Raw genomic sequence first — 42,954 nt, forward strand, 5'->3', positions numbered from 1 at the left:
AACGCGATCTGAGCGAGGATGTGAGCGAGCGCGCAAAGCAGGGCAGCGAAGGCTGCGGCCAGCCGCTTCAGGTTGACGGCCGCTGCCGTCAGGAAGGCCTGGATCTTCATGTTGCCCAGGCCCCGCCGGACGGCCCGCGCAAGGCCGTGCCAGGTTTTGGCTTCGCCGTGATAGCCCTCCGACCGCCAGCGGTGGCGCTGGTAGAGGCGATGGTCCTCCTCCGACCAGCGTTCCCGGCGCCGACGGGCGCGCAAGAGCGCGGGATAGTCGTCCCCGAGCACCACCGCCTTGTTGACGCGTCCCTTGGAGAGGCAGAGCGGGGCGAGGCTGCATCGCTTGCAGTCGTTGGCTCGGGAGGTGAAGAAGCGGCCGTGCTTCACCGGTCGGCCGGGCTTCAGGATCTTGCCCCGCGGGCACTTCAGGATGTCGTGCTTGGCGTCATACCGGAAGCGCCGCATCGGCACCGGGCTGCGGATCGGCTCGGCCTTGGGCGGGATGACAGCCTCGACCCTCCGCCGCTCCAGTCCGCCGAACACCTTGGCGTAGGCGTAACCTGCGTCGGCGGTCGCAGTCTTGATCGCCACGCCGGTGGTCGCGGCCGTCGCGTCGAGGCGATCGAGCACGACTTGTCCCTCATTCACCTCGCCGGTGGTGACCTCGACGTCGAGCACCACCCCGCAGAGGTCGTCGATCACCCCGTGCTGCTTGTAGGAGGGCTCCAGGCGGCGGTTGCGGCCCGTTGTTGCCATCGAAGCGTCCGGGTCGGTGGTGCAGATCTTCTTGAACCGACCGGTCTTCTTCGAGTCCCGCAGGTCCCGGTCCGGCTCAGCATCCGGCGTGGCCCCGCCGCTGGCGGACGTGACCGCCTCCACATGCTGCGCAGCCAGGCTCTCCCAGCTCACATCGGCGCGGATCAGCGAGGCGTCGATGTGGACCACCTCGCCCTTGGCGATGCCGGCCGCGACGCAAGCCTGGACGGTGCGCTCGAAGATGCGCCGGAACCGCTCCGCCCCCCAGCGCTGGCGGATGCGGGTGAGCGTGGAATGGTCAGGCAACGGCTCGGTCAGCCTAAAGCCGCAGAACCAGCGGATCGCGATGTTGACGGCCGCCTCGCGCAGAAGCCGGCGGTCGTGGACGATCCCCAGCAGAAAGCCCGCCAGCATCAGCCGGACCGCCACCTCGGGCGCGATGCCAGGCCGGCCGTTGTCGGGGCAGTAGAGATCGGCCACCTCGGGGCGCAGCCACGAGAGATCGAGCACCCGGTCCACCCGCGCCAGCACGTGCTCGTCCGGGATCAGATCGCGCAGGCTGCCGACGAAGAACTCGTATTGCTCGCTCCGCGTCGTGCCCAGCATGGACCGCCTCCCAAGCCGACAACTCGGAGGGAATCACGGGCAGAGGACTTTCTCAACAGCCCCACGCGGCACCTCTGCCAGGTTGCCCCGATGACCCGCTGGATCGCCGCCTTGAGGCCCTCATGCGCATCCGAGATGACCAGCTTCACGCCTCTGAGGCCACGCCGGACGAGGTCCTTCAGGAACGTGGCCCAGAAGGTCTCCGCCTCCGAGGGGCCGATGTGCAGGCCCACGATCTCGCGCCGGCCGTCCCGGTTGGCAGCCACGGCGATTATAGCGGCCACCGAGACGATGCGCCCGCCTTCACGCACCTTGAGGTAGGTGGCGTCGAGCCAGAGATAGGGCCACTCGCCTTCCAGCGGGCGCTTGAGGAAGGCGCCCACACGCTCGTCGATCTCCTTGCAGAGTTTGGAGACCTGGCTCTTCGAGATGCCGCTCAGGCCCATGGCTTGGACGAGATCGTCGACCTTCCTCGTCGAGACGCCCGCGATCCAGGCCTCCTGGATGACGGACACCAGCGCCTTCTCCGTCGTCTTCCTCGCCTCGAGGAAGGGCGGGAAGTAGCTCCCCGTCCTGAGCTTGGGGATGCGCAGGTTGAGCTGCCCGAGCCGGGTGTCGAGCGAGCGGTCCCGATAGCCGTTGCGCCAGGTCGAGCGCTCGCCGCTGCGCTCGTATCGTGCCGCTCCGATCAGCCCCTCCACATCGGCCTCCATCAGGATCTGGAGCACGGTCTCAGCCAGGCTGCGGAGGAAGTTGCCATCGTCGGCCTTTTGCAGCGCCTCCAAAAGCGCCATTCTGTCGTCGGTCATCGGGTCCTCGTGGCTTAGGGTGAAGTCGGACAACTCCACCTTAGCCGCACACCCCGATGGCCACCCCCGCCTACACCGGAAAGTCCACCACCTCCGGGGACGCTACCGTGGAGCTCGAGCTGATCGACCGCGAACGGCGGATGGTGGAGCGCCGCATCAAGGCGGCAAAGTTCCCCGCCACCAAGAGCCTCGACAGCTTCGACTTCCGGGCGATCCCCAGTCTGAACAAGATGCTGGTGTTGGAACTAGCCCGCTGCGAATGGATCCTGCGGCGCGAGAACGTCATCGCTCTCGGCCCGAGCGGCACCGGCAAGACCCACGTTGCCCTCGGCCTCGGTTTGGCCGCTTGCCAGAAGGGCCTCTCCGTCGGCTTCACCACCGCCGCCGCCCTCGTGCATGAGCTGATGGAGGCCCGCGACGAGCGCCGGCTCCTGCGCCTCCAAAAGCAGCTCGCCAGCCACAAGCTCCTCATCATCGACGAGCTGGGCTTCGTGCCGCTGTCGAAGACCGGGGCGGAGCTGCTGTTCGAGCTGATCTCCCAGCGCTACGAGCGCGGCTCCACGCTGATCACCAGCAACCTGCCGTTCGACGAGTGGACCGAGGTCTTCGGCTCCGAGCGCCTCACCGGGGCGCTGCTCGACCGGCTGACCCACCACGTCACCATCCTCGAGATGAACGGCGACAGCTACCGCCTCGGCCAGAGCCGCTCCCGAACGGCGAAGACGAACAGGTAACCCGCGCCCTCCCGTCGGCCCTGACGGGCCGAAGCGCCTCGGCCCGCGCCAGCTCTGTGGAAAGCGCACGGGCCAAGGCGATGCCCCATTCCCAGCGTCAGGCTCCATCCGCCAAGTGGCCGACTATCGCGTCGCCCTTTGGCTGGAAATTGCTCCGCCGTTGACAGATCGCCATCGCCGCCGCGAAGGCTGGCAAGCACATCATCTGCGAAAAGCCGCTCGCGCGGACCATTGAGGAGGCCCGCGCCATGGCGGAGGCCGTGCGCGAGGCGGGCGTCATCCACATGGTCGCCTTCAACTACCGCCGCACACCCGCCGTGGCGCTCGCCAAGAAGTACATCGAGGAAGGCCGGATCGGCCGCATCCTGAACTTCCGCGGCACCTATCTCCAGGACTGGTCCGCCGACCCTGACGGGCCGCTCTCCTGGCGTTTCCAGAAGCGGATCGCGGGGTCCGGGACGACGGGCGACATCGCGACCCATGTCGTGGACCTCGCCCACTACCTCGTGGGGCCGATCGCCGAGGTGAACTCGATGGTCCATACCTACGTCACGACCCGGCCGATCCAGCAGGGCGGCGTCGACAAGCTCGGCGCTTCCGAGAAGTCGGCCGCCGCCGAACGGGGCGAGGTGGACGTGGACGACGAGGTCATCTCCATGCTGCGCTTCGAGAATGGCGCGGTGGGCTCCCTTGAGGCGTCCCGCAACGCCTGGGGCCGCAACAACTTCATCACGCTCGAGATCCACGGCACCGAGGGCTCGATCCACTTCAACTACGAGCGTCGCGACGAGCTCCAGGTGATGTTCCGGAACGACCCAGCGGACGCGCGGGGCTTCCGCACCGTCTACACCGGCCCGGCGCATCCCTATGGCGAGGGGCTCTGGCCCATTCCGGCCCTCGGCATCGGCTACTCCGAGACCAAGATCGTCGAGTGCCGGGACTTCTTCGCCGCCATCGCCCAGAACAAGCTGCCCTCGCCCAACTTCGAGGACGGCCTCAGGACCGAGTACGTGGCCGATGCGCTCCTGCGGTCCGGCGAGACCGGACACTGGGAGCGGGTCGAGGGGTCGGCAGGGGCCCGGGCCCAGGAGCGCGTCGCATGAGCACGCCCGCGGCCGTCCGCATGACGGGCATCTCCAAGTCCTTCGGGGGCGTCCGCGCCCTCGATGCGGTGGACTTCGAGGTGCTTCCGGGTGAGGTCCACGCCCTGCTCGGCGGCAACGGCGCGGGCAAGAGCACGATCCTCAAGGTGCTGAACGGCGTCCACAAGCCGGACGCCGGGACCGTCGAGGTGGGCGGCCGGGTCCTCAAGGCGCACACGCCTGAGGAGTCCCGCGCCGCCGGCATTGCCATGAACTACCAGGAGATGAGCCTGATCCCGACGCTCACCGTTGCGCAGAACGTCTTCCTGACGCGCGAGGCACGGACGGGGCGGGGCCTCATCGACGACAAGGAGGCCGAGCGGCGCACGGCCCAGATCTTCGACCTGCTCGAGGTGCGGGTCGATCCTCGCGCCCGGGTGGGGGACCTCGGCGCGGGCTCGAGGCAGCTGACCGAGATCGCCAAGGCGATCAGCAAGGACGCCAAGGTCCTGATCCTCGACGAGCCCTCGACCGCGCTCGCCGTGTCGGACGTGGAGCGGCTCTTCGTCTTCCTGCGCAAGCTCAAGGCCAAGGGCGTCGCCATCGTCTATGTCAGCCACCGCATGGACGAGATCGCGCGCATCGCCGACCGCGCCACGATCCTGCGCGACGGGCGGCACGTCATCACCGCGCCGCTCTCGGAGCTGCCCATCGACACCATGATCGAGCACATCGTCGGCAAGAGGTCCAAGGGGCTGGCCGACGTGGCGCGAGGGGATGTGTCCCGGGGCGAGGTACTCCTTGAACTCAGAAACGTCACCGGGCGGCACAAGCCGGACAACCTGAACCTCACGGTGCACCGGGGCGAGGTGGTGGGTCTCGCGGGCCTACTCGGTTCGGGTAGGTCGGCCACGGCACGGGTGATTGCAGGGATCGAGCCGCATGTCGCGGGTGAGATCCGCATCAAGGGCTACCCGGTCCCGATCCGTACGCCTGGCGAGGCCATCGGGGCGGGCGTGGCGCTGGTGCCCGAGGACCGGGCCCGGCAGGGCGTGATCGGGGCGCATTCCGTCGCCTCGAACCTTACCATGGGTATCCTCGACCGCCTATCGCGCGGGGGGCTCGAGGACCGCACCAGGATTCGAGAGATCGCGGATGCCCAGATCAAGCGCCTCGCCATCAAGACGGCGGGGCGGGACGTAGCGGTCTCGACCCTCTCGGGGGGCAACCAGCAGAAGGTGGTGATCGGGAAGTGGCTCGCCGCCGACCCGGACATCCTGGTGCTGGACGAGCCGACGGCCGGCATCGACATCGGCTCGAAGTCCGAGATCATCCGGCTCGTCCGAGACCTCGCCGCGCAGGGCAAGGCCATCGTCTTCATCTCGTCGGAGCTCTCCGAACTCCTGACCGCCTGTGACCGCATCGTGGTCATGGCCGATGGCAAGGCCTGGGCGGACCAGCCGCGCGCCGCCTTCGACGACTCCTTGGTCCCCGAGGAGGACACTGCGCACCGGCTCCAGGCCGCCGAGCGCAAGCTGCAAGCCGCCATCCAGGAGGCCCTCATCGCAGGACAGGAGGAACCCCGTGTCTGACACCTCTCTCGCCACCCGCCGGACGACCGGCTCGACCGGCTTCTTCGCCAACTGGCGGCAGTACATCATCTACATCGGCTTTGTCGTCATCTTCCTCGTCTTCGCGGCGACGCTGAACGACAAGGGGTTCCTGAACCCCAACAACCTCCTCAACATCGTCCGCCAGACAGCGATGATTGCGGTCATGGCCATCGCGATGACCTTCGTCCTCTCGGCGGGCGAGATCGACCTGTCGGTGGGCGCGGTGGCGGGGCTCACCACGGTGACGGTGGCCATGGCCATCGCCGCGGCGGGGCCGGTTGCGGGCGTGTTCGCCGGGCTGGCCACGGGGCTCGCGGTCGGCATGTTCAACGGCTGGCTCACCACGCGGATCGGCATCCCGTCATTTCTGACCACGCTCGCCATGATGGGCATCGCCAAGGGCGTCGCCATGTGGATCTCGGACACGGCGGCGGTGCCGATCCTGTCGCCCGGCTATGCCTGGGTCTTCGGCGGGGGCTCCCTAGGTCCCGTCCCGGTCCTTCTTCTTTGGACTTTGGTGCTGGGCGTCATCGGCCATGTCGTGCTGCGCCGCACGGGCTTCGGGCGACGGGTGCTCGCCACCGGCGGGGGTGAGACGGCCGCGCGCTATTCGGGCATCGACACGCGCTCCGTAAAGTTCCGCGTCCTGGTCATCTCCTCCATGGCGGCGGCGCTCGCCGGGATGCTCTACGCCGGCCGCCTCCAATCCGGGCGATTCCAACTCGGTGAGGGGGACGAGCTGTCGGTCATCGCGGCCGCTGTGCTGGGGGGCACGAGCCTGTTCGGCGGGATGGGGACCGTGATCGGCACAATCGTCGGGGCGATGATGATCGGCCTCATCAACAACGGGCTTATCCTGATGGGCCTCGACTTCAGCCAGCAACTCATCGCGCGGGGCGGGATCATCATCCTGGCCGTGGCGCTCAGCCAGAAGAAGTCCTGATATGGCACACGTCACGATTATCGGCACAGTCGTGGCCAAGCCCGAGACGCGCGAGGAGCTCGAAAGGCTCCTCGCCGCGCAGGTCGAGCCCACGCGGGCCGAGCCCGGTTGCCTCAACTACGATTTCCATACCGACGCCGAGGATCCCTGTACCTTCGTCTTCTACGAGAACTGGCGGAGCCAGGCCGACCTCGACGCGCATCTCGCCATGCCGCATCTGCGGCCGCTCTTCTCCCAGCTCGACCGGCTGCTCGCCCGGCCCGTGGAGATCCGCCACCTGACCATGCTGAGCGAGATGGCCTAAGCTGCCAATCGAGCACCGATGCTGTGTGCGTCGGCACTGTGCGCTTGCTTCAAACCTATCCGGGCCATGACCCCTAAGCACCGGGGCCTTGTCAGAGGATTGAGAAGACTCGAAAGTCGCGCTTCAGGGTAGCGCTCACCCGGCTACAAATCAAAGTCGCATAACAAACATTATGTCCTCGGCCATCTAACCGGCAGGGTATCGGACAGTTCAGGTGGCACCCTGAGTCAAATGCACTCGTCGCAGTTCAGAAGCACTGGTCGCCCCTAAACGGGATCTCCGTTGCTTGCTGCTGAAAGCCCGGTCAGACGATCCGCGGCCAACCTTCAAGCCCACGGGTTGACCACCTCCACCCCCGTCCCCTCGAAATCGCCCGTGTTGCGCGTGGCCACCTGCAGGCCCTGGCTCCGGGCGATGGCGGCGATCATCGCATCAGCCATGGAAATAGGCCGCCCCGCCTCGCGCCGCTCGGCCTGGATGGCGGCGTAGGCCCGGGCCGCGGCCCCGCCCTCGAAGGGCAGCACCCGGCCGGCGAAGTCCTGCGCGAGCACCGCCTCGAGCGCGGTCGTGAGCGCCTCGCGCCGTCGGCCGGCGGGCAGGAGCGCCAGACCGGTGCGGAGCTCGGCCTCGGTCACGGCCGTGAGGAAGAGCGTGCTCGCGTCCTGCGCCGAGAGCCAGCGCAGGACGCGCTCGTCCGGCACGGGCCGCATGGGCTCGGACACGACGTTGGTATCGAGAACGATCACAACAGGTACACCCCCGGCCGAGCCACGTCAGTCGAAGGTGGGGGCGGTGCGCCCGGGCTCGCGCGGCGGGACAGTCTCCCCGACCTCGACGCCACCCAGGGGAGCGAAGCGCGCCCGGATGGCCGCGCCGAGGTCGCGCGGGCCCGGGGAGCTGAGGGCTGCGGCGCGCAGGACGGCGCGCGCCTCCTCCTCCATCGACACGCCCCGCTCGGCCGCGCGCCGGCGCAGGCCCTGCTTCACGGTCTCGTCGAGGTTGCGGATGGTCAGGCTGGCCATGACGGCGGGCTCCCAGGCTGGACACGGGAAGGATAGGAGGTGATTGCAGTGCAATCAACCTTGCAAGCCGCCTTCCTCATTGACGCCGTCCAGGGTGGAATGTGCCCGACTGCAAGCCGTTTTCACCCATCACAAATTACGTCGATTATGCTGACCTCGCATCGGGGGTGAGACACGACGCCGACGAGCAGCAGCCTTTGGTGCCGCGCAGCCGGTGCGCGAGGCCTCGCCAAGTCCCACAATCGAAGATAGACATGCTCCACTCTATGGTTTTATAAAATCATAGAGCAGTCCCGCTTTGGAGCCATCCCTCATGGTCCTGCCGCTCAACTCAGGGCCGCTTCACCTGCGCCCCTTGTCATCGATAAGCGCCGGTCCAACCTCCAGGACGAGCTGGTGGATCGACAAGTGTTTGTCGGCCGCAAAGCGACGCTCCGTTAAGGACTGTTTGTGCCGCTCGCTGGGCGCGTGTAACGCTGCGCCCCGAGACTCTGATTCAGCCATGGAGGCGCCGGCAGCAGCCTAGAAAAGCAAAACCCCCGCGAGGTGGGCACCTCAACGGGGGGGATGCAAGACCAAGGGACGCCAATCCCTCACGGCCAGTAAGAGTTTCAGGTCCGGTTCTAGCATCTCCTCCCATCGAAGCAAGCAAAAAGCGCATCCGTGCGACCGGATGAGCCTTGCCCGGTGCTGCCTCGCTCCGACCCATTTGGAACCGAGGACCATGCTCCAACTTGCTTGCCCCCCTGCGGGCGAGGCCTCCCGTCCCGTGCTGCCTTCAGGCACGACACGCAGCGACGTCGAGCGCCTCCTGCCCACCCTCCGGCGCGCCTTCGCGCTCTCCGACGCCTGCGCCCTGACGCTCCTGCTGCTCATCCAGACCACCCGGCCATCGGACTGGACCGACCCCGGCGCGAGCCCCGTGTGCTACGCTAGTCAGGCAAGCCTGGCCGAACGGCTGGGCAAGACCCCGCGCGCGCTCCGCTACGACGAGATGCGGCTCGAGCGCGCGGGCCTCCTCGTCAAGACCACCGCCGCCAACGGCAGCCGCGGCCGCTTCGCCGGTGGTCAGGTCGTCCAGGGTTTGGACCTCAGCCCCCTGGCGGCCCGTGTGCCCCAGCTCCTCGCCCTCGCCGCCCAGGAGGAGGCCAGCCGTCTGCACGTCCAGGGCCTGCGTCGCCAATGCTCGGCCGCGCGCCGGGTGTTCAAGGGCGCTCTGCAGCGGCTGCTCGAGCAGGCCCCCAAGGCGCCCATGACGGCCGAGGCCCTGACCCTCTACGCCGAGCTGCCCCGCCGCTACGACGGAATGGACGCCAGCGCGCTCGCCACGCTCCTCGCTACGTTGGATGAGGCTGTGGAGAAGTGCCTGGCTGCCCGCGAAATGCGCGCAGATTCTTCCGGTCAGCCGGAACGCGGCTTCCGCCTATCAGTACAAGTTACAACAGAAAAAAACCTTGAATCTTGTGTCGCCTCCGCCGACGGGACGCGGCCAGCCGGCACGCCGGCTGACGCTCGCTTGGTGGCGGCGCCTGCCGGCGCCGAAAAAGGCAGAGAGCCACAGGCTCGCGACTTCCAGCGCGGGCACAAGCCCCATTGGCTCGAGACCTTCACGCCCCGGCGGCTCTACGCGGCGTGCTCGGAGGACATGCGGATGTACCTCGACGCCACCAAAGGAAGCCGGACCTTGCCCAACGAGCTCGACCTGGTGCGCGCGGCGGTGATGATCCTGCCCGACCTCGGCATCAACCCCAGCGCCTGGGACGAGGCCAGCGAGGCTATGGGGGACCTCGCCGCCGCGCTCGCGGTGATCGTCATCGACGCGCGCCGCTTCGACCCCGTGCGCCCCATCCGCAGCCCCGGAGGGGCGCTGCGGTCCTTCGCGCGCCTGGCCATGGCCGGCAAGCTCAACCTCGCGGGCAGCCTGATCGGGCTGGTGGAGCGCGAGCGGGCAAGGTCCGCATGAGAGGCGCACTCGCCCCAGGACACGGTCCCGGCGCGGAGGCCTCGCGCGGGGTGCCGCGGCCGGGAGCCGACCGATCGGGGCTGGACCCCTTGGCCCGGCGACACCGCCCGTCCCTCGTGACCCCTCACCTCCTGGTTCCCGGACAGCGACGCGCCCACGTCTACACCCGGACCCGCTAACGGATGGTAAAGGCCCGCCCGAGCGAGGCGCCGCTCGCTGGGCCCAGAGGAAAGCCGGGCAGTCTCGGGACCACCCGGCCTCACCTTCGCGTCCATCGCCGTCCCCGGCTGTGACGCCCCTCCAAGGTGCCGCAGGCCGATTCGGCGGTCAAGGATCAGCACCGATCCCTGCCTCTCACCTTCCTCAAATATCCTCGGAGGGTGAGGCCGTCGGGCCGAGGGGGACAGACGGCTCCCCTGCTCGACGGGTCGGACACCCGTGCGGGTCTGCGAGATGCCAAGGTGCTCTAGGCCTCGCGGATCTCCATCGCTTCAATGGGGGTGCCGGCCTCCAGCGCCTCGCGGAACCAGCGCGGCTTCGCGCCCCGGCCCGTCCAGGTGTTCGCGGGGTTCGCCGGGTCCCGGTACTTGGGCGGAAGCTTCTGCCCGGCCATCACCGAGCGGCGGCGCTTGATCAGATCCTCGGGCTTGAGGCCGAAGGACGCCAGGAGCGCCACGACCTCGGCCTTGGCGTCCGTCGAGCGCTGCGCCAATTGGATCGTGAGGGCTTCGCGGATGGCCTGGTTCACCTGCAGCCGCAGAAGCAGCAGATCGGTCAGCGTCAGCGAGGACAGGTCCTTTTCGTCCGACATCGGGGCCCTTCCGATCCTGTCCACGCGACTCTCCTGGAACCCCGGACCAGGCCGATGGGTCCCTGGCACCCCGAGATCGGCGAGCGCGCTCAAGGCGGGGCGGACCTGCACTGCGACCACTGCCTTGGCCACGTCCGTTGAGCAGCGCCTGGTCGGGAGGACCCGCCTCCGGGATGAACGGGCCAGAGCCCCCTCCGCTCGGGCCCAAGGGACAGGGCGCCTCCGTCACTCCGGAGGGACTGTCAGGTCCTCCGCTGTCAGCCCGGTCGCCAGGGCGTCCTTGAACCATTGCGGCGCGCGGCCGCGACCCGACCAGACCCGCGTCCCATCCCGGGGATCGCGGAACTTCGGGGGGAGCTTCTTCCCGAAGGTCCGGCGCCGTTCGGGGAGCGCCAGCTCCTCGGGCGTGAAATCCCACCGCTTCACCGCCATCTCGATGGTGGCCCGGAGGTCGAGCAAGGCCTTGTGGCGCGCCTCGCGCTCCCGGAGCTCGCGCTCGACGGCGCTTCTCATGGAATGCAGCTTCTGCGGGGACAGGGGGGTGGACAGGAGGTCGTTGCTCATGATCCTGGGCCTTCGGCGGTCCGCCGTTCCCAACCTAGACAATGCCAAGTGGTTTCAAGGGGCAAGGGGTTCCGCTCCGGGGACGGCGTCCGAAGGGGTCGTCATGAGGATCGGCAGGGCGTCGCCCCCTGCGGGGGCCGGGCTCTAGCCCCGTCCAGCCGGCCGGGACCGGAGCTGGGCCGGGCGGCCCGTCTCCGCCCATACGGGTTGCGATCCCTGACGCGGGCCCGGCCGGACGGGCCGCGATTGCCTAGCTGAGGGCCGCCCTGCCCCGATCGGGCGCACAGGCCGAAGACAGGAAGGCCCAAGACAGGAAGAAAGGACCGGGGACCGCCGGTCCCCCCGTCAACACGAAAATGCGGCGCGGCCGGCGCCACCTCCATCTTCCGCGCCGCCCGGAGAGGCGGCTTGTGCAGACGGAGCCTCCGGCTGGTCCGCTGGATTTTCCTGTTGCCGGGTCCCCCCCCTGCCCTCGCCGGGAGGCAGCCTCCGAAGCAGCGACGCCCAGAGCGCCGCCCCTTCGGACGCCGCCCCCATTCTGGAAGAGGGCCAAGCCGAAGGGTCATCCCATCACAGGAGGCCAACTTGGCTCAGATGTCCGAACCCCTCGCCACCGGCCCGTTCCACGGGGGTCGCGTGGCCGAGCAGAACGACCGCTTCCGCCGGAGCTTCGGCGCGGACCCCACCTTGCCGGGCCGGATCGTCATCACCCAGGGCGTCGCAGCTTTGGGCGCGGCGGCGCTGGTCCCGCTCATGACCGCGCTCATCCGGTTCGACGACTTCACCGAGGACAACGATCCCTTCGGGCTCCGCGACTTCGGCGCTTTCGAGATCGAGGCCGAGGGCCGCGCCGTCCGGCTCTACTGGAAGATCGACCTCTTCGATGCGGACGAGCGGTTCGGGTCCGAGGCCCCCGACGACCCCGACCGGACCCGCCGCGTCCTGACCCTCCTCCTTCCCGAGGAGTGGTGAGCGCCGGAGGGGGTGCCCGAGCCGCGCCCCCTCCCCCTCGCCCCGGAGCGTCTCACGCCGCCTCCGAAGGCCCCCTCCCCTCCCATCATCCCACGAGGACCGTCCCCATGAACGCCCAAACCTTCATCGCCGAGGCCCCCGAGCTTGTCGCCTTCGCCGACCTTTACCTGTCCCCCCTCAACCCGCGCCGCCTCGTTCCCGAGGCCAGCGTCACCGCCCTGGCGCAAAACATCCGCGACCTGGGGCTCATCCAGAACCTCGCGGGCCTCCGGGACGGAACAGGCCGCGTGGGCATCGTCGCCGGGGGCCGCCGGCTGCGCGCCCTGGCCCTCCTGCAGGACGACCCGCGCTTCCAGGCCATCCCCGTGCGCCTCGCGCCCGACGAGGCCACCGCCGCCGTGTGGGCGTCCTCGGAGAACCACCAGCGCGAGCAGCCCCATCCCGCCGACGAGGTGCGCGAGTACGGCGCGCTGGCGGCCCGGGGGGTCGACCTTCCCGCCATCGCCATCGCCTTCGGGGTGACCGAGCGCCACGTCCAGCGCCGCCTCGCCCTCGCGGGCCTGCCCGAGCCCGTCCTCCAGGCGCTGCGGGAGGACGTTCTCAGCCTGGGCCAGGCCGCCGCCTTCACCATTAGCGACGACGAGGCGGTGACGCTCGACGTGCTGGCCCGGGTGCGCGGCCACGCCTACAGCGAGGCCCACATCAAGCGCATGCTCAAGCCCGACAGCATCCGTGGCAGCGACCGGCGCGCCGTCTTCGTGGGCCGGGACGCCTACCTCGCCGCCGGGGGCCGGATCGGGGGCGACCTGTTCGCCGACGAGGACCTGTTCGACAGCCCGGACGTGCTCGACCGCGCCTTCGAGGCGAAGCTCCGGGCCGAGGCCGAGGTCCTGCGGCAGGCCGAGGGGTGGAGATGGGCCGCGATCAGCTTGGAGGACTACGTCTCTTACGCGGAGATCGAGCGGCTGGCCGCCGGGCGCCTCTATCCCGTGCCGGGCGAGCTCACGGAGGAGGAGCAGGAGCGCCATGACGAGCTGGCCGAGCTCGCCAACGCCGACGTCCTGGACGAGGCGGGCCTGGCCCTGCTGGACGCGTTGAGCGCCCTGGCCGAGGGCGGCTACACCCCCGAGCAGAAGGCCCACGCGGGCGTCCTCGTCCATGTGGACCGCACGGGCGAACGCCGGGCCACCCCCGGCCTTGTCCGATCCGAGGACCGCGCCGGGGCCGAGGAGGCGGGCGTCCTGGCTCCTTCCAGCCATCGCCCCTCCCCCGGGGCGACCGCGCCCGCAGCCAAGCCGTCCCTGTCCGCGACCCTGAGGGAGGACCTGCGCCGCATCGCGCGGGGTGCGCGGCAGAACGCCCTTCTGGAGACGCCCGACCTCCTCCTCGACCTCCTGGCCTTCCAGATCGGGGGCCGCATGGGGTTCCTTCGCGCCCTGGGCGTGAAGGCCGACACGGTCGAGACCCAGCCCAGCACCGGGACCGGCTACGTCCTGGACGCGCGCCTGACGACGCCGCCGGACGGCCCGAAGGACCCCTTCCGCCTCGACCTCGCCAAGGCGTTCCGGGCCTACCGCAAGCAGGGTCCCGAGGCCGTGCGCGCGGACCTCGCGCGGGCGCTGGCGTCGCTCGTCGACGTGGAGGACGAGGCGCTGGGGCACCTTCTCGACAAGGAGGCCAAGACCACGATCCGCGCCGTCTGGACGCCCACGGCGGAGAACTTCTTCGGACGCGTGAGCGGGGCCATCCTAGACGACCTGTGGCGGCACCTCCTGGACCTCGCCCCCGAGCATCCCACCGCCACCACCTTTGCCCGGCTCAAGAAGCGCGAAAAGGCCGAGCGCCTGGAACACCTCTTCGCCGACCCGCGCGCGGTGCGGGGCGTCACCGAGGCGCAGGCCACGCGCATCGCCAAGTGGCTGCCCGAGGAGCTGGCCTGACCTCGAGGAGCAGGGCGCGCGAGCGCCCTGCCCCACCCCCGCGCGGTCCCGTTCCCCGGCCCGCGCCCGACCTCCTTCGTGGGAAGGACCACCTGGCCTCGCCCCGTGCGGGGCCCTTCTTCCCGACCCAGCCTCGCGCGAGGTCACGCGACCCGTTCGGACAGGAGGCGCGGCTTCCCTCGTCGTCGTTGCCACCATGTCAATGAAAATATAACATCATCGTACTTGGACGGTGGTCCAAGCGTCAGGAGACAGATCATGCGGACGTTCAGCGAGTTTCAGATCATCGGCCATGTCGGCAAGGTGAAAGCGGTCGGTCCCACCCTGCGCGTGGACATCGCGGCCGAGTACGGGCGCAAGGACGAGACGGGCGAGTTCCGGTCGAACCCCTACTGGAACGAGGTCACGCTGTTCGGCGAGCGGCTGGTGGCCTGGGCCAAGGAGAACGTGAAGGCCGGCGACCTCGTGCACGCCCGCGGCACCGTGCGGCAGACCCGCTACGAGAAGGACGGCCAGACCGTCTACGGCGTGACCTTCGCGGCCGACGACTTCGACCTGCTGGCTCCCAAGGCGCTCGCGCCCGCCTGACGGGCGCGAGGCGGGCGACGCCCCGCCCTCCCCATGTCGTGGAGGGCGGAGGCCGCGTTTTCTGGGCTTTCGCCGCCGCTCAGGACCGGGGTTCCGGACGCCCCGGGCCGGGAACGGCCCTTGCCGGCTCGCCGCTCTGGCAGGTCTCCTGCCCCAGCGGGCCCGGCATCGCCTCCACGAGCGAGGTGTCCCCGTTGTCCCATTGATAGATCAGCGCCTCGACCTGGCCCGTGTCCGGGTGGGTGATGGCCCCGATGGCCGTGCCGTACCTGCGGGCTCGCTTTGTCATGATCCACCTGTCGCTGCCTCGTGCGACGGCCGGACCCTGCTTGGTTCACACTGGAGGGCGAGGGTCAGGCGCGCCTGACCCTCTGCCCAGCGGCGAGCGACGAGAGGTGGGGGGGAAAGCGAAATCGACGGGGGTGGTGCGGCCCGCAGGGCGAAGCCCGAGGACACGGCCCCGTCTATTTCGCTTTGGGGGGGAGGAAGTCGAAACTCCTCCCCCCTTGTCGGTCCGGCTCGGTTGTTCGTGCCTTGGCTCGGACCTTGGCGGCTCACTGCCCCGGAGCTGAGAGATAGGGTGGCGCTGGACAGGGTGTCCGGCCAGTCGGACCGTCCGTTCCCGCGCGGCTGTGGCCGGGCTGCCGACGCAGGCCGGTCGGGATCACGAACGCCCCCGGCCTGACTTCGCGGTCTTGGCGTCGTCCAGCTCGGCCAGGACCTCGTCCAGCGCCTGCCAGAACAGCGGCTCGACCTGACCCCGGATGAGGGACCAGTAGGGCGTGATCCGCAGGGGGTCGTGCTCGTGCAGCAAGGTCGTCAGCGCCTCGGCGTTCAGCCGAAGGGTGGTGGAGAACCCGTACGCGCGGCCCTCCGAGCGCTCGACGGCGAGCGGCTCGACGTAGCCGGGCGCCAGGGTGTAGCGGGCCGCGCATCTCTGCCAGGCCGCCTTGAGGACCCGCTGGGGCGGCAAGCCGGTGGCATCGATCCGGGGCACCTGAGCCAGGAGCGGCCGGACCCAGATCGAGAACATCGTCTTGGCCTCCTGGCCTCGGGCCTTCCTCGTCGGCGCGGGCGCGGCCGGGATGGCCGGTGAGGGGGCGGGAGCGAGAGGTTGCGGCGCGCGGGCCTTGGCCGTCCGCGCCGCCACGGGGGTCTCGACCGGTCGCCGCTCGACGGGCTGGGGTTCGATGGATTGGGGCTCGACGGGCAAGGGCGCGACCGCAGCGGGGGTCGGCTCCGCCGCCGGGGCCAGTGGCTCGCGCGTCGGAGCCTGCGCCTCGACCGCGGCCGCCTCCTCCGGCGCGGGCGGGGCTCCCAGCGCGCCGCCGCCGGGGAAGGGCTTGGTGTATTCGGTGTCGCGCGAGAGGATGGGCTGTATCCTGCGGATCGCCATGGATTACCCCCTGAGGATGTCGGTGAGAACTTCGCTGCACTCCACGACCGCTTCCTCGAAGCGGCGCGCTTGCGAGCGCTGGAGCGGGTCCGCGTGGTTGCGGTAGCTGGCGACCAGGTCGCCCAGGAAGCCCTGCTCGTCCATTTCCACGTAGGCGGTCCGCTCCTGGACGACGATGCCGACGAGCGGAAACCGCTTGATCGCCTCCTGCAGCATCCGCTGGTGGACCTTGGTGGCCTTGGCCTGCGCCGGAAACCGGGTGAGGAGGACGTTGTGGGTCGGGAGACGGTCCGGCTCCGCGACGCGGCCCCGGAGGCGCTTGAACCAGTCCACGGTCTGGGCGCAGACGGCCATGTCGGCGTCCGAGGGCAGGACCGGCGTCACCAGATGATCGGCCACCATCGCGATCTCGTCAGACCATTCCGTGCCCGATCCGGCGGTGTCGATGAACACGAGGTCGGTCTGGCCGGCCTCCTGCGCCGCGATGATGGTGTCCTCGAGATCGGTGCTGGTGGTGGCGCCATAGAAGCTGACGCCGGACGGGACGGCGCCGCGCGCCTGGAGCTTGCGGAACCACAGGGTGACGTCGCCCTGCGGGTCGGTGTCGATCACGAGAACGGTTCGACCGCTGGACAGGGCGGCCGAGGACAGGGCCTTCACGAGCGACGACTTCCCGCAGCCGCCCTTGCGCGCCATCAGCGCCACCACCTTCATGTCTGCGTTCGCCATACCTGTCGTCCTGCTCCTTGCCTTGCCGATCCGCGCCGGCTTGATGGATCCTCTGTAATCCGTCGTCCGTCCTCCTGCATCGCTGATCGCTCGTCCGCTGCCGTTCGTCGGTCGTCTGTCGTAAGCCTACAACGATCCGGCGTCCGTCGTCCGCAGGCCGTGGTCCGCCATCCAGCGTCAGCAATCCACCGTCTGTCGTCCGTCATCTGTGATCTTTCGTAGTTCTACCATCGTCTGTGGGCTGTGTTCGCCGCCCTACTGTCGATGATCGTTCATCCGTCGACGGGTGTCCGTCGAACTTTATCGACGAACCGCCGTCCGTCATCAGCCGTCCGCCATCCTTCATCAATGATCCGTCGCCTCTGGTCCACCATCTGCCGTCCGTCGTCAAGCGTCGCGCGTCTGGCGTCCATCGTCCACCATCTCGCGTCCGCTATCCGTCAAAGTTGGGCGGCGCGGGCCGCGCCGGGGCGGTCCGAGAGCCCGCCCGATAATGTCTACCGTCGACCTCCGCGCCGCTTGTGCGACGAGTCGCTCGACGGTAGGGTTAGATGGCGGGAAATAGGGATGTTAACTTTACACCATGGCCTCCGCCGCGCCTTCCGCCTCCCCCCGACGCCGCCTGACCCAGGGCCAACGGCTTGAGATCGCACGCGAGCGGGCGAAGGGTGTGGAGGCGAAGGACCTGGCGGCCCGGTTCGGGGTCAGCCGTCAAACCATTCACGCCGTGGTTCGGGAGCTGCGCGACGCGCCGTCCTTCCAGGGCCGAGGCACCTCCGTGCTGGGCCTGCGGGTGACGGACCAGGAGGCGCGGGACTTCGAGGCAGCGGTCGGCCGGCTCGGGCTCTCCAAGACAGAGGCCCTGCGGCGGCTGATGCGGTCGGCGGTCCCGCTTCTCGCCCCCGACGACGAGGTGGCGGCCCGGCTCAAGCAGCTCGGCGCCGAGATCAACCGCGTCGGCGGCAACCTCAACCAACTGTCCCGGGCCTGCAACGAGGCCCGCCTGAGAGGGGAGCCCCTTCCCTATACGGCGCAGTCCCACGCCGAGGTGCGGGCAGCCATCGCCGTCGTGTTCGAGGCCGTGGCCCAGGTCGGGCAACTGGCGCGCGGGCAGCGGCGGCAGCTCGACGTGGTGGTGGCGGGCGTGCTGCAAGACGAGGGCGGCGGTGAGCCCGCGTAGCCTCGGGCCGGCGGCCGCGCTTCTCGAGGAGGGCTGGAGCCGCAACCGGGGCAGGGGAGGGGGGGCGTCACCGCCCCGGTCCAAGGGGCCCGGAGCGTCCCTGGGCCGGGCGGGGCAGATGGCGCGGGCGGCCACCGGCGCCCGTGCGGCGGTGTTCAAGGCGATCCGCCACGGCGGGTGCCACAGCCGCACGGAGCTCGCGCGCCAGATCGCCTATGTCGGCACCAAGTCGAGCCATGTCTTCGACGCCCAGGGTGCCTATGACGGCCAGCGCGTCCTCACGCCCGCGCAGGTCCGGGAGGTGACGGAGCGGTTTGCCCGGACCTGGGATCCCGCGCGGCCGACCAAGCTCGGGCACACGTCGCACCTCCTGTTGTCCTTCCCCATCGGCACGAAAGCTCACGCGGTGCGGGAGGTGACGCGCGGCGTCGTGGAGCAGTTCTTCCAAGGGGACGGCGCGCAGTTCGACTACCTCGTGGCCGTCCACGAGGATCGGGCGCACACCCACGCCCATGTCATCCTCAACCGCCACAGCCCCGATGGCGAGATGTTCTATCTGCGGTCGGGTCACCACTTCAGCTACGAGCTGTTCCGTGAGGCGATGGTGGCGCATGGCGAGCGCCATGGCGTGCGCCTGGAGGCCACGCGGCGGCTCGACCGGGGCCTCGTGACGTATGATGCGCGCTCCACGGAGGTCCGGCAGGCCCGCGCGGCCGGGCTGGACACATCCGAGCGTCCCCGGCTCGGGCGTGATCTGGAGCACGCCCGCCGGCACATCGCTCTGGCTGCCTCGACCTACCAGGGGCTGGCGGGTCTCGCGAGCGGTCTGGGCTTCGAGCGGGTGAGCCAGGCTCTCCAGCGGGCGAGCCTGACGCTCGCCCGCAACGGCGTCGTCCTACCAACACGGGAGATCGAGATGGCTGACACACAGGGCTCGTTCGACGGCCTCCTCCGGGAGTTCGGACGAAACGTGCAGGCCTTGGAGGAGCGCATCGCCACCGCGTCTCCCCCGCAGAGGCCCCGCCTGGAGCGGGGGCTCACGGACGCGCTGGCGCAGGTCGCCGCCCTCAACCCCCTGGGGGAGCGCAGCGCCTCGCTTCGGGAGGCGCCCAGCCCCTTCGGGGTCTACAGCCAGGCGCGCATCGCGCGGGACGCGCTCGACCGCCTCGACGATCCGCCCGTCCGGGCGGCGGTGGATGCCGCGGTGCGCGGCACGGGGCTCTCGGCCAGCGAGATCCTGGCGCGGGTGAAGGTGGGGGCGGACCGCGCGGCGCTGGAGGACCACTGGCACGCGAGCGACCTGCAGGCCGTGGCGGCCTCCGATGGCGCGCGCGCGCCGGGGTCCGACCGGCCTAGGGAGCTGACGGGGCCGGCCAAGGAGCAGGCGCTGGACCGCCTCGACGAGGTCTATGACCGGATCGAGACCGTGCTGCAGAATGTGGGGGTGCTGCGGGAGGCCCGCGTGGCGGACGAGGTCCGCGAGCGCGCCGAGGCGGTCGTGACCCGCAGCCTCCCCTCGGCCGCCCTCGACGTTCCCGCGCCGCGGGCCGACACGCGCGCCGGGATCGCGGACGAGACCGGGCGGACGGCGCGCCATCCCCTGATCGCCGCCACCGCCCTGCGGCTGCGCGACCAGGCCGCGCCGGAGACCGCCTTCCGCGACGGGACCCAGGCCCAAGTCTTCCACGCCGCGCTCGAGCGCGCGCTGGCGCCCGAGGAGTTGCGGCGGCTGCGCCAGGGGGATGAGACGGCCCTCGCCCGCCTCGCGGGCGACCGGCTGGAGCGGCTGGCTCTCGCCAAGGCCTATCTGGAGAGCGACGCGGCCACGCGGAACAGCCCCGCCCATCTTCGCGTGCTCAAGCAGATCGTGAGCGATCAGGTGGACGAACGCCGCCTGGCCCGAGGCCACGAGGAGGAGGGACCCACGCATGGCTAGCGCCCGCACCCTCCCGGCCGCCCTGGCCCTCGCCGCGTTCGGCGCGACTGGGGGTTACGTCCTCGCCAACGCCTACGTCACCGTCCGCTTCGGGGGCTCGCCCACCCATTTCGCTCCTCTGTTCCTGGCCCGCAACGTGCTCCCGATCTATGAGCGCGCGCCCCGGGAGTTCTGGACGGCGGTCGCCATTCTCGCGGCCTCGGTCCTGACGGCCCTGGCGCTCTTCGCGCTTCCCGCCCTCCTGACCGCCACCCGCCGGTTCCGCGAGGACGCCGTACGCGCCCGGCAGAGCGGCATCTCCACGGACTCGACGGGCCGCTTCATGGCGGGCGGCTTGGTCTTCGCCCTTTTCGGCGGCGTCGTGGGCTACGTCGCGGCCTCCGCCTACCTCACCGTCCGCTTCGGGGGCTCGCTCGAGCGCATCGACTTCGGCTACCTCGCCCGCCACGTGGTCCCGCTCTACCGCCAGGCGCCCCAGGAGTTCCGGGTGGCGGCCCTCCTCGTCGGCGCCGGCGTCCTTGCCCCCTTGGGGATGATGACCATGCTGACCCTCAACGAACGGCTCACCACCTTCGGCGTCACCCACTGGCAGAGCCGCCGCGAGATCCGCCGGAACGGGTTCCTGACCGAGCCCGGCCACGGCTTCGTCCTGGCCAAGCTCGGCGCTCCCGAGACCAAGGAGCCGTTCCTGGTGTCGCGGGACTTCCCGCACGCCCTCATGATCGCCCCCACGGGCCGGGGGAAGGGGGTGGGCTTCGTGACGCCCAACCTCCTTCTCTTCAAGGGCTCGGTCGTGGTGCTCGACGTAAAAGGCGAGAACTTCGAGAACACCGCCCGGAACCGGGCGGCGATGGGGGACCGCGTCATCCGCGTGGCGCCGCTGGACTGGACTGGCCGCACGCACCGCTACAACCCGCTCCAGCGTATCCACGAGCTGCCGCATCCCGATCAGCGCATGCTGGCGCTGCAGAAGACGGCGCGCCTGTTCCTGCAGTCCACCGAGAGCACGCAAGGGCTCCTGCAAGGCGGGATCGACATCTTTGTGGCCTGCGGCCTTCTGGCCTTCGAGCAGGGCCGGCCGACCATCGGTGCCATCTACGATCTCGCGACGGGGGGCGGCAACAAGCAGAAGGCCTACGCCGAGCTGGCCTGTCAGGTGACCTACGAGCCTGCGCGCCGGATGCTCGCGAACCTGGCGTCCATCAACGACAAGACCCTGACCTCCTACCTGTCCGTTCTCCTGACCTCGGGCCTGGGCCTATGGGCGAACCCGGCCATCCACGCCGTGACCAGCCGGTCGGACTTCTCGTTCAGCCAGATCCGGCGCAAGCCCCATGCCATCTACTTCGAGGTGCCGCCCGACGACATCGAGACGCTCGCGCCCCTGGCGCGGCTGTTCTTCTCGGACCTAATCGCCTCGCTCCAATCCCATCGGCCCGGTGCGGACGAGCCCGGGAAGGTCATGATCGTGCTCGACGAGTTCGACCGCTTGGGGCGGATGCCGATCGTGGCGGAGTCCATCAAGACGCTGCGCGGCTATGGCGCGCATCTGGCGATCGTCACCCAGAGCATTCCGGCGCTCGACGAGCTTTACGGCGAGAACGTGCGGCTGTCGCTTCAGGCCGGGGCCGGGGTGAAGCTCTACTTCACCCCGTCCGACGCCAAGACCGTCGGGGAGGTGAGCGCCACGCTTGGCAAGACCACGCGACGGGTCATCTCGAAGTCGCGTCCCCTGGGCCTGAGCCCCCTGCGCGCCCGCACGGTGAGCGAGCGGACGGAGGAGGCCCCGCTCATGTCCGAGGACCAGGTCCGCCGGATGCCCCTCGGCGACGTGATCCTCGCCATCGACGCGCAGATGCCGATCCGGGCGCAACGCCTCGTGTTCCACGAGGACCTGATCCTCCGAGCCGTCTTTGACGCGCAAGCGGGCGAGCTGCCTTATCCCCCCGCGCTCCCCAAGGCCGCGCCGGCGTTGCCGGCCCTTCCCGCACCCGAGGACGCCGGTCCGCCCGCGTTGCCCCGTCCGGCGGAACCGACGGAGCCAGGGCCTGGCGCCGTCGCGCCGGCCCGAGACGAGGCCGAGCCTCCTGCACCTGTGCGGCTGGTGCCGTCCGCTCGCCGGGTGGCCGTGACGGAGGCGCGACCCGTTTCCGCCATTCAGCCGCTCGAGGCCGTGGTGAGGACGGAGGATGCGGCGGCCCTGCGCCAGGCCATTCGGCGGATCGAAGGGCTGCTTGCCACGCCGGACGCGATTCTCCGCCCCCGTCGGGCGCGGACCAAGACCCGGAAGCTGGTCGTGTCCGCGCGCCGCGCGAGCATCGGACAGGCCAAGACGGTCCTGTTCATCCAGCCCAGCGACCTGTCCGGGACGCCGGAGGACGAGGCCGCCCTTCGGCGCGCCAACGCGCAGGTCATCCGGCTCGAGGATCTGGTGACCGACGAGGCAGATGAGGCGGACGATCCCCCCACCCAAGAGGGGCCAGACGTGTAGGAGGAGGGCGCGTGTCGGGGCCGCCGATCAGCCGCCCAGGTCCTCGCGGAAGCGGTCCATCTGGTGCATGGCCTCGTGCAGGATGGTGACGATGCCGATGTCGCCGTTCGACAGCCGGCGCCAGTAGACGACATGGTGCCCCTGCCGGAGATAGAAACCCTCGACGCCGAACTCGGCCGGGATCGGCCGTGAGATCACGCCATGGCTCTCGATCTTGTCGAAGGCGGCGAAAAGGTCGGTGATGTACCGCTCCGCCTGAGCCGCGCCCCAGCGGTCGCGGGTGTAACGGTAGATCTCGTCGAGCCGCAGCGAGGCGGCCTCCTGGACGCGAACGGGCACCTCGGTCAGCCCTGGTTCCGGGCGATCACCTCGGCCGCGGTCAGGGGGCGATAGCTGTCCTCGGGAGCCGCGAAGGCGCGCGCGAGTTCCGCCTTGAGGCGGTCGAACGCTTCCCGCTCCACCCGCTCCTTGTCGCGCCGGATCAGGTCGCGCAGGTACTCGCTGGTGGTCTCGTAGGCCCCGTGCTCGCCCACGTTGGAGGCCACGAACTCGCTCAGAGCTCCGCTCAGGCGCACGGTCATGGTGGTGGTGTGGGGCATGAGGGCTCCTCCGCGTCTGTCTTCAATATGATCAACAATGAAGACAGAGACAAGGTCGCGCCGGGAGCTGACCGACTCGGGCGGCGCTGGTCCTCATCGGACGAAGCCTTGATAGCCTGACGGCGGGACAAAAGGCCGCTCGCCGCTGGAGCAGCTCCCTGCGATGATGACACCTCGCAGGAAGCAGGCCGAAGCGTGGGACAGTCCGGGGCCTCAAGGATTGTCCTCTCCCCCCGTTGCCGGGCGGCTGCGGGACCCCTTGACCCCCCGTTCTTGCCCGACAGGAGCTTAGTTCGACGTCTTCGGCCCCTTGGGCTTGAGGCCGGTGGGGATGACCCCCGCATCCTCCAGGCGGCGGATGCGCGCCATGGTGTCGGCCAGTTGCGTGCCGCTGCGGACGTTGGCCCGCGCCGCGGCACCGACCCCGGCCGCCAAGGTTTCGGTGACGCCCCGGTTGCCCGCCCGGGCGCGCGCTTGGGAGCCTTGGGTGTTGAGGAGCCCGGCCGAGGCGTAGCGGGCCTGCGAGGCGGCCCCACCGAGCGCGCCCGCCCCGGCGTTGAGGGCATTCCCGCCGAGCACCGAGCTGATCGCCGGCATGACGAGGTTGCCCGACAGGGTGCGAACGAGGAAGGGGATCACCCCGATTATGCCGGCGGCCAGGAACATCATGGCGAAGAAGGGTAGAAGCGCGCCCAAGGTCGCGTCTTCGGCCGGGTCGCCCAGGGTATCCGCCATCGCGTCTGCCATGCCGATGACGGTGGACATGATGCCGGCGATGACGAGGGGGTACATGGCGAACCCTACGAACAGCGACAGCCAACGGTGGAAGTAGTCCTTGGTCGCCTCAAAGAGCGTGGTGGCGATCATCACCGGAGCGATGCCGATGAGAAGGGTGAGCATGACCTTGGCAAAGATCAGCACCGCGCCCGCGAGCGCGCCCAGGAGGCCCATCATCGCCATGCCGAAGGTCGTGGCGACGGCCCCGCCCATCCAGCCCATGTTCTCGGTCATGGCGTTTAAGTAGTTGGCGAAGTCGAACATTATCTGGTCGAACGCCTCAGCAAAACCATCGGCTGGGGCCACGCCTCCTACAGCTTCCACGATGCCGGCGCCGAGGTCATCGAGACCGTCGATGATGGCCGAGGCCACGACGTTGAACTGCACCCAATTGAGGGCGAAGGCGTTGATCAGCAGCAGCCGCACGACGAGCCCGACCGCGGTGCTGCCGTCCATGGGACGCATCTGGAGCGCGAGGTTGACGAACACCAGGACGATCAGAAGTGTCGAGGCTACCATGAGGATGCCGCCGAGGGATCCCGCCACGGCGGCGAAGCTCGACTCGGCCGCACCGTCGAGAAAGCCCTCGACTTGGTTCACCATCCACGCAACAGGTCCCACAAAGCCACCCTACCAGTTGCCTTGAGCCCGGCAGATACGCCTGGCTTCATGGTGAAAGCTGCCCGAGAGCCTTTGGAACTCACCGCGGGCCTCGCGCACAGCGACAAGGTCCAATGCCGCATAGTTCTCCTGATACTCGGCCTCGGCCGCAGCCCAGGATGGGGCCTTGACGGCGCAGGAGCAGTCGCCGGTAGCAACGATCTGCTCATAGCTGCGCGCCTTGTAGATTTCTGACAGCAGCAAACTTCTGACGGCTTCCCTTCCTTCAAGTCTTTCTGCCCATGCCGGTCGCTCCTCACGATCCGGGCAGGTCCGGTACTCGCTCGCGCTGCGGGGCGCGCTCATGTCGGGCGGGGTCAGGTCGTTGAAGGCGGACGATCCCGCCGCACCCGACGTGGGCTCCTGGGCGGCCTCCTCCGTCATCGATGGCAGGGCCGGGGCGTCGATCTCGGGAGTGATCAGCTCCGGCGTTGCCTCGGAGGTGGGCGGCTCCCCAGAGACCTCCTGTGCCCGTCCCGCTCCCCCGAGCCCCACCAAGGCCAAGGCCAGGGTCAGGCCGATCCGCGTCGTGGTGTTCGTCATCGTGTCCTCCTCCGCGGCGCTCCCGCCGCCTGGTCGTCCTCGGCATCCGACCCCGGCAGGTAGAACTCGGTCGGCCCCCGCCGGTCCTCGTGCCGGCCCACCTGCAGGATCACGTCGATGGTGCCCTTCACGTAGGCCAGGACCTCGGCATAGGTCATGGGAAGCTGCGCTTTGAGCGCGGCGATGGCCAGGCGCTTGACGGCGAGCTGGGGAGTCTCGGCGTGCAGCGTCGTCATCGAGCCGCCGTGGCCGGTGTTGATGGCCTCCAGGAAGCTCATGGCCTCCGCGCCGCGCACCTCGCCCAGGATGATCCGGTCGGGCCGCATCCGCAGCGTCGAGGTCAGGAGCCGGTCCGGGCTGCGCTCGGCGGCGTCCCGGTCGGTGAGCAGCGTGACCACGTTGGGCTGCCGGGGGTGCAGCTCGGCCGCGTCCTCGATGGTGACGATGCGCTCGGTGGCGGGCACCTGGTCCAGCACCTTGCGGAGCACCACTGTCTTGCCGGTGTTGGTGCCGCCCGAGACCACGAGGTTGAGCCTGTGGTGGACGCAGAAGGCCAGCGCCGCGTCGAGGTCGCCCGAAGCCACCACCTCGCACAGCCGGGCGTTCCGGGCGTGACGGCGCGCTTCCAGGCTTTGCGGCTGGTCGTAGAGCCAGTCGAGCGCGATGGCGTCGAGCGGCACCGCCGAGAAGAAGCGCAGCGAGATGGCGGGCGCGGCGCCGGCCACGGCCGGGGCGGTGACCACCTGCGCCCGGATGGGCCGGCCGTTGTAGAGGATCGACACGCTGAGGATGGGCCGCTTGTCGGAGAGCTGCGCGCGCGCCGCCGAGGCGATGCGGCCGGCGAAGTCACGCACCTCCTGCGATCCCAGCGTGATCTCCAGGGGGCGCATGAAGTGGTCGCCCTGGAACTCGCCCCACACCCGGCCGTCGGGGTTCACGGCGATCTCGATCACGTCGTCGCGGCGCACCGCCGGACCGAGGCGGTGCAGGGAGGCCGCGAGATAGGAGTCCGCCACGGGATCGGCGGGGGAGGGGACGAGGGTCGGGCCGGCGGTCATTCGAGGAGCTCCAGATCGCGGTCCACGAGGACGGTGATGCGGGCGCCCTGGTCGACGTAGATCGTGGGGGCCACGGAGAGGTACTCGTCGAGGACGGATCGGCTCGCGTCCTCCACGTCCCCGCCGAGCTCCTCGGCGAGCTCTGCTGCCAGCGGGTCGTCCACGGAGGCCGCGGCCGCCGAGGGCAGGGCGGAGATCAGCGACACCAGGGCCGCCGAGCCGAAGCGGGTGCCCAAGCGGCGGTCGATCCTCCCGTCCGTCCCCGAGCGGCCCAGCTCGTCCGCGCCGTAGGCCGCGATGGTCACCGACTGGCCGTCCGGCGTGACGATGCGATCCCAGGCCACCATCAGGCGGCGCTGCGTGGCCTCGATCTGGCTGTTGTAGCGGCCGATGAGCTTGGAGCCGCGCGGGATCAGCACGCGCGTGCCGTCGTAGCTGTGTACGTCCTCCGAGACCACCGCGCGAATGGCGCCGGGGAGATCCGAGTCGATGGCCGTCTCCATGACGGCCTGGATGACCGTGCCCTGGATGACGGTCCTGGACGGGTTGGCGATGACGCTGGCCTGCTCGACCTCGGCCCGGCGGGCGCCCTGGCGCAGGAAGTCCTCGTTCGACCCGAGCCCCGAGGGCCCGCCAGCGCCTGCGGCGTTCGAGGGTGAGGCTGATCCGCCGAAGGCGATCATCGGGGACTCAATGCGCGCCTGCCGCAGCTCCTCGGCCCGGGCGCGGCGCTCCTCCAGGGCCGCCAGTCGGGCGGCCTCGCCGCCCGTTCCCGGACCCGTTTCCAGACCCTCGGGTGGCAGGGGGGACACGGTCCCGTCCCCGAACTGCGCGGCCTCCAGTCGCGCTTCCAGGCCCCGGATCTCATTGGCGCGCTCGCGGGCCAGCCGATCCGAGGCCCGGGCCTCCGCGCGCAGCGCGTCGGTCTGGGTCCTCAACAGTTCAAGCTGCTGGTTCAGGGCGGCGATCTGCGCCTGGGCGGCGTCGTTGCCTGCCGGCGCCTGGGCGGCGCTGTCGCGCATGGCGTCGAGCTGGGCCTCCATGGCGGCCAGCCGATCCAAGAGGGCCTGCTCGGTCGCGGAGGGACCAGGCGGCAGGACCGGGGCCTGGGAGACTTGGGCGGCGACAGGGATGGGCTCTGGGACCGTCGCCGCTTGCGGCGTGGCCATGGTCTCGAAGCCCTGGCCTGGGCCCTGCCAGTCGTCGGGCTCCGCCGTCGCCAGCGGCTCCTCCCGGTCCCCGCGCATCTCGCTCATGCCGTAGCCCAGGAGCGCCGCCGCGAGGCCGATGGCGGTGAGCCCGGCCAAGGCCTTGCCAAGTGGCAGGGCCGCGCGGGACTCCCGTGCCCTCCGGCCGCCGCCCGGCTCCAGGCGGTCCTGCAGCGCTGTGAAGTCGGGGCCGTCGTCCTCGCGGTTCGTGCCGTCGCTCATGAAGTCCCCTCCGGCCGGGCGGCCTGCACGCAGACCACTTCGTCGCCCAGGCGCAGCACCCAGCGGGGGCTGATGCCGGACACGCGCACGACCCCGTCGGCCCGGGTCGAGCTGTTGGCGGTGCGCTCGCCGCCTTCGGGCCCGACCCTCAGGATGGCGGGCAGGGGCGCGTTCGGGGCGAACTGGAAGTAGGTGAAGGTGCCGTCGTCCGAGACCGCCACGGGGGCGAACTCGGCCTCGCCGCTCACGCCGTAGCGATAGGTGGTGGCCCGAGGCACGACCGCGTTCCTCGGGGGCGCCGAGGCCCCCGGATAGGCGAAGCGCACGACGTAGTAGGTGGGTCCCCCCTCCACGACGTTGAAGTAGTAGGAGCGCAGGTTCGTGTAGACGTTGATGTTGGTGCTCACGCCCGAGGCCGTCGGCTTGACCGCGAAGGCCTGCCCGCCCGGAATGCCGTCGAACTGGAACCCGGCGGTGTCGCCGGCGACGATGCTAGTGATGGTCTCGCCGGGGGCGAACTCCACGGTGGTTACGTTGAGAAGCGTGGTGTTGATCCGGTAGACCTGCCCGTCGACGTAAGAGGCCACCCGCACCCGCTCGTCATGGCCGCCGCGCCCCGGCGTCACCTCGGCCTCAGCCACTGAGGCCAGGGCTCCCATCAGGCCCAAGCTAAGCCCCAGACAGCGCATCCAGCCCATCGTCACTCCTCCAGCCGGTCGGACGTGATGGCATACTCGCGCACCACGAAGCCCAGGGGGTTGCCCCACACCTCGTCGATGCTCCGGCGTTCTTCGGGCGTGAAGCCGAAGAGGAGAGTGGCCGTGAACAGCCCGGTGGTCGCGCCGTCCGGCGCGGTCAGGCGCTTGCGGAGCCGCACCTGGGCGCGGTTGTTGGTGATGAGGGCGATGCTCAGCACCTCCACGTCGATGCGGGCGTTCGGCCCGTAGGCCTCGGGCGGGTAGGCGTCGTGGCCGGATGTCCAGAGCGCGCGCAGGGTGTCGGCGGCCCCGCCCTCGCTCATGGCAAGGAGGCGGCGCACGCGCAGGTCGTTGTCGAGCTGGTTGTAGGTCTCGCGGTCGGTCACGTAGCGGAACACCTGGGCCTGGATCACTGCCGGGCGCTCGGCCAGGGACACGGCCTGGACGCTGGCCTCCGGCAGCGCCAAGCCGGTGTCCGGGTCATAGGCGACGAGAGCCGGGGCTGGGTCCACGTCGAGGATGGCGACGGCGGCCGCCGCGAGGCAGCCTGCCACGCCGAAGAGCGCGCCCGCGCCGGCGATGGCCTTCCAGACCCGCTCGCGCCGGCGCGCCCCGTAGATCAGCTCTTCCTCGATGATCTCGCTCATGCTGTTCATGGGGCGGGTCTCAGTTCATGTCCGGGAGCGTGAAGTCGACGTACTCGCGCTCGGCCGCGATGGTGGCCGCGTCGATCACCCCCGCCTGGCCCGCGCCGATGGTCGCGACCGACTGGAGGCGGAGCATCTCCAGCATGATGATGCCGATCTCGGCGGTGACGCGGGTGTTGTGGTCGATGGAGGCCTTGAGGTCCGCCTGATCGCCGATGCCGGCCACCAGCGCCTCGATCCGCTCGGCCGCCTGGCCGGCGTTCTCGTGGCTGATCTCGGCTGCGGCCGACATGGTGGCGCCGGTCGTCGCGCGCGTCGCGATGCGCTGCGCCTCCTCGTCGGTGCCCACGCCGTCCCCGGGCATGCCCGTGGGGTCGGAGGGGCCGGCGCCCCGGGGGTTGCCGGCGGCCAGCCGCTCCAGCGTCTCGGAGTCGAACCCCGCCTCGTTCAGCACGGACTCGATCCCCTCGCGCATCCGGCCGGCGTTGGGGCCGGTGAGCTGCGACCAGTCTCCTTGCTGCACGGCCTGGATGGAGGCGACCACGTCGGTGAAGTTGCCGCCCAGGAGGTTGTCGAGCTCGCCGCCCATGACGAGCTCGATGATGTCCCGCTCGCCCGTCAGCGCCTCGTAGGTCTCGGTGAGCTTGGCGACTTGGTCCTGCAGCGTCTGGAGTTGCTCCAGCGCGTTGTCGAGGAGGTCGGTCTGGATCCCGAAGTCCTCCAGCATCTGGTCAAGCTGGGCGACCGCCTGAGCGATGGCCCGCACGTCGATGACGGGGATGGCGGCCTCGGCGGTCGACGAGGCCAAACCCAGCACCAGGGCGGTCGGGAGAAGGAGGTGCTTCATGGCAGAGTCTCCAGGGTGAAATCGGCGTAGTCGCGCTCGGCGGCGATCGTGGCCGCCATCGCCACCTGCTCGGCGCTCAGAGGCTGGGTGTGGGCGGCCTGGAGGCGGACCATCATCACCATCAGCCGCGCGATCTCGGCGCGGGCGTAGGTGTTGAGGCTCATGGCTTCCTCGGCGTCGGCGGTCGCCCGGATGCGCGTGACAATGCTGCGGAGCCGGGTGGCGGCGGAGGCGATCTGGGCCTCCATGTGCCCGGCGTAGACCAGGGCGGCGTCGGCGGTGAGGGAGAGGGTCGAGCCAGCCAGGAGCACGGGGTCGATGGTACCGGTGGCGTCGATGCCGCCCACGAGGCCCAGGTAGCTGTTGTACTTGGCCGGGATCGCCTTGACGTAGCCCTGGGTCTCCTCGAAGGGCGGCACGCCCCCGTACTTCTCCACCGCGCCCGGCCCGGCGTTGTAGGCCGCCAGCGCGAAGACGACGTTGCCGTCGAAGGCTTGGAGCTGCTGGCTGAGGTAGCGGGCGCCACCCTCGACCTGGAGGTAGGGGTCCTCGTAGTACTCGGGGTAGATGCCGAGCTGCTGCGCGGTGCCGGGGATGATCTGGGTGAGCCCGAAGGCCGCGGCCGGGGAGCGCGCGCCCACCTGGAAACGGCTTTCCTGCCAGATCAGCGCCTGTAAGAGGCAGCGCCACTGTACGGGCGAGAGTCCGGCTGCCGCCACACCTGGGTAGCCGGCCGTGTCCTTAGCGACCTGGATAATGAGCTCTTCGACGGTGACGTTGGCGTCTCCGAAGAGCCGCGCGGCGGCGGGGTTGGGGTCCTCGGCGCCGTAGAGGACGCTGGCCGAGGCGGGCGTGACGCCGTCACCTTCGAGCGCCGCGATCGCGGCCGGGGTGCCGGAGCCGTCTGTGGCGGAGACGGAGGCCAGGATGCGGTCGAGGGCGGCGAGCTGGCTCCTCTCGATCTCCAGGGCCTGCGCCGCGTTCGACAACCGATCCGCCTGCACGGCGAGGTCGCGGGTCCCCTGCTCCAGGATCGCTTCACGCTGGACCCAGGCGCCAACGTCGAAGACGGCGCCTCCCCCAAAGCCTCCGAACAGGCCTCCGAAGAGCCCGCCGAACAGGCCCGCCTCCCCTGCGCTTGGGCTGCCGAGCGCGAGCAGGAGGGCGGCGGAGGCGGCGGCGCTACGCATCCTCGTTCGGGCTCTCCGGGAGAGGACGGAACTCGCACGGACCCTGGCCTTCCACCAGATTGAAGCAGGTGGCCGTGGGACCGGAGGTGGGCTCGCACCCCGCCAGCCCAAGGACCGCCAGCCCCAGCAGCAGGATGATCCGAGACAACCGCCAGCCCACGTCACAATCTCCAGAAGTCGGGGCGGGTCCGCCAATCGGGACCGGCCAGTTGCTCGCCCTTCTCCAGGCCGCCCAGGATGGTGAGGAGCGGCCCCAGGGCGCTGAGGTCGGCGTCCACGAGCGTGGAGCCCCGGTCGTCGCGCACCAGCGCCAGGCGCGAGCCGCTGCCAGTGTCGAGGAGCATGGCCAACTCCTTGGCGTTCAGGCCCAGCAGGGCGTAGTCGGAGGCCTTGGCGCGGAGGTTCGGGAGCAGGACCTGGGTCGGCACGGCTTCCACGATGGTGCGGCCCGTGCGGGTGTGCTCGAGCTGGCTCGCGTACTGGGTCATCATCACGACGACGGCGTTCTGCTTGCGGGCGGTGACGAGCCAGTTGGACAGCCGCTCGGCGAAGTAGCTGGTGTCGAGCGCCTTCCAGGCCTCGTCCACGACGATGATCGTGGGGCGGCGGTCCTCGATCAGCCGCTCGACGCGGCGGAACAGGTAGGAGAGCACGGCCATGCGCTCGCGCTCGCTCTCGCTGTCGAGGATGCCGGTGAGGTCGAAGCCCACCACCTCGCCCTCGAGCGAGAAGGTGTCCTGACGGGTCTGCCCGAAGATCCAGCCGTAGCGCCCCGTCTCGGTCCACTCGTGGATGCGCTCGTGCAGGTCGCCCCCGTCGTCCGCGGAGGCGAAGAGCGAGGCGAGGTCCGTCCAGTTCCTCAGGTGCGCCGGCGCCTCGGCGTTCTGCCGGACCACTTCACTGATTCGGTTCGTCTGCACGGGCGAGAGCGGCCGATCGGGGCGGGTCAGGAGCGCCACGAGCCAATCGGCGAGCCACGCCTGTCCGCGCTCGTCGGTCTCGAGCCAGAGGGGGTTGAGGCCCGTGGGCACCCCGGGCCGGACCGGGGCGTAGGAGCCGCCCAAGGCACGCACCGCCATCTCCAAGCCGGCCCGGTAGTCGAACACGATGATCCGCGCGTCCGCGCGGCGCGCCTGTGCCATCAGGAACGCCGACAGCACCGACTTGCCCGAGCCGGGGCGGCCCAGGATCAGGGTGTGTCCCGAGGTGGGCTCGCGGTCCGGGCGGCCCGCCTCGTGGTAGGAGAACCAGAAGCCCGACCGCTCCGGCGTCGGGAACATGGTCAGGGGCGTGCCCCAGGGCGTCTCTGGGCCGCGCTTGCCAAGCGGCGTGCGATGGAAGGCCGAAAGGTCGGCGAAGTTGCGGTTGGTGAGGGGCGCCTTGCGGCTCCGCATGACGGCGTTGCCGGGAGCTTGCGCGAAGTAGTGGGTCTGTCCCGCGAAGCTCTCGCTGACGAGGCTCACTCCCTGCTCGGCCGCGATGTTGCGGACCTCGCTCGCGAGGCTGTCCAGCTCGCCCGGGGTGGCGGCGAAGACCGTCACCGTCATGTGGTGCTCGCCGAAGATGAGGCGGCGCGACTCCAGGTCGTCGTGCGCCTCGTCGAGCTCGGCCAGGAGCGACACCGCCCCGTCCTCGCCCGTCCGCATCAGGCGCTTCTGACGCTTGATGCGCTCGGCCATGAGGTTCGAGTTCACCGGGACGAAGCTGTGCGTCACCACCATGTCCACGGGGAGGCTCAGCCCGTCGAACATGCCCACCGTGGTCTTGGCCGGGTAGGTCTTGATGGCGAAGGTGGTCCCGTACTTCCGCCCCACCACCCCCTCCGAGAGGGTGAAGCGCGCCCCCTTGAAGCTGACGCGGGTGTTGGCCAGGTCCTCGGCCAAGAAGCCGTAGCGCGAGCCCCGGTGCAGGGGCAGCTCCTCGCCGGTGTTCAGGCCGCCCAAGAAGCCCAGCAGCTCTCCCGTCGAAGCGGGGAGCCGGCGCGGGCGCATGCTCCCGAAGCTCGACAGAATGAAGCCCGTGACCTCGTTCAGCTTGCGCAGGCTCTCGGCCGTTTCGGCGCGCAGAGTGTCCACCGACCGCCGGGCGAAGAACGGAACCTTGGCGCCCAGCTCGGGCCGCTTCATTACCGTCAACGTCAGGGTCTTGTCGCGCATCCCCATCGTGTCGAGATGCGCCCGCCAGCGGGCGTCGAGGGCAGCCGCAAAATCACAGCCTTCGATGGGGCGCAGTTCGTGGCGCAGCCCCTTCGAGACCTTGTGGACGTAGAAGGCGTAGCCCGCGCCCACCTGGGCCACGAGCTGGGCGAACAGGCTCTTGGTGCGGTCCAAGAGCTCGTCCTCGGCGGTGGCGCTGTTGAGGCCGTCGAGGCGGACGCACTGGAAGAGCTCGTTGCCGCGCGTCCGCACGGTCACGTCGTCGACCAGGCTGACATAGGGCAGCATCCGCGCGAGGTGCCGGTCCGATCGGCGCGGCCGGGGCAGGAGGCTTGCCAGATCGAGAGGAGCGGCCTCCTCGACGCCGTCACGGGGCATAGTGGGTCTCTCCGTCCTCGGAGCGGGGGAGCCGCGGCGGGGTGTGCTGCATCACCACGCGCACGACGTCGAGGAAGTGCGGATCCCAGTCCGCCGCCTTCCAGATCGCGGGGTAGGCGAGCAGGGCCGCCACCCCGACCGCCCAGTGCTGGACCCACAGGAACAGCAGCGCCGATCCGAAGAGCCAGCCGGCCGCGTACATGACGGGCAGGCCCAGGAGCTTGGCGGGCCGGATCAGGCCGATGAAGAGCCGCGTGTGATCCGCCATGCCCGCCTGCCTCAGGCGAAGATCGTGGCAGCGATGACGGGCGCCGAGGCGACGCCCACGATGGCGACGAGCACCATGATGGCGCGCGACCAATCGATGTAGCCGAAGAGCCAGGCGAGGAAGACACCCATCAGCGCCAGCGTGCCCACCACGAGGCCCAAGGGACCCACGAGCGCGTCCACAATCCCCTGGAGCACGTTCTGGACCGGCGACAGGTCCACCGTCTGCGCCAGGGCTGGTTCAACCAGCGCGAGAACCAGCGCAAGGCCGGCAATAAGTACGTTTTGCAGTTTCATAACCCGGTTTCCTCCTTGAGCCGACCAAATACGGCGAGCACCTTGGACACGTGCCCTTGCGTTTCCTCGTAGGGTGGAATGCCCCCGTATTGCGCGACCGCCTCGGGGCCGGCGTTGTAGGCCGCGAGCGCCAATTCCGCCGAATTGAAGCGGCCGATCTGCGTGAGCAGATATCGCGCCGATCCGTCCAGGTTCTGTTGCCAGTCGTGCGGATCGACCTGGAGAATGGAGGCCGTACCGGGCATGAGTTGGCCCAAGCCGATGGCCCCCACTGGGCTCACCGCACGGGGGTTGTAGCCGCTCTCGACCTCAATGTTGGCCTGGTAGAGAAGCAGCCAGTCCGACGGGCTCAGGCCTGCGCCGCGCAGCGCCCCGTGCCCGGCGTAGCGCAAGGCGGTGGCTTCGATGCTGGCCAGGATCTCGGGCGAGGGCGTGCGGGACTGCGGGGCGGGTGCCCCCACCAGCGTCCCCCCGGCGGCGATGACCTCCTCAGCCGCTTCCGGCTCGCGGCGGAACAGGACCACGGCGCCCGTGTCCTCCTGGGCGGCCTCGCCATAGTGCTTCGAGAAGCTAGTGTCGGTGCTCGACGTGAGCGAGCCGTCCGCGCCCATGACCATGACCAAGCCATCGGCCGTGGCCTCGGTCGCCAGAGCCCACCCGAGCAGGAGGGCGGCCTTAAGGCTCCGCCTTCCGGTCTCGCGGAGGTGTGTGGGTAGCGCTTTGCCCTTCGTGCATGGGAATGCAGACGGTGCCGAAGTCCAGGGAGTAGAGGAAGCTCGCGACCCCGTTGAGCGTCTTGAACACGCGTGGCCGGTCGGGGGTCTTGCTGCTCCGCATCGAGATAACAAGGACTCGGTCGGACTCCCCATCCCTGGACACGCATCGGATGCCCCAAAGCCCATAAAAGACAGTGCCTTTCTTGACAGGCGGCTTGAGGCAAATCACCACGATGCGGTGACCTAATTCCAAAAGCTCTCGCAAGCCGAGTTCGGTGACCACATCGGGACCTAACTTTGGCATGGTGCGATCTCGGGTCCTTCGACCTGCTACCGCGTCCAGCCCGTTTCTAGGTCATGGACAAACGATAGGATGTTATATTTTTGGTTACAAGCTTAGCGTGTGCTCTGAGGGGACATGCACCAGCGACCCACAACCGTTGGTGGCAAAAACCGAATCGTTAACAAACCCTTATGATGAGTTCACGAATTCGTTAGGACTGTCATCAAGGATTTTCGACGCCGCTGCCCGCACGTCCTAGAAAAGCTGAGTAGACAAAGGGTTACGTTATGCGCGTCCTGCCGCTGGCCATTCTGACAGCTTGCCTGGTCACCTTCCTTGTCCTCCCAAGCCGCATCCAAGCTCAGGCGGAACCTTGCATTCCGCCGATCCGACCCTTCCTGCCCACCGACCCCCGGGACATCCAAGCCTACGCGGACCTCCTGCGGCAAGACTTCGAGGCCTACATCCAGGACTTCGGCACCTATCTGCGCTGCCTCGACGCCGAGCGGGCCCGCGTCTTCCAGGAGGGGCAGGAGGTCACGGCCGAGTACGCCCGCTTCCAGGAGGTGACGAATGCGCGACGGCAGGCGCCCGCCGATTGACCCGGCTTCGGGCTCTGCCCTTGAGCTGTTTCAGGCACGCGCGAGCGGCAGCTCGTCCAGCTGCGTGGTGTAGCGGGGCGAGCGGTGCTCGAAGCGTGTGGCCCATGCGCGTGTCAGCCCCGTGCTGGCGGGCACGAGGGTGCCGCGCCCCCAACGGGCGTTCACGGCGTCGAGCGCGCCCATGAGCCGGGCCGAGCGCTCCCGGTCGAGCCCGTCGAAGAGCGGCCGGGGCGCCTCCTCCGCCCGGATCAGCCCCATCGTCATTACCCCGGCCTTGGAGTAGCGGAAGCCCTCGCGCCAGATCGCCGCCACGGTTGCCCGCGCGGCCCTAAGGAGCGCCAGGGTGTCGTTCGTGGCTTCGGGCAGCGTCACGGTCCGGCTCGCCGCGTGCTGGGGCCCCGCGTCGTGCGTGGAGGTGTGGAAGAACACGGTGAGCGCATCGGTGGCGAGCCCGTGGTGGCGCAGCTTCTCGGCGAGTCGCGTCGTGTGCGCGGCCACCGCCTCCTGCAGGGTGGCGAGGTCCTCCACCCGGCCCGCGAAGTTGCGCGTGACTGCGCAGCCCTTCCGCGGGGGCGCCACCTCCTCCAGGGGGAGGCAGGAGGTGCCGCGCAGCTCCCACACGATCCGCTCGCCCACGACCGTGAGGAGCTGACGAGCGAGGTAGGGGTCGAGGCGGGCGAGGTCGGCGGCCGTGCGGCAGCCGAGCGCCTCGAGCTTGCCCACCGAGGCCGAGCCCACGCCCCAGACCTCGCCCACGGGGATGCGCGCCATGGCCGCCTCCCGGGGACCTGCCTCCCGGAAGTCGCAGACCCCGCCCCGCTCGGGGTCGTGCTTGGCCAGCCAGTTGGCGAGCTTCGCGAGCGTCTTCGTGGGCCCGAGGCCCACGCAGGTCGGAATGCCCGTCCACTGCCGCACGGTGGCGCGCAGCTCGCGGGCGTGGGCCACGAGGTCCGTTCCGCCTAGGCCCGAGAGGTCGAGGAAGCTCTCGTCGATCGAGTAGACCTCGATCGCGGGCGAGAAGAGGCGGTAGACCTCGTTCATGCGCGCGCTCATGTCGCCGTAGAGGGCGTAGTTGGACGAGAACACCGCCACCTTGTTGGTCCGGCACAGATCCCGCATCTGGAACCACGGCTGCCCCATGCGGATGCCCAAGGCCTTGGCCTCGGGAGTGCGGGCCACCGCGCAGCCGTCGCCATTGCTGAGCACGATGACGGGGCGCTTGGCGAGGGTGGGGTCGAACACCCGCTCGCAGGAGCAGTAGAACGAGTTGCCGTCGATCAGGGCGAAGACGGTCACCGGGGGTCTCTCACCGCCGGCCCCGCAGCCAGTGGACGTTGCAGCGCACCACCCCCCAGATCTCCACCTCCGCCGCCTCCGGGACGGCAAAGGCCGGGAAGTCGCGGTTCTCGAGCGCGAGGCGCGGACGCGGCCCGTCGAGGAGGAGGCGCTTGAGCGAGCGCTCGCCGTTCACAACCGCCACCACCACGTCGCCGTGCCGGGGCGTGAGGCTCCGGTCCACGATCAGGAGGTCGCCATGAAAGATGCCGGCGTCCTTCATACTGTGTCCATCCACCCGCCACAGGAAGGTCGCGGGCCGGTTGGGGATCAGGAGCTCCAGGAGGTTGATGTCGGGCTCAAGGTGGTCGTCGGCGGGCGAGGGGAACCCCGCGCAGAGCCCTTCGAGGACGAAGGGCAGGGACCAGGCCTCGGCCTGCGACTCGAACTCGTGGTGGCGCAGCAGGAACATAACAGGAACGTGTAGCGCAGGAGCGAGCGGTGGCAACGGGGTTTCTGCGTCTGTCCAGGGTTGTCACCGGAATAGAAACCCGGAGGGCCCGGTCCCGACGAGGCGTTCCGGCGGAGGGCAGGAAAGGGCGGCGCTGCCCTGGGTGGGACAACGCCCGGCGCGACCGCTCTACCAGCCCAGGAGGCGCGCCACGTCCGTCACGCGGCGGGGGATCTGGGCCAGGCCGTAGAGCGCCACGAGGCCCGTGGGGAGCAGGAGCGCCCGCTCGGGCCCGCTCACCTGCGCGGCCTCGCGAACCAGCTCGCGCCAGAGGAGCCGCCAACGCCTCATCCGCTCCACCGTGCGCAGACGCCTTCCCCGATCAGGATCTCGCCCAGGTCCTCGCCGGCCAGGGCGCAGGTGCCCACCTCGCGGTCGTAGCTCCTGCGTCCCTCCAGGTCGCAGGCGAGGGTCTGGCCGCGCACGAGGTCCTGCAGGAAGAGCCGGGCGCTCTCGCCTTCCGTGGTGCCCAGCTCGGCGCAGTCGAGGTTGGCGATGCGCACCGGCACGCCCGCCACCTCCAGCGTGTCGCCGTCGCGCACATGCGTCACCCGGCCCTGGAGCGAGTTGGCGGAGCGGGGCGGGGCAGGGGGCTCGGTCTCGCGCGACGTGGGAGTCGGGGCGGGGTCAGGGACCGGACCCGAGGACGTGGACCCGGGGAGCCACTCGGCGAGGCTGCCCGGCCACCAGGCGTCCCAGCCCTGCGGCAGGCGCGCGGGGTCGAGCCAGCCCAGGGCGACGAGGACGGCCCCGAGGGCCGCGAGCCAGGCCAGGGGACGCCGGCTGCGGGGGCGGGATGGGGAGCGACGGCGGGAGGTGTGGCGCGGGCGACGAGTCATGGGCGCCGTCTAGCAGGTCGGAGGCACCGGGTCAGGGTCCTGCCGCGAGAAGGAGGCGGCGAGCCCGTCCCCGAGGGGCCGGGCTCCGGTCGGGGACGGACGCGCGGCCGGAGCGGGCCGCGCGACGCCTTCGCTGTCTCGTGATGCCGCCACGCATCCCGGGTCCGGTCCGTCAAGGGGCGAGCGCCGCCGCCCGAGGACGTCGTCGGCTCCAGCGCCCGCCGTGTCCTCGCTTCGCTGCGGGCCGCACCACCGGGCCCCTCCGCCCCCTCTGACGGCCCAGCCCCGGGCCGCGGGCCGGGCTGTCGCCCGCCCCGCTCTGCCGTCCGAAACATGCGGGGCCTGTTTCAGACAGCAGACCAGGACGGCTCCGCCCAAAGGCGGCGCGAACAGGGCACCAAGACCCACACACGCCGCGCAAACACCACCACGCGGAGATAAATGATGGCATCCCAGACCCCCAAAACCTTTGACCCTGAGCGCGAGATCGCGGACAGGATCATCGCCGCTCTGGAGGCGGGTACGCCCCCGTGGCGCAAGCCGTGGACGGGGCAGAAAGGTGGCGCGGCCTTCCCGCTGCGGGCTACAGGCGAGCGGTATCGCGGCATCAACGTCCTCATGCTCTGGCTGGAGGCGGCCGAGAAGGGCTACGCGTCGCCGTTCTGGATGACGTACAAGCAAGCCAGTGAACTGGGCGGGCAGGTCCGCAAGGGCGAGCGCTCCACCCTCGTGGTGAAGTATGGCGTGGTGGAGAAGGAAGGCGACGCGGGGGACGAAGTGCGCCGGCCCTATCTGCGTGCCTACCACGTCTTCAACGCCGATCAGATTGACCGTTTGCCGGAGAGCTTCACCCGCGAGGTCGAAGCCCCCCAGGACCTGGGCACCCGACCCGACGAGGCGTTGGAGGCTTACTTCGCCCGGCTGGGCGCCACGGTCGAGACTGGTCCCGACCCTCGAGCCTACTATGATACCGTCCGCGACCTCATCCACATGCCCCCGATTGCCACCTTCTACACCACCCAGGGCTACTACGAGACCCTGGGCCACGAAGCGGTGCACTGGACGGGAGGCACGGCGCGGCTGGACCGGCTGACTCGGTGCAAGGACCGACAGGCCTATGCGTTCGAGGAACTCGTGGCCGAGATTGGGCAGTGCCTTCTCTTCGCGACGCTGGGCCTCACCCCATCCATCGACCAGTCGGCGGCTTACGTCGAGGGCTGGCTAAAGGCGCTGGCCGAGGACAAGAAAGCCATCTTCCGGGCGGCCAGCGAAGCGCAGAAGGCGGTGGACCTCATCACGGAGCGGTGCGGCCCAAACCCTGACATTGAGCAGGCGGTGGCAGCATAGACAGCCCCCCTCTTTCCAGACCCCTGCGCCGCTGCAGGGGTCTTCGATGTTCCTTCTCAACGTGTTCTGTCAACCTCGGGCATGTCGAACATGAGCCCGTACGGTTCCCTTGTGTCCTGTTGTAACCAGAGGAGCCACCGCATGAGCTTGAGCCCTTGTGCCCGCTCAGCCGAGAAGGGGTTTGGCTTGTCCTCCTAGAGGTGGACGGAAGGGTGGATCGGCCGTCATCTTGGAGTATTGAATGCCCAGTGGGCTGGGTCTCCCGCCTCTTCTCTCGTGCCGGGCCTAGGCGCTGCGGGGTTACACAGGCGCCGGCTCCGTGCTCCCGCGCACCACGAGCTTGAGGGGCAGCAACTCCCGCCCGTTTGGCAAGGCGCCCTCGAGGATGGCGGTAACTGCCCGCTCGGCGATCTCGCGGAAGGGTTGCTCCATGGTGGTGAGCGGCAGGGGCGATCTGGCCGCCTCCAGCACACCATCGAAGCCTATGACGGAGACGTCCTGCGGCACGCGTAGTCCCCGGGCGGCGAGCCCGGCCAGGGCGGGCGGGGCGACACGGTCCGACATGGCGAGGAGGGCCGTCGGGGTGGTCTCCCCGTCGGCAAAGAGGAGACCCAGCACCACTCCGATGTTGCTGCCGTCCCGGTTGACGGCGTGCAGCGGCACCTCGAGCTCGGGGATGCCGGCCTGGGCCAACGCGGCCCTCTCGCTCTGGCCACCGTGGCAACGCGAGGTCAGCACGACCGCAGCAAAACTGACCATGCGTCAATGTGTCAGCTATGCTGACGCATCCATGCGGCCGTAGAGGACCTCCATTCTCCTCCCCAGACTGGAAGGTCGGCCGCGGATGCTTCACCTCCACAATCCTGCGAACCAGGCTCATCTCAAGGAGCTGGAGGGCCGGCTGTCGTCCCTTCTGGCCGCGGCCCCGGTGAGCCCGTTCAACGCGATGGACGCGGAAGCCGTCACCTGCGCCCTCATCGAGGTGGTGCGCGGCTTCGACCGCGGCCTGATCTCGGCCGAGGATGCGGAGGGCATCTTTTCGTCCTTCCACGTTCCGGGATTCAGCTTCCCGGCTTGGCTGGCCGAGATGGCCGACGAGGACGTCTACGTCGCGGCCCCGCTGCGGCGGGCCGCCTAAACGCTGGTCTCGCCCGTGCCGCCCGGCAGGGCGGCGCCCGCGCGCGAGGCGCCGTCTGGCCGGAACGCCCGGCTCGCGCTAGGCTGCACGCCAGCAGCCGGGAGAGGGCGAGATGACGGAAGCCGGGACCCCTGAGATCCGAACGGGCGACCAGGTGCTCGACGTCTTCGGCGAGACGGTCATCGTCCGCCGCGACCCCCTGGGGGCGCCGCTGGATGCCTCCGTGATCGAGGAGATCGTGCCGCCTGGCGTGGCTGGTCCCTGGCACCGCCATTCACGCGAGGACGAGGTGTCCTACGTCATCGAGGGCACCTTCCGCATCTGGCGCGGCGAGGAGGTATTCGACCTCGGTCCGGGCGGGGTGGCGCTCCTGCCCCGGGATCAGGCTCACACCTTCCAGAACGTAGGCTCCGCCACGGCCCGCCTTCTGACCGTCATCACGCCCGCAGGGCTGGAGCGCTTCTTCCAGGAGGTCGCCGAGGGCAACTGGGGCGAGGACGACCTCGACGAGGTGGTGGCGGTCGCGGCCAGGTTCGGGGTGGAGATCCTGGGACCGCCTCCGGCGTGAGGCGCGTCCAACAAACCTCTGGCGCGGCGAGCCGTTCCCGCGCACCCTGACCCTGCGCCACCGGACGGGAGCGGGCGCGACAAACAGCGCAGGGGGACAGCCATGATCAAGGAGTTCCGCGACTTCATCGCCAAGGGCAACGTGATGGACCTCGCCGTGGGGATCATCATCGGTGCGGCCTTCACGGCCATCGTCTCGAGCCTCGTCGATGACATCATCAACCCGATCATCGGGCTCATCATCGGCGGGGTAGACTTCTCGAACCTTTACTATGTCATGTCCGGCAGCGTGCCGGAAGGCGCGGGCCTCCAGACCGCGAAGGACTCGGGGGCCGCTGTCTTCGCCTATGGCTCGTTCATCACCGCCATCATCAACTTCCTCATCATCGCCTTCGTCGTGTTCCTGCTGGTCAAGGCGGTGAACCGCATCAAGGACCGGGCAGTCCGCAAAGGCGAGGAGGTGCCCTCGGCGCCCAAGGGCCCGACCCAGGAGGAGCTGCTGACCGACATCCGCAACCTGCTGGCCACGGGCCGCTCGGAGGTGACGCCCGGCGGGACGAGGGGGCCGACCGGGACGATGTAGGCGCAAAGCTGATGGGGCCGCGCCATTGCAGTGTCGGCCGGGGGATCCTACGGCAGGCCGACGCTCTCGCGGGTGATCCATCTCCCCTAGCCTGGAGAGGTGTCAGTGGCTGCAAACGCACGTGGAAGGAGCATGGGCCTGAGGTCTGCGCGGTGTGCCTGAAGAGCTGCTTTCTTCTGGACAAGCCTAGCGAACTGCGGTGCAGCCTAGAGCTTCAACCTGCCCCGATGCTCACCACAGGAGAAACCCATGGCCAACCAGATGACCAAGACGCAGCTCGTCGCCGCCCTCGCCGAACGGACCGGCGGCGACAAGAAGCAGGCCAGCGCCATGCTCGACGCCCTCACCGGCATCATCACGGAAACGGTATCCCAGGGCGGCGCCGTGACCCTGCCGGGCGTTGGCAAGATCACCTGCCGCGAGCGGTCCGAGCGCATGGCTCGGAACCCAGGTACGGGGGAGCAGATCCAGAAGCCCGCCGACAAGGTGATCAAGGTCACCATCGCCAAGGCCCTCAAGGACAGCATCAACCCCTGAGACATCCAGGGAACTGAAGGGGCTCCTCAACGCTGAAGCCGACAATTCGTAGGCTCACCGAAGCCGCACTGGACGACCCTCACTGTGGGCCTAGAAGCGATGTTCGTCGGCGTTTGCCGGCAGACCCGTATGTCCCTCAAATGAGTGACGTCTTGCCGCCGGGGCCAATCCTGCACCCTTCAGGCGTATCTGTTCCACTGCACACACGCGGGGTGGACGCCTGAGTTCGGTGGAGCGACCGAAGGGCGGCGGACAGGCCGCCGCCCGTATCCTGCGACCCAGAGTAGGTCCACTCCCAGGATCCGTTCGAGTTCAGCCAAACTCGTGCGGTTGGGGGATCCGCCCCTGCGGCGTGTACTGGTCCACCGCCCTGGGCAGCTCGCGCGAGAGCCGCTGAAGGAGTTCCTCGCGCGACAGTCCGGTAGCCTCGGTCAGGTCTTCCAGCACGTCCGGCCCGAGCGCCGCCTCGAGATCTTGGGGCTCCACCTCCCGGTTCTGGCCCGTGCCGGCTCCGTTGCAAACTCTGACCGAGGACAGGCTGGGGTAAGCGGCTGGCTCGCGGCCGATTAGCAGAGCC

The 42,954-nt window shown here is 69.7% G+C and carries 45 protein-coding genes and 2 pseudogenes; 18 read left to right on the forward strand and 29 right to left on the reverse strand.

Going from position 1 to position 42,954, the window contains the following annotated elements; genetic code table 11:
• The coding region (locus FHG71_RS16515) for a transposase (RefSeq protein ID WP_139082807.1) at window positions 1-1,355 on the reverse strand (1,355 nt) is incomplete at its 3' end.
• Between the two features lie 38 nt (window positions 1,356-1,393).
• A pseudogene (locus FHG71_RS16520) lies at window positions 1,394-2,164 on the reverse strand (IS256 family transposase); the annotation flags it as partial.
• 107 nt (window positions 2,165-2,271) lie between these two features.
• On the opposite strand from FHG71_RS16520, the pseudogene istB reads away from it, so the two are divergent.
• The 5 genes and pseudogenes from istB to FHG71_RS16545 all read left to right on the forward strand — a co-directional run.
• Window positions 2,272-2,898: pseudogene (istB, locus tag FHG71_RS16525) on the forward strand (IS21-like element helper ATPase IstB); the annotation flags it as partial.
• Between the two features lie 173 nt (window positions 2,899-3,071).
• Window positions 3,072-4,001 (forward strand): Gfo/Idh/MocA family protein, encoded by a 930-nt coding sequence (locus FHG71_RS16530; protein WP_281281976.1) that lies wholly within the window; start codon window positions 3,072-3,074, stop codon window positions 3,999-4,001.
• Entirely contained in the window at window positions 3,998-5,572 is a 1,575-nt protein-coding gene (locus FHG71_RS16535) for a sugar ABC transporter ATP-binding protein (protein ID WP_139082808.1), read from the forward strand. Before FHG71_RS16530 ends, FHG71_RS16535 begins: the two co-directional genes overlap by 4 nt.
• Window positions 5,565-6,536, forward strand: coding sequence for an ABC transporter permease (locus tag FHG71_RS16540; protein WP_139082809.1), 972 nt, complete (start codon window positions 5,565-5,567; stop codon window positions 6,534-6,536). The genes FHG71_RS16535 and FHG71_RS16540 overlap by 8 nt, the downstream gene beginning before the upstream one ends.
• A 1-nt stretch (window position 6,537) precedes the next feature.
• On the forward strand, window positions 6,538-6,840 hold the full coding sequence (locus FHG71_RS16545; RefSeq protein WP_139082810.1) for a putative quinol monooxygenase: 303 nt from the start codon (window positions 6,538-6,540) through the stop codon (window positions 6,838-6,840).
• Window positions 6,841-7,166: 326 nt separating this feature from the next.
• Here FHG71_RS16545 and FHG71_RS16550 read toward each other — a convergent pair whose 3' ends face one another.
• Complete coding sequence (locus FHG71_RS16550; protein WP_139082811.1) at window positions 7,167-7,586, reverse strand: type II toxin-antitoxin system VapC family toxin; 420 nt, start codon at window positions 7,584-7,586, stop codon at window positions 7,167-7,169.
• A 27-nt stretch (window positions 7,587-7,613) separates the two neighbouring features.
• Window positions 7,614-7,862, reverse strand: coding sequence for a FitA-like ribbon-helix-helix domain-containing protein (locus tag FHG71_RS16555; protein ID WP_139082812.1), 249 nt, complete (start codon window positions 7,860-7,862; stop codon window positions 7,614-7,616).
• Window positions 7,863-8,586: 724 nt separating this feature from the next.
• On the opposite strand from FHG71_RS16555, the gene repC reads away from it, so the two are divergent.
• Window positions 8,587-9,825, forward strand: coding sequence for a replication initiation protein RepC (repC, locus tag FHG71_RS16560; RefSeq protein WP_176559465.1), 1,239 nt, complete (start codon window positions 8,587-8,589; stop codon window positions 9,823-9,825).
• A 466-nt stretch (window positions 9,826-10,291) separates the two neighbouring features.
• On the opposite strand, the gene FHG71_RS16565 is transcribed toward repC, so the two are convergent.
• Both FHG71_RS16565 and FHG71_RS16570 read right to left on the reverse strand, forming a co-directional pair.
• Window positions 10,292-10,636, reverse strand: coding sequence for an H-NS histone family protein (locus FHG71_RS16565; RefSeq protein ID WP_139082814.1), 345 nt, complete (start codon window positions 10,634-10,636; stop codon window positions 10,292-10,294).
• A gap of 225 nt (window positions 10,637-10,861) precedes the next feature.
• The gene (locus FHG71_RS16570; protein WP_139082815.1) at window positions 10,862-11,200 is read right to left on the reverse strand and encodes an H-NS histone family protein; all 339 of its coding nucleotides are present in this window, start codon (window positions 11,198-11,200) and stop codon (window positions 10,862-10,864) included.
• A 594-nt stretch (window positions 11,201-11,794) separates the two neighbouring features.
• On the opposite strand from FHG71_RS16570, the gene FHG71_RS16575 reads away from it, so the two are divergent.
• From FHG71_RS16575 to FHG71_RS16585, 3 genes are all read left to right on the forward strand, one after another.
• On the forward strand, window positions 11,795-12,172 hold the full coding sequence (locus FHG71_RS16575; RefSeq protein WP_139082816.1) for a DUF3768 domain-containing protein: 378 nt from the start codon (window positions 11,795-11,797) through the stop codon (window positions 12,170-12,172).
• Window positions 12,173-12,279: 107 nt separating this feature from the next.
• Window positions 12,280-14,112 carry a ParB/RepB/Spo0J family partition protein gene (locus FHG71_RS16580; protein ID WP_139082817.1) on the forward strand — a complete coding sequence of 611 codons (1,833 nt, stop codon included), beginning with the start codon at window positions 12,280-12,282 and terminating at the stop codon, window positions 14,110-14,112.
• A gap of 258 nt (window positions 14,113-14,370) precedes the next feature.
• Window positions 14,371-14,700: a single-stranded DNA-binding protein gene (locus FHG71_RS16585; protein WP_139082818.1), complete on the forward strand. Its 330-nt coding sequence runs from the start codon at window positions 14,371-14,373 to the stop codon at window positions 14,698-14,700.
• Between the two features lie 79 nt (window positions 14,701-14,779).
• Here FHG71_RS16585 and FHG71_RS16590 read toward each other — a convergent pair whose 3' ends face one another.
• The 3 genes from FHG71_RS16590 to FHG71_RS16600 form a co-directional block, all read right to left on the reverse strand.
• The gene (locus FHG71_RS16590) at window positions 14,780-14,989 is read right to left on the reverse strand and encodes a hypothetical protein (protein ID WP_139082819.1); all 210 of its coding nucleotides are present in this window, start codon (window positions 14,987-14,989) and stop codon (window positions 14,780-14,782) included.
• 375 nt (window positions 14,990-15,364) lie between these two features.
• The gene (locus tag FHG71_RS16595; RefSeq protein WP_139082820.1) at window positions 15,365-16,096 is read right to left on the reverse strand and encodes a hypothetical protein; all 732 of its coding nucleotides are present in this window, start codon (window positions 16,094-16,096) and stop codon (window positions 15,365-15,367) included.
• Between the two features lie 3 nt (window positions 16,097-16,099).
• Entirely contained in the window at window positions 16,100-16,825 is a 726-nt protein-coding gene (locus tag FHG71_RS16600; protein ID WP_139082821.1) for a ParA family protein, read from the reverse strand.
• A 670-nt stretch (window positions 16,826-17,495) separates the two neighbouring features.
• Between FHG71_RS16600 and FHG71_RS16605 the strand changes: the two genes are divergently transcribed.
• Genes FHG71_RS16605 through FHG71_RS16615 form a run of 3 tightly spaced genes read left to right on the forward strand, consistent with a single transcriptional unit; the run spans window position 17,496 to window position 22,432 of the window.
• Window positions 17,496-18,005 (forward strand): transposase family protein, encoded by a 510-nt coding sequence (locus FHG71_RS16605; RefSeq protein ID WP_218014128.1) that lies wholly within the window; start codon window positions 17,496-17,498, stop codon window positions 18,003-18,005.
• Window positions 17,992-19,941 (forward strand): relaxase/mobilization nuclease domain-containing protein, encoded by a 1,950-nt coding sequence (locus FHG71_RS16610; protein ID WP_139082823.1) that lies wholly within the window; start codon window positions 17,992-17,994, stop codon window positions 19,939-19,941. Before FHG71_RS16605 ends, FHG71_RS16610 begins: the two co-directional genes overlap by 14 nt.
• The gene (locus FHG71_RS16615; RefSeq protein ID WP_139082824.1) at window positions 19,934-22,432 is read left to right on the forward strand and encodes a type IV secretory system conjugative DNA transfer family protein; all 2,499 of its coding nucleotides are present in this window, start codon (window positions 19,934-19,936) and stop codon (window positions 22,430-22,432) included. The genes FHG71_RS16610 and FHG71_RS16615 overlap by 8 nt, the downstream gene beginning before the upstream one ends.
• Before the next feature lie 27 nt (window positions 22,433-22,459).
• On the opposite strand, the gene FHG71_RS16620 is transcribed toward FHG71_RS16615, so the two are convergent.
• From FHG71_RS16620 to FHG71_RS16685, 14 genes are all read right to left on the reverse strand, one after another.
• Complete coding sequence (locus FHG71_RS16620) at window positions 22,460-22,771, reverse strand: type II toxin-antitoxin system RelE/ParE family toxin (protein ID WP_139082825.1); 312 nt, start codon at window positions 22,769-22,771, stop codon at window positions 22,460-22,462.
• 5 nt (window positions 22,772-22,776) lie between these two features.
• On the reverse strand, window positions 22,777-23,031 hold the full coding sequence (locus FHG71_RS16625; protein WP_139082826.1) for a ribbon-helix-helix domain-containing protein: 255 nt from the start codon (window positions 23,029-23,031) through the stop codon (window positions 22,777-22,779).
• A gap of 288 nt (window positions 23,032-23,319) precedes the next feature.
• Window positions 23,320-24,411, reverse strand: coding sequence for a TrbL/VirB6 family protein (locus FHG71_RS16630; RefSeq protein WP_139082827.1), 1,092 nt, complete (start codon window positions 24,409-24,411; stop codon window positions 23,320-23,322).
• Window positions 24,412-24,438: 27 nt separating this feature from the next.
• Window positions 24,439-25,011 carry a hypothetical protein gene (locus tag FHG71_RS16635; protein ID WP_139082828.1) on the reverse strand — a complete coding sequence of 191 codons (573 nt, stop codon included), beginning with the start codon at window positions 25,009-25,011 and terminating at the stop codon, window positions 24,439-24,441.
• Window positions 25,008-26,027: an ATPase, T2SS/T4P/T4SS family gene (locus tag FHG71_RS16640; protein ID WP_139082845.1), complete on the reverse strand. Its 1,020-nt coding sequence runs from the start codon at window positions 26,025-26,027 to the stop codon at window positions 25,008-25,010. The genes FHG71_RS16635 and FHG71_RS16640 overlap by 4 nt, the downstream gene beginning before the upstream one ends.
• A 38-nt stretch (window positions 26,028-26,065) precedes the next feature.
• Window positions 26,066-27,499 (reverse strand): TraB/TrbI/VirB10 family type IV secretion system protein, encoded by a 1,434-nt coding sequence (locus FHG71_RS16645; protein WP_246045488.1) that lies wholly within the window; start codon window positions 27,497-27,499, stop codon window positions 26,066-26,068.
• Window positions 27,496-28,188 carry a TrbG/VirB9 family P-type conjugative transfer protein gene (locus FHG71_RS16650; RefSeq protein ID WP_139082847.1) on the reverse strand — a complete coding sequence of 231 codons (693 nt, stop codon included), beginning with the start codon at window positions 28,186-28,188 and terminating at the stop codon, window positions 27,496-27,498. Before FHG71_RS16650 ends, FHG71_RS16645 begins: the two co-directional genes overlap by 4 nt.
• 11 nt (window positions 28,189-28,199) lie before the next feature.
• Window positions 28,200-28,853 carry a VirB8 family type IV secretion system protein gene (locus tag FHG71_RS16655; RefSeq protein ID WP_139082829.1) on the reverse strand — a complete coding sequence of 218 codons (654 nt, stop codon included), beginning with the start codon at window positions 28,851-28,853 and terminating at the stop codon, window positions 28,200-28,202.
• Between the two features lie 10 nt (window positions 28,854-28,863).
• Window positions 28,864-29,691 carry a type IV secretion system protein gene (locus tag FHG71_RS16660; RefSeq protein ID WP_139082830.1) on the reverse strand — a complete coding sequence of 276 codons (828 nt, stop codon included), beginning with the start codon at window positions 29,689-29,691 and terminating at the stop codon, window positions 28,864-28,866.
• Window positions 29,688-30,881 (reverse strand): lytic transglycosylase domain-containing protein, encoded by a 1,194-nt coding sequence (locus tag FHG71_RS16665; RefSeq protein WP_139082831.1) that lies wholly within the window; start codon window positions 30,879-30,881, stop codon window positions 29,688-29,690. The genes FHG71_RS16660 and FHG71_RS16665 overlap by 4 nt, the downstream gene beginning before the upstream one ends.
• Window positions 30,882-31,042: 161 nt before the next feature.
• The gene (locus FHG71_RS16670) at window positions 31,043-33,415 is read right to left on the reverse strand and encodes a VirB4 family type IV secretion/conjugal transfer ATPase (protein ID WP_139082832.1); all 2,373 of its coding nucleotides are present in this window, start codon (window positions 33,413-33,415) and stop codon (window positions 31,043-31,045) included.
• Entirely contained in the window at window positions 33,405-33,683 is a 279-nt protein-coding gene (locus FHG71_RS16675) for a VirB3 family type IV secretion system protein (RefSeq protein WP_139082833.1), read from the reverse strand. Before FHG71_RS16675 ends, FHG71_RS16670 begins: the two co-directional genes overlap by 11 nt.
• A gap of 11 nt (window positions 33,684-33,694) precedes the next feature.
• Window positions 33,695-33,979 carry a TrbC/VirB2 family protein gene (locus tag FHG71_RS16680; protein WP_139082834.1) on the reverse strand — a complete coding sequence of 95 codons (285 nt, stop codon included), beginning with the start codon at window positions 33,977-33,979 and terminating at the stop codon, window positions 33,695-33,697.
• Window positions 33,976-34,602 (reverse strand): lytic transglycosylase domain-containing protein, encoded by a 627-nt coding sequence (locus FHG71_RS16685; RefSeq protein ID WP_246045489.1) that lies wholly within the window; start codon window positions 34,600-34,602, stop codon window positions 33,976-33,978. Before FHG71_RS16685 ends, FHG71_RS16680 begins: the two co-directional genes overlap by 4 nt.
• 663 nt (window positions 34,603-35,265) lie before the next feature.
• Here FHG71_RS16685 and FHG71_RS16690 point away from each other — a divergent pair.
• Window positions 35,266-35,580: a hypothetical protein gene (locus FHG71_RS16690; RefSeq protein ID WP_342777517.1), complete on the forward strand. Its 315-nt coding sequence runs from the start codon at window positions 35,266-35,268 to the stop codon at window positions 35,578-35,580.
• A gap of 30 nt (window positions 35,581-35,610) precedes the next feature.
• Here FHG71_RS16690 and FHG71_RS16695 read toward each other — a convergent pair whose 3' ends face one another.
• From FHG71_RS16695 to FHG71_RS16705, 4 genes are all read right to left on the reverse strand, one after another.
• Complete coding sequence (locus tag FHG71_RS16695; protein WP_139082835.1) at window positions 35,611-36,876, reverse strand: Y-family DNA polymerase; 1,266 nt, start codon at window positions 36,874-36,876, stop codon at window positions 35,611-35,613.
• Window positions 36,877-36,886: 10 nt separating this feature from the next.
• Complete coding sequence (locus FHG71_RS16700) at window positions 36,887-37,327, reverse strand: LexA family protein (RefSeq protein WP_139082836.1); 441 nt, start codon at window positions 37,325-37,327, stop codon at window positions 36,887-36,889.
• Between the two features lie 168 nt (window positions 37,328-37,495).
• Entirely contained in the window at window positions 37,496-37,657 is a 162-nt protein-coding gene (locus FHG71_RS23650; RefSeq protein WP_176559467.1) for a hypothetical protein, read from the reverse strand.
• The gene (locus FHG71_RS16705) at window positions 37,654-38,205 is read right to left on the reverse strand and encodes a thermonuclease family protein (protein ID WP_139082837.1); all 552 of its coding nucleotides are present in this window, start codon (window positions 38,203-38,205) and stop codon (window positions 37,654-37,656) included. Before FHG71_RS16705 ends, FHG71_RS23650 begins: the two co-directional genes overlap by 4 nt.
• A gap of 444 nt (window positions 38,206-38,649) precedes the next feature.
• On the opposite strand from FHG71_RS16705, the gene FHG71_RS16710 reads away from it, so the two are divergent.
• The gene (locus FHG71_RS16710; RefSeq protein ID WP_139082838.1) at window positions 38,650-39,552 is read left to right on the forward strand and encodes an ArdC family protein; all 903 of its coding nucleotides are present in this window, start codon (window positions 38,650-38,652) and stop codon (window positions 39,550-39,552) included.
• Between the two features lie 300 nt (window positions 39,553-39,852).
• On the opposite strand, the gene FHG71_RS16715 is transcribed toward FHG71_RS16710, so the two are convergent.
• The gene (locus FHG71_RS16715) at window positions 39,853-40,245 is read right to left on the reverse strand and encodes a substrate-binding domain-containing protein (RefSeq protein ID WP_218014129.1); all 393 of its coding nucleotides are present in this window, start codon (window positions 40,243-40,245) and stop codon (window positions 39,853-39,855) included.
• A gap of 151 nt (window positions 40,246-40,396) precedes the next feature.
• Here FHG71_RS16715 and FHG71_RS16720 point away from each other — a divergent pair, with 151 nt between their 5' ends.
• From FHG71_RS16720 to FHG71_RS16735, 4 genes are all read left to right on the forward strand, one after another.
• Window positions 40,397-40,690 (forward strand): hypothetical protein, encoded by a 294-nt coding sequence (locus FHG71_RS16720; RefSeq protein WP_139082840.1) that lies wholly within the window; start codon window positions 40,397-40,399, stop codon window positions 40,688-40,690.
• A 112-nt stretch (window positions 40,691-40,802) separates the two neighbouring features.
• A complete protein-coding gene (locus FHG71_RS16725; protein WP_139082841.1) occupies window positions 40,803-41,258 on the forward strand; it encodes a cupin domain-containing protein in 456 nt (151 codons plus the stop codon).
• A 102-nt stretch (window positions 41,259-41,360) separates the two neighbouring features.
• Window positions 41,361-41,840, forward strand: coding sequence for a large conductance mechanosensitive channel protein MscL (mscL, locus tag FHG71_RS16730; RefSeq protein WP_139082842.1), 480 nt, complete (start codon window positions 41,361-41,363; stop codon window positions 41,838-41,840).
• 249 nt (window positions 41,841-42,089) lie between these two features.
• The gene (locus tag FHG71_RS16735; protein WP_139082843.1) at window positions 42,090-42,377 is read left to right on the forward strand and encodes an HU family DNA-binding protein; all 288 of its coding nucleotides are present in this window, start codon (window positions 42,090-42,092) and stop codon (window positions 42,375-42,377) included.
• A gap of 312 nt (window positions 42,378-42,689) precedes the next feature.
• Here the strand turns inward: FHG71_RS16735 and FHG71_RS16740 are convergent.
• The coding region (locus tag FHG71_RS16740) for a YidB family protein (protein ID WP_139082844.1) at window positions 42,690-42,954 on the reverse strand (265 nt) is incomplete at its 5' end.

The organism is Rubellimicrobium roseum, from assembly GCF_006152145.1.
In the GTDB taxonomy this organism is placed as follows: Bacteria; Pseudomonadota; Alphaproteobacteria; order Rhodobacterales; family Rhodobacteraceae; genus Rubellimicrobium; species Rubellimicrobium roseum.

Excerpts from the sequence above, each read along its gene's own strand:
- FHG71_RS16665 (WP_139082831.1), bottom strand. The coding sequence starts at position 30,881 with ATGCGTAGCGCCGCCGCCTCCGCCGCCCTCCTGCTCGCGCTCGGCAGC.
- FHG71_RS16580 (WP_139082817.1), top strand. The coding sequence starts at position 12,280 with ATGAACGCCCAAACCTTCATCGCCGAGGCCCCCGAGCTTGTCGCCTTC.
- FHG71_RS16575 (WP_139082816.1), top strand. The coding sequence starts at position 11,795 with ATGTCCGAACCCCTCGCCACCGGCCCGTTCCACGGGGGTCGCGTGGCC.
- FHG71_RS16625 (WP_139082826.1), bottom strand. The coding sequence starts at position 23,031 with ATGCCCCACACCACCACCATGACCGTGCGCCTGAGCGGAGCTCTGAGC.
- FHG71_RS16630 (WP_139082827.1), bottom strand. The coding sequence starts at position 24,411 with ATGGTGAACCAAGTCGAGGGCTTTCTCGACGGTGCGGCCGAGTCGAGC.
- FHG71_RS16710 (WP_139082838.1), top strand. The coding sequence starts at position 38,650 with ATGGCATCCCAGACCCCCAAAACCTTTGACCCTGAGCGCGAGATCGCG.
- FHG71_RS16670 (WP_139082832.1), bottom strand. The coding sequence starts at position 33,415 with ATGCCCCGTGACGGCGTCGAGGAGGCCGCTCCTCTCGATCTGGCAAGC.
- FHG71_RS16615 (WP_139082824.1), top strand. The coding sequence starts at position 19,934 with ATGGCTAGCGCCCGCACCCTCCCGGCCGCCCTGGCCCTCGCCGCGTTC.
- FHG71_RS16585 (WP_139082818.1), top strand. The coding sequence starts at position 14,371 with ATGCGGACGTTCAGCGAGTTTCAGATCATCGGCCATGTCGGCAAGGTG.
- FHG71_RS16660 (WP_139082830.1), bottom strand. The coding sequence starts at position 29,691 with ATGAAGCACCTCCTTCTCCCGACCGCCCTGGTGCTGGGTTTGGCCTCG.
- FHG71_RS16535 (WP_139082808.1), top strand. The coding sequence starts at position 3,998 with ATGAGCACGCCCGCGGCCGTCCGCATGACGGGCATCTCCAAGTCCTTC.
- FHG71_RS16645 (WP_246045488.1), bottom strand. The coding sequence starts at position 27,499 with ATGAGCGACGGCACGAACCGCGAGGACGACGGCCCCGACTTCACAGCG.
- FHG71_RS16555 (WP_139082812.1), bottom strand. The coding sequence starts at position 7,862 with ATGGCCAGCCTGACCATCCGCAACCTCGACGAGACCGTGAAGCAGGGC.
- FHG71_RS23650 (WP_176559467.1), bottom strand. The coding sequence starts at position 37,657 with ATGAGGCGTTGGCGGCTCCTCTGGCGCGAGCTGGTTCGCGAGGCCGCG.
- mscL (WP_139082842.1), top strand. The coding sequence starts at position 41,361 with ATGATCAAGGAGTTCCGCGACTTCATCGCCAAGGGCAACGTGATGGAC.
- FHG71_RS16635 (WP_139082828.1), bottom strand. The coding sequence starts at position 25,011 with ATGACGAACACCACGACGCGGATCGGCCTGACCCTGGCCTTGGCCTTG.
- FHG71_RS16655 (WP_139082829.1), bottom strand. The coding sequence starts at position 28,853 with ATGAACAGCATGAGCGAGATCATCGAGGAAGAGCTGATCTACGGGGCG.
- repC (WP_176559465.1), top strand. The coding sequence starts at position 8,587 with ATGCTCCAACTTGCTTGCCCCCCTGCGGGCGAGGCCTCCCGTCCCGTG.
- FHG71_RS16705 (WP_139082837.1), bottom strand. The coding sequence starts at position 38,205 with ATGACTCGTCGCCCGCGCCACACCTCCCGCCGTCGCTCCCCATCCCGC.
- FHG71_RS16600 (WP_139082821.1), bottom strand. The coding sequence starts at position 16,825 with ATGGCGAACGCAGACATGAAGGTGGTGGCGCTGATGGCGCGCAAGGGC.
- FHG71_RS16545 (WP_139082810.1), top strand. The coding sequence starts at position 6,538 with ATGGCACACGTCACGATTATCGGCACAGTCGTGGCCAAGCCCGAGACG.
- FHG71_RS16735 (WP_139082843.1), top strand. The coding sequence starts at position 42,090 with ATGGCCAACCAGATGACCAAGACGCAGCTCGTCGCCGCCCTCGCCGAA.
- FHG71_RS16650 (WP_139082847.1), bottom strand. The coding sequence starts at position 28,188 with ATGCGCTGTCTGGGGCTTAGCTTGGGCCTGATGGGAGCCCTGGCCTCA.
- FHG71_RS16565 (WP_139082814.1), bottom strand. The coding sequence starts at position 10,636 with ATGTCGGACGAAAAGGACCTGTCCTCGCTGACGCTGACCGATCTGCTG.
- FHG71_RS16690 (WP_342777517.1), top strand. The coding sequence starts at position 35,266 with ATGCGCGTCCTGCCGCTGGCCATTCTGACAGCTTGCCTGGTCACCTTC.
- FHG71_RS16720 (WP_139082840.1), top strand. The coding sequence starts at position 40,397 with ATGCTTCACCTCCACAATCCTGCGAACCAGGCTCATCTCAAGGAGCTG.
- FHG71_RS16570 (WP_139082815.1), bottom strand. The coding sequence starts at position 11,200 with ATGAGCAACGACCTCCTGTCCACCCCCCTGTCCCCGCAGAAGCTGCAT.
- FHG71_RS16595 (WP_139082820.1), bottom strand. The coding sequence starts at position 16,096 with ATGGCGATCCGCAGGATACAGCCCATCCTCTCGCGCGACACCGAATAC.
- FHG71_RS16590 (WP_139082819.1), bottom strand. The coding sequence starts at position 14,989 with ATGACAAAGCGAGCCCGCAGGTACGGCACGGCCATCGGGGCCATCACC.
- FHG71_RS16680 (WP_139082834.1), bottom strand. The coding sequence starts at position 33,979 with ATGAAACTGCAAAACGTACTTATTGCCGGCCTTGCGCTGGTTCTCGCG.
- FHG71_RS16700 (WP_139082836.1), bottom strand. The coding sequence starts at position 37,327 with ATGTTCCTGCTGCGCCACCACGAGTTCGAGTCGCAGGCCGAGGCCTGG.
- FHG71_RS16675 (WP_139082833.1), bottom strand. The coding sequence starts at position 33,683 with ATGGCGGATCACACGCGGCTCTTCATCGGCCTGATCCGGCCCGCCAAG.
- FHG71_RS16725 (WP_139082841.1), top strand. The coding sequence starts at position 40,803 with ATGACGGAAGCCGGGACCCCTGAGATCCGAACGGGCGACCAGGTGCTC.